Below are 41,642 nucleotides of genomic sequence, written 5' to 3' on the forward strand. Positions count from 1 at the left end.
ATTTAACAAACACACCATCGGTAATGAGCAAATCCCTCCGCCGCGGCGGAGGGCAGAGCCTGTCCCGACCAAAGTCGGGAGGGGATTTTTTCGGTAACATTTTAAAATATCAATTCGTTAATTGTTACTTATCTTGAAATCTTTACAGATACCGAGCTTTACTGTCACAGCGAAAATATACCTTTTAAAAACACAGAAATCGGGATCGGGAAATGGGTTTTTATCATGTAGATTTTCAACGACTTAACAAACACCTCATCGGTAGGCTTTAAGGGGATTTTTTACAGTGGAAACTGTGGGAATCCTGAGTAAAACGAGACTGCCAAACCATAGCTACCACAAAAAAGGGTTCGCAGTGATAATATAGCCGGTTTTAAAATCGTTCTTGAATCAAACATTGTTAATGTAAAACATAAAAAACAATTATCATATTTAATATAATGTATGCCCGGTTAAAATACTAAATTGGCAGTTTTTAATGGCCGGTTGAATCGCTTTTGTTTGGGACTTCTATTAGGAGCCTCAAAGAAAAAATCCGCAAGGCGGAATAATTCAATGGTATTTTTTTACCTTTTAAATTTATTTTTTGATGAATTTTTGCCTTTCCTGGTAATTGCCGTTGTCCAGGTGGAGGATGTAAGAACCGTTTTTTAAATGGGACAGATCCATTTCATAGGAACGGACCTTCTCCGGCACCTGAAAGGCATTGAAAAGAAATCCGTCCATTCCCACTACCTGTATGTGGCTGACACCGCTAAGCCCTGGGGCCAGGCGTAAATGGCTCCTACCTGTAGTTGGATTGGGGAAAAGGATCATTTTATGTGGAACCTCAAAGCTTACCCTGTTGGTGAGGTGGTTCCGGCTATCCAGCATGGCCCTTACCTCATACCTTCCGGGAGGAAGGGTCGTCAGCCTGGCCTGCCATTCCAGGTCGTTTTTCTTCTCCCATACCAGGTCCATTTTTTTCAGCCGGGTGTCGCCGGACAAGCCTTTGAGTTGGGATTTGCCAATGGGACTGTTGGTGCTTACAATGAGCAGCGTCTCTTCTTCCAACTGCCTGACCCGAAGGTTTGCCTGCAGGGAATTGTCTTTACCTGCACTGGCCAATTCGATCAGGAGTGGCTTGGACGATAATGGGAGCATGAGCTTGCCTTGCTCGTAAGTTACTTCAGCCGGCTCGCCGTTGGGGTCAAGCCCTGAGAGGTGCCAGGCCTGGGCTGCAACATGGTCACCTGGAAGGGAAAAGGTCACCGCCAGGGAGTCATCCCCGCTGACGGGCCGCCAGGCGAGAAGATGGGACAATACTCCCTCCCGATCCCTTAACTGATAAATATGGGCCTGCTCATCTTCCCGGATCACATTTTCGAAATACAGATCGGCCATCCTGTTTTGCATGGCTTCTGCGGCAATGAAGGATCTCTTTTCTTTGAAATTATAATGAAGCGACTCCGTTAGTCCCGATCTTTCGTAATTGACAGGGCTATTTCCGGGCAGGGTGCCCACATTGGCATAGAAAAACCAATGGGCCCGGTCCACGCCCATTCTGCTCAGCCAAAACAGGCCTCGCAACGCATAAACTGCCTGCGACAGGTGGCTGACGGATTCTGTATTGACGGCGGTTTCGTTGGCGCTGGAGGCATCCCAGCCCCATTCGGTGACATGCACCTCTTTTCCGGGCATGTTTTTGTCCCTGAACCGCAAACCTGCAAAAAGGGCCCTCATCTCAGATGCAGGATGTTCGGGATGAACTGCCAGCCGAACACCCGCTTCATTTCGGAAATAACTGTACAGGTGTAAATTGATACCGTCCAGGTGGGCTGCGGCTTTTTCGGAAAGTTTGGTGCCCATGTAATGTTTGATGCTGCCCGAGTTGCTACTCTCCGGCTGGTAGGCCTGTAAGGCGGCAGGTAGCACCTTCAGGTCTGGGTCTCCGGTTTTAAGGCCTTTGGCCATCCCTTCCAATATCAGGCGGTAGGTGGAATCACTGTAAGACCAGGGTTCATTTCCCACTTCTACCGTTCGGATGAGGTTTTCATGACTGGGGCCAAAAGTGGTCGCAAAAGCATATCCCAGGTCATGCCCGGAGGTATAAGGCTGGTCCCAGTCCGATTCTTTAAACCGGTCAAAGGTATAAGTGGCATCGACGGTAAACCCTTTGTTTTTCCAATCGGCATATTCCTGAACCCATTGGGTCCAGGGGAGCCGCACATCCGGGTTTTCCCCGCTATAGGTCGGTATGTGATCCGGGTCGCTGGTATCCCAGTGGATGTTGTGGTAATTTCTGGCCTGACTGGCAGTGCGGATGAATTTTTGGGCTCCCTCATCGGGTCCCTGCAGATTGGGTACTTTCTTTGTGCCCCAGGCCCAGACCGTATTGAGTCCGAAGAGCTCACCGAAACTATTGCTTTGGGGTTTTGGAGATGGTGGAGGGCCGAAACTACCGTATTCATCCAAAATGCTGATTTCCTGTATACTTGCTTTTTTGTAGTTCTCGTCTGCCAGTTGTTGCTCCATGCGGATATACCTGGCAAGGATTGGTGCTTCAGGCTGTACATTGAGCATTTCCAGCTTTGAGGGATCCAATGTTGCGATAAGTTGGAGGTCTTCCAGGGATTTTCCCGCTTTCAGGAGGGTTTTCAGGGCAGTACCGTTTCCATTCCACTGCCTGGTCCTGATCCAGGATACTGATTTTTCCTCCCCCAGGTCCAGGGTGATGTATTCCGAAAGCGGAGCCGCATATGCTGCGATTTCCTGAATGCTGAAAGCTGCTCCGGAAGAAAGCTTTACTTCTACGGCATCTTTCAGGTCTATAGGAAACCGGAGGTGGCCCTGATCATAGACCTCATAGGTATGCCGGACGGTTTCTCCCTCCTGTGAGCGTACCTCAATAAGTACCGGCAGGGAAAATCCGGCAGCCAGCCGCAATCCCAGCCGGTAAATGGGTGTGGATGCCAGGTCCAGTCTAAACCATGCTTCTCCCGCTATGGGTTCGATCAATGGACTGCTGTTGCCCAAAAGCCCATCAGTGGCTTTTGCCATGGGGGCTTCATTACTTGCATAGCCGCTGCTACCGAGAAAAATATTTTGTTCCGGATTGCGTACATAGGCGTCGGGAAGGGGGTTGGTTGAGATCCAGGCGGTGGATGGATTCCCGTCCAGGACGTTTTGGGGGCTGTTGTGGTTCAGGTTTACACTTGAACTGGCAGTTGCGGAAGCCTGCTCGGAAAGGGGTAAATACAAGCCGGCATCCGGATCCCAGGGGGATGGGGGATCAACTGCCGGAACAGGTTCACCAAATACCTCCAGCTCAAAGATGGAGGCCTTGTTGTAATCCCTGCTGACCAGGCTGTGGGCTATGCGTAGGTACCTGGCCACTATAGGGCTGTCAAAAGAGGTGAGGACTGCAGCGGGATCATTGGTCTCCAGGTTGGCGACTACTTCCAAACTGTCTGCAGCTGTTCCCAAAAGCAGCTGTGTTGCCTGGCTGCTGTTATGACCTGACCAATGTTTGCTTTTCACCTGACTGATCAATTGGGGGCTTCCCAGGTCTACGGTGATGTATTCCTGGGCGGGAGCTTCCATGGCCGCCATGTCAAAGATAAAAAAAGGATGGGGGCTTTGAAGCCGGATGCTGAGGATATTTTCCAGGTCCACCTCAAACCTGACATTGGCATAGTTTTGATAGGCCCCATAGGTCAGGGTCGTCAACTCTCCTGACTGCTGTTCCAGCAGGATGTCTACTTTTTCCTTTACGCCGCCCAGTTTCAGCCCGATCAGGTATATTTTTTGGGCTTGATTGAAATGAATCGCTGCGGATGCATATCCCTGCACCAGCGGTACGGAACCCGTATGAGAACCCAGGTTACCATCTGTTGCAGCCTGGAGCATGGTAGTGCCATCGGCCAGGAGCTGCCGGTGGAGCAGGATATTTTGAGCGGGATTGGAAAAATAATTGGAAGGGAAAGGGTGGCTGGAAGTCCATGAAGTATTCAAATTTCCGTCCAGCACATTTGCCGGATCAGAGGAGCCAATGGAAGAACTTGCACTAATGCTTGCCACTGAAATTTTAGGAGGATTGTCTTCGGATGCCAGGGCTACATTAGCCTGAATGAGCAAAAAACAATAGGCCAAAAAAGCCCGGGTCAATAGCGAAAGCCTTGAAATCATAGCATTTATTTTCTTTTGGGGACCGAAGAAAGCGGTATAGCCTGTGCAAGTGCCTGACCTGCGGGTGAAATGATCGCGGAAATTTACTCAGGAAATGCGTCATTTGTACCTGCATCCTGAAAAATAAATCTTTCTTTTTGTGAAAACCTGATGGACATTTCAAAATGCTTTTATTTATTGCGGCCATAAAACGGCCAGATCATGTTAAGAAGAAAATATTTGACCCTAATGCTCTTGGCTTTAGGGCTGTTCATCCAAGTGGAAGCGCAAGAACAGATGGATAAGCGAGTGCATCCCCGTTTTCAACCGATCTTGGATTCGGCTGGGGTCCATGGTGTTTTGCTGCTGGCTGACTTTCAGGGCAGCATGCTGTGGTCCAACGACTTTTCCCTGGCGGAGCAGGGCCAGTTACCTGCCTCTACTTTCAAAATCCCCCATTCCCTGATAGCCCTGGATTTGGGCATAGTGGAAGATGAAGCTACGGTATTTCCCTGGAACGGAGAGGAAAGAGCCATGTCCCAATGGGAGCAGGATTTGACGTTCAGGCAGGCATTTCACCTGTCCTGTGTGCCCTGTTATCAGGGAATCGCCCGGCAGATAGGGGTGGCGCGAATGAGGGATTACCTGGATCGCCTGGATTATGGGCACATGGATGTGTCGGAGCAAAACCTGGATCAATTCTGGCTGCGGGGGCAGTCCCGGATCAGCCCGATGGAGCAGCTGGGCTTTTTAAGAAAGCTGTACGAAGGAGACCTGCGCCTGGCACCGGAAACCTTGTCTGTTTTTCGGGAGATGATGGTGGTGGAAGAAACCGATAGCTACCGGCTGAGCGGGAAGACCGGCTGGTCGGTGGACCAGGGCATAGACAATGGCTGGTTTGTGGGATATTTGGAAAAAGGGGGCAGCGTTTATTTTTTTGCCAGTAATCTGGCACCCGGACCCGAAACCAGCGATGCCGATTTTCTTCAGGCCAGAAAAGGGCTGACGATGGAGGCGCTGCGGGTACTGGGGTTTTTGTAGGGGAAAGGCGCAGCTATGGCCGATTGGTCTCCGGATCGTCGATGGTAATCTGGTACCTGACCAACTGTTGGTTCATGTATTCCTGCCAGGTCACCACGTTGATTTTCTCTTTTTCGGCATAGGCGTACCCGTATTCGTAGCAAAAATAATAATAATTGCCCTTTTGGGTGACGTATTGGTGGGTAAAGAAATTGAAGTCAAAGCCCTGCCGGGTGAGGATTTCCCTGCGAACAGCCGTAAGTCCTATTGGGTTGAGGTTTTGCAAGATCCGCCGATTTTTCCGAAGTATTTTATTGATATCCAGAATGGTTTTTTCACTTCTCCGCTTGTTTCGGTTATGTCGTTGAAAGCGGCATTGGTCCGAGCAGAAAATTTTATCCTCTCTACCATGGATAACGTCTCCACATTCGGGGCATTTTCGATCCATATCCGTATTATTAAACAAGTATAAACGTTTATACACGTGTAATAATACGGAAATTATTTTTAGAATTCTTTTTTTTACCACAAAAAAAGGATCAAAATGGAAAAGAAAGCCACCATTTATCTGAATTTCTGTGAGGAGAGCAACAAGGAAAGGGTGTATTTTTGGCTAAAAGCAGTCCATCCGCTAAGAAGCAAGGTTACCGGTCACGCGTGGTTGGAATTCAAGGCGGATCGGGGCCGCTGGGAAATGGACTATTCGGATCACAGCCTTCAACTGCTCAGGCAATTATGTCTTCCCGACATCCTGGTAAATACGTATTACCTGAACCGTGAACCCGTGACTTATTCATCGGGGTGTAAGGTTCTCAAACCCTTATCAAATAACACGGTAGGTGGCGATGGGACGGATTTGCCAACCTTATGGGCGATGCCTATAGTACACGAGGGGCATACAATGATCAGGTACTCCTTTTCCTACAGCAAGCCCATCTACCGACTCCTTAAAGCCCAAGCCTTCTTAAAATGGAATGAATCGTACCGGTGTTTTGTGGGCAATAACGACTCCGGCGATTTCAAGGTCCTAATCCGGGAGCTTAAAGGAATAGCCCTGTTGAATTTCCGGAAAGGGATTGAGATCAGGGACATGGAATTGCTGCAGCACTACCAGGCCCAGTGGGACAAGGGTAGTCATAGAAAAAGTTGCCAGGTGGATTTCCTGGAGATGATGCAGGCCAGGAATTACAGTGACCGAACGGTGGTAACCTATAAAAAAATGATTGAGCGTTTTATCAACGATCGTCGTTGGGTGGATCGGAATATGGGTGAGGTTACCGTGTCCGACATCAACCAGTACCATGAGGATTGGGCTTCCCGGGGAGGGTCTTCCGCCTCTATCCATCAGTCTGTAAATGCGCTGCGATTGTATTTCACTCATTTGGGCAAAGGGAAGCTGGTTCTTAATGCTATCAGCAGGCCAAAGAAAGAAAAGAAACTTCCGAAAGTATTGAGCAAGGAAGAGGTAAAAGCCTTGCTCAAAAAGGCGGGGATGGAAAATGAAAAGCATTACCTGATACTGATGCTACTCTATGGAGGAGGATTGCGAATAGGGGAGTTGATACGCCTTAAAAAGGAGGACCTCGAGCCGGACCGGAAAATGATACGAGTAAAACAGGGGAAAGGAAAGAAAGACCGCTACACTTTACTCCCGTCAAACATCCTGGAACGGCTGCAACGCTATATCAGGAGGCCGGATGAAGGAGGCTATGTATTTGAGGGGCAATTTGGCGGCATGTACAGCAGCGGCAGTATTCAGCAGTTCATCCGGAAGTACGCCGGTGCCGCGGGGATAGGGAAGCGGGTGACCCCTCATATGCTCCGTCACAGTTTTGCCACGCATCTACTGGAGGCGGGCACAGATCTGCGGTATATTCAGCAGCTTCTGGGGCACAATTCCAGTAAGACTACGGAGATATATACGCATGTAAGCAGCAAGCAGCTGGGGCAGATTGTATCTCCCGGAGATATGCTGGACAGCTAAGATGAATGGGAATGAAAAAGCTAGTTGAGTTTTATTGGATTTTTTATATATTTAGGGGATTTAACTCCCATGGCCAAAAGGGAAGTAACCGCAACGGCTGGGGTTAGCCAGTAGTTGTGTGCAATTAAAATGAAACACCAAGTTCAAATAATATCGGTCGACCTAATGGACAAGTACGAAGGGACTGTTCACTTTGAGATAAACGGAAATGACTACAAAGCATTTTTCTATGGAGAAGAATACGAGCCTGGACAAAATGTTGAAGTTGAATTTGACCAATTGGAATCACCGCTTGAATGGGATGTGATTTTTAACGAGAACAAGGACAAAGAATTAAGAATTGAAAAAACGGAGAACTCGGAATGGAGTTACTACGGATATGGGAGAATAAAATCAATATCCCCAATAACCGCTGACTTTGGAGACCTTAAACTTGAACTTGGGGATTGGACAAACGACCCGAAAGTAGTTGGAGAATACATTTATTGGACAATTGACCGATTAGATATAAGTAAGATAAAAGAATAAAAAACTGCACACAACAACGCATATAGCTTATGGCGGGTGAACGTCTGCCAGCAAGATTTTCGCTCTGTAGCCAGCTTTGGTTTCGGTGGACAGTTAAGTGCTTCGAAACCGCCACAAGCCATATGCAAACCGTTGGCATTAATTTAACTAACCATGAAAAAAACTAAAAAACCGAAAAGAAATAACCTTTACACCAAAAACTATTTTTTTGTATTAAGTGTTACTGTTCTAATTCTAGGACTAATAGCTTTTTCAGACAACTATTTGTTTGATATTCATCAAGAGAGCAATAGTAACCCCTTTTATGTCATTCACGGATTAATAATGTTCTCGTGGTATACAACAATTGTAATTCAAACAAATCACATTCGAAAATTGAATGTCAAAGCTCATAAAAAATTAGGAATCGTTGGCTTTTTCATTGCTTGTTTAGTCATCATAAGTATAGCTTATTTAAACTTCATTGATGTTCCCTACTCTGAACTGCCATTTTTCGGAAAAGCCAATCGAATATTCTTTCCTGTCTTTATTTTACTAATTGGCTTGGCTTATCTAAAAAGAGATAAACCTGAACTACATAAACATTCTATTTTTGTAGCTATTCTTTTAATGATGGAACCTCTGTTAAGTAGAGTAGGAATGAATACAGGGACAAATGCAGCAGTTGTTGCACCTATCATCTGGCTTGCTTTATGGATATCATTATTCGTTTATGATATCATCAGATTAAGAGGATTACATTTTTTAACTTATTCTGGACTTATTTTTTGGTTCGTGGTTTATGCAATTGTATCATAAAAAACTAATGCCAACAATGTATAACCGCAATTACGGCGGATTCGACTACGTTCGAATCCACTCGGAATTGCTAATATCTGTGCTAAACCGAAAATTAACGCATATTAACCCGTAACTGACGGTTATACGAGACCGTTGGGCGTCATGCAAAAGGGACAGTACAACATATCAATCATTGAAATAGAAAAATGAAATCAATGACCACCAGTAAAAAAGAACTTGTTGATTTCCTTTGGGAATGGGCAGAAAATCATGGGGAATGGAGTAAACTTCTTGTTGACAAGGTCGTAACTACAGAAAGCTCCCTTTCACCCTCTGACAGAGCAACAATTTTCAATTATTTCCTACAGACTATCAAACTACATACAGGCTTGCCCAGCTTGACGATTACTAAGCCTACATATACACCAACAAGTAAAAGGATAGAATTAACTTCACTTTCCAACATTACGGGTGTTAACAGGCTTGCAAAAAATCAGACCTTAAATTTTGCACCCAACATCTCAATCATTTATGGAGAAAACGGAACGGGAAAAACAGGCTATGGACGGATATTAAAATCCCTTGGGTTTAGCTATGATAGCAACAACTCTATTTTTTCTAACGTCTTTGGAAGTTCAGAGCCGAAGTCCGCATTAATCAACTTTGAAGCAAATGGAGTAGCGGACACATTTGCTTGGGATGGAACAAATAGAAATGAAGAATTAGAGAGTATTTCAGTCTTTAACAACAATTGCGTTCAAATTTCTCTTTCCGACAGACAACTCATTGTTTCCCCAATTGGGTTTCATCTTTTCAACATTATTTCGGGTGAATTAAAAGAGCTAGAAAAGCTCTTGCAAACAAAAATCGCAAGTCATCCGACTGCATTAGCATGGGCTGAAACTTTGCACGAAGGAACGCCACAACAGATATTTATCAATGGCTTAAAAAGCACTTCTACAGAGGAAAAGCTAACTGAATTATCTTCCTTCTCATCGGAACAAGAGAAAGAATTAAAAGTCAAAGAAACAGAACTTAACAACCTGAATAGACAACTACTGCAAAATGAAATACAGAACTTAACCGCACAGGAAACGGAAATAAACTCACTAGTTGCCAAAATGCAAACGGCTCAATCTCTATTATCCCCTAACAATTGGGATAAGCTAATCAAGATAAATGAAGAGCTTGCCGTATTACAAAATCAAGCTAAGAAAGGCATTCAAGAAATAGCAGAGATCAATGGGATTGAATTCTATGAAACCAGTGAATTTCAGTTATTCATTCAATCTGCAGAAAACTACATTAAAATTCTCAACAATCCAGAATACCCAAATCAAGAAGACCTTTGCGTGTATTGCAAGCAACCACTTGAAAAATCCGCTGAGGAATTATTGAGAAGCTACAGAAAACTGCTCAATGACAAGACTCAAGAAAGTATTGAGCAATTAAAACAACAAAAAGAACAACTGATAAATCAAATATCACAGGTTGACACCAATTTATTGTTGCATCAATCTTCATTCGGCTTGGATAATGACGAGAGGCCAATTCAACCAAAAGAAATAACTGATTACAACAAAGAGTTAGGTATGTTCAAGACAACTTTTGTTTCTGATAAAATTGTCAAAGGCTCAACCTTTGATTTCGATTATAATAGGCCATCCGAATTTCTAAAAACCAAAAGCAAAGCAATTAAAACCACACTTGTTCAGAAAAAAGAAGTGTTGTCCAATCTCGCGGCTAAAGAGGATGAACTTAAAAAGAAAATTGCGGAATTGAAGGACCGCAAGCTTCTTTCATCGAAGCAGGCTGAAGTAAAAACGGCAATTGCAAATCATAAGATTGTGTCCGTACTAAATTCAAATTATAACAACTTTAGTACTAGCTCCATCAGCCGTAAAACAACAGAAGCAAGAGAAGCATTAGTAAAGCAAAACTTCAATGACATATTTCAGGACGAACTGAAAGCACTGAGAAAATCTAACATTAAAATAGAGCTGAATTTTGCGACTGACAGAGGGAAGTCAAGGGTTTCACAGAAGATAGAAAACCATGTATTGACAGACATTTTAAGTGAAGGTGAACAAAAAGCTATTGCGTTGGCAGAGTTTCTAACTGAACTGCAACTTGACAACATAGAAGCGCCAGTAATTTTTGATGACCCTGTAAACAGCCTTGATCATCGAATAATTGATGAAGTTGCAAAAAGGTTAATCGAGTTATCTAAGCAAAGACAGGTTATCGTCTTTACTCATAGTATTTTGCTTCTCAATAGCTTCATTCAACAATCTGAGTTAGATACAAACAAACAGGCAGGGGTTGAATTTACTTTTCGCAGTGTATCAAGCAGTTTCGGGGAAACCGGTATAATAGACGATGTTGAGGAAATTAACTCATACACTTATTACACTAAGAAACTTAACCTTCTTTTGGGAACAAAACCGAATGGGCAGAGTGAAGAGGAAGTTGCTCGTAAAGGCTATGGACATTTACGTTCCGCTATTGAAGTGGCAGTTGAGGAGAATCTACTCAAAAAGATAGTAAAAAGATATGGGAAAGGTGTTGCTTTCCCTTCTTTACTGCGAATTGAGGGTGATAAAATTGATAAGCATAAAGGAAAACTAAACGACATTTACGAGAAGTGTTGCGTATCCATTGACGGACACAGCAGTCCAGGAGTAATACACACAACTCCAACAATTGACGAGTTGAAAATTGATTATGAGGAGTTCAAGAAATTGAGAAAGGAATTTACATAAAAGAAAAAAGCACGAACGCCCAACAATGGGTATAAAACATAGGGCGGATGGCGGTTTCCGCAAGTTTCAGGTTCTTAACAAGCTATGTCTCGTTGGACAAGTACACTGCTCCGAAATGCCCTACGTTTCATACCCGATACCGTTGTGCTTCATGTAAAAGAACCTACGAATGAAAATTGAATCATTAAGAATAGAGAACTTTCGAGCCTTTAAAGACGAGACAATAGAATTTGATGATTACACCTCTTTTGTAGGTCCAAATGGAGTTGGTAAATCGACAGTTTTTCATGCTCTTAACTTATTCTTTAGACAGAGTAAAGACAGTCAAACCGATTTGCTAAAGCTTTCCGCAAATGACTTTCACCATGCAAATACAAGTCAACCTATTAGAATTACAGTTACTTTTTCTTCATTATCAGACCAAGCTAAAGAAGACTTAGCTGATTATGTAAGACAAGAGAAGTTGATAGTAACAGCTGTTGCTGTTTATGACACTATCACAGAGAAGGCGGATGTAAAGCAGTTTGGAAACAGACTAGGAATGGAAGAATTCCGAAAATTTTTTGAAGCTGAAAAAAACGGAGCAAAAGCAGCCGAGTTAAAAGAAATATTCAAATCATTTAGGGAAAAATACGAAGACATAACCAGCGCTAATTCAAAGGGCGATATGATTTCTGCTTTACACGAATACGAAGGCAAAAACCCTGAGAGTTGCGTTTTAATACCGAGTGAAGACCAATTCTACGGAGTTTCACGGGGTGTAAATAAATTGGAGTCTCACATTCAATGGATTTTTGTTCCTGCGATAAAAGATGCTACAGAAGAAAGTGAAGAATCTACTAGATCAGCTTTAGGTCAGTTACTAGCTAGGACTGTTCGCTCTCAAGTATCTTTTGATGAGAATATCAGAGATTTAAGAAATAACGTACGTGCAGAGTATCAAAAACTCTTAGACGCAGAACAAAAAACTCTAGATGACATTTCAGGTTCTCTACAAAATAGATTATCTAATTGGGCACACCCAAATATAACCGCTTCAATTCAATGGAAACAAGACCCAGATAAATCAGTAAAAATTGAAGAGCCTCTAGCAGCGCTTAAAGTTGGTGAAAGGGGATTTGAAGGTGAATTATCAAGATTTGGTCACGGTTTGCAACGCTCGTATATGCTTGCGCTACTTCAGGAGTTATCTATGTTTGACCCAGAAAATGTGCCAACATTATTAATGGGAATTGAAGAACCAGAGTTATTTCAGCACCCACCGCAGGCAAGGTATTTAGCAGAAACTCTACTAGAGCTATCTGAATCAAATTCTCAAATTATAATTTGTACACATAGTCCGCTGTTTATTCCAGGTGATAACTTTGATAAAATTAGGCTTGCAAGAGAAGAAGGAGAACCCAGCGAAACAAAAATTAAAAGATTAACCTATGAGTCTTTAGCAGCAGAATTACATGCTGTTGGTGAAAAGCTTGTAACTGAAAGCGGAATGGTGGCCAAACTTTATCCTTCGCTAAATCCAGTTGTGAATGAAATGTTCTTCTGTAAAAAACTAATTTTAGTTGAAGGTCATGAAGATATTGCATACATAAGCTCTTACTTGCTCCTAACAGGTGGTATGACCGAGTTCAGACGCCATGGTTGTCACATTGTTCCCGTAGAAGGGAAAAACAAGTTAATCAAGCCGTTAGCAATGGCAAAACTTCTTGACATACCAACTTTAGTTGTCTACGATAGTGATACTGATAAAACAACGGAACATGAGGTTCCAAAACATAAAAAAGACAACAAAGCAATTCTCTCATTAAAAAACTATGCAGATGTTGACGAGTGGCCTGCAAGTACGGTAATTAAAGATGACTTGACCGCATGGCAAACCAACTTGACAAATGAAATTATTAATGAACTCGGACAGGATTTAAAAAAATATGAAGACGAAGCAGCTGCATTTTATGGAAATTCAGGTGGATTAAAAAAGAATCCTCTAGCGATTGCAAAAACTTTAGAGTTAGCATGGAACGAAGGAATCAAATCTCAAATTCTAATAGACTTAACTGCAAGAATTATAGAATTTGTCAATAAATAAAATATTAAAATGAACGATGACTATAAGGACGAGTTTTTATTAAGGCTGAAAAAAAGTGAGTTATATAAAGCTCTTAAGGAGAATTGTTCTGATAAAGACGCTAATGTAATACCGCTTGTTGAAGATTGTACCTCTTATGCATTTCAAAGGACCAAGACCATTGTGAGACACATGGGGGAATTTACTCTTCATGATGGCGACCATCTTTTTAGAGTTCTAAACTTAATGGAGCGATTGATTCCTAAGGAAACTATTGATGAACTCACTAGTCCTGAATTATTATTGCTAATAATCAGTGCCTTTTTTCATGACATTGGAATGGCTCCTGATGAAAAAGAAGTTTTAGCGTGGAAAAAAGTTTGGGATATTGAACCGATAATTGATGATAATGAGCAAAACACATTCAATGATTTCAAAAGGTTTTACAACTCTCGACCGGAAGATGAGAAAAGATTGAAAGATTTGATATCTAAAGGTAATATTTCACAGGCAGACACTATAAAATCATATCTCATTACAGAATACATCCGTCAGACACATACTGATAGGGCAAGAGATATAATTGAGCAAGATTGGTCGGAGAAAATCAAATTTAGAGATACTGACTTAACCGTTGAATTAGCTCAGATATGTTACAGTCACAATGAAGACGCATTATCTCTATTGGATTTAGACAAAAACTTACTTTGCGGTTCAGGAGTTTATGCTTGTTTACCGCTAGTCGGGGTGATTCTAAGGCTAGCCGATATTCTAGATTTCGATGGGAAAAGGACTCCTTCAGTTCTGTTCTCGCATTTGTATGTTAGAAATCCTATTTCAATTATTGAATGGAACAAACATAGAGCAATAGAAGCTTGGGACATTAGTCCTGACTTAATTCAATTTAGTGCAAAATGCACGCATCCAGTTATTGAGTCATCGATACATGAATTCTGTTCTATGATTGATCATGAACTAAGCTTGGCAAATAACATTATTTCTACTCTAAACGAATTTCACACAGCAAAAGATAGAAACTTACAAATCAAGTTACCTCTCAAGGTAAATCGGGAAAAAATAAGAACCAAAACAGACATTAAAAACAGACCAGTTTACATCTATAAAGACACTAAATTCAATCTAAGCAAAACCCAAGTCATTGAAATATTGATGGGTACAAAGCTTTATGGAAATCCTGAAGTCGCATTGAGAGAACTTTTGCAAAACTCAATTGATGCTTGTTTACTTCGAAAGGCGCAGGAAGACAAATGGGGTAATTTGTATCAACCTAAAGTTCTTGTTAAGTATTACACTGAAAATGAAGAAGATGTTCTTGAGGTAATCGACAACGGGACAGGAATGGATGAGTATATTATAGATAATTATTATTCTAAAATTGGCTCCTCATTTTATAAGTCCAAAGATTTTTACAGTCTGAAAGCTGAAACTAATGCTGATTTTTCACCTACCTCTAGATTTGGTATAGGCATTCTCTCATCTTTTATGATTTCGGATGTTTTAATTGTAGACACTAAAAGAGTGTATGGTCCTCACAAATCAAGCGACCCAATGAACATTACAGTTGAAGGTCAGGAAAGTATATTTTGGATAAAGTCCGGAACACGTGAAACACCAGGAACATCAACTAGATTAATCCTGCGAAAAAGTCATAATCCTTGGGATAGAATGACCGAGAATGAGTTTATTGAGAATGTTGAAAATGTTATCCCAAATCCACCTTTTGAAATCAGTATTGAAACCCAATCTCATAAAAAGAAAAGGGATGAAAATAGTTTTAAGGAAATAACATCATACTCACTTAAGGACTACACTTGGCAAGAAAATGAGAATATTAAATTTATAGACATTCCTATTGACAGAAAGGATATAGGATTGGTAGGGTCTGCTACTGTTGCTATTTTAGAAAGCAAGAATAGACCAGTTGAAAGAATTGAATTAAACTCCAGAGATATTGAAATAGAAGGAGAGTCTTACACCTTAGAAAGAGAACTTAGAATTGATGTTAACTCTATAAAAGAATCATCAAAGACAATCACAATTAGTGATGATGGAGACATTCGAACAGATGACTCGTCCAGTAAATTGGCAAGTTCGAATTCAAAAATTTCTTTACATGGTATTGAAATTCCTTCAAGTCTTTTTCCAGAAATATGGAGAATGAAAAACAATCAAGTGAAAATAAATTGGCCATTTCCGCTGATAATCGTAATTGATGTTTGCGGCAATCGAGATTTAGACTTGAACTCTCCAAGAACAGAAATAATAATAAGTGAGAAATGGACTGATTTTGAAGAGCAATTGGCACGTATTGTTTGTCAACATATTAAGGACTCCGTTGAAATAGAATATTGGAATAACCTTTTTGAAATATTCAATAGCTCAAACAGTAGCGAAAATTTCAAAAGAGCTCTAAATGAATTGAAATAAAACACGAAAGCACAACAACACCTATACGCAATGCCCTTCGGGACACTGCGCATAGCCAAACCGTTATATGCCATTTTAGGACGACCCAACAACAATGACAGAATTAGAGAAATATATTCATACTTACTTCGGTGTTAATAAGGACGACTTAATGAAAATTAGTTCTTTCTTCAAACCTATAACATTGAAAAAAGGGGACTATTTTTTAAAAACTGGCAGATATTCTGATAGACTTGGTTTTGTTCAGACTGGTATTATAAGAGAGTTTGTTTTAATTGACGACAATGAAGTAACAAAATGGATTTCAACCAAAGGCTATTTCGTTGTAGACTTATCAAGTTTTTTATTTCAACAAACAGCTCGTTGGAATATCCAAGCCTTGACAGACTGTGAACTTTATGTTATTGACAGTAAAGACTATCAGAAAATTGGTCAAGTAATTCCACGCTGGACAGAGTTAGAAAAACTATTTATTGCAAAGTGTTTTACGGTTCTAGAAGACAGAATTTTACAACACCTTTCAATGACAACAGAAGAAAGATATAATCAACTTTTCAATTTCAATAAAGAATTGTTCAATCAAGTACCATTACAATACTTAGCCTCAATGCTTGGTATGACACCTGAAACAATGAGTAGAATAAGAAAAAAAGCGGCTGGCTAAACTTCTTGATTTTTGTCAAGAGCAAGGATTGATTTTGTGCAGACCTTTGCATCGTTAACTAAAAACAATAACGACAATGTTCACAAAACCAATTTTACTAATCGCAATTGGCTTGACAATCTCAGCAGGTTCATTTGCACAAAGCAATTCAAAAATGAAAAGTATCAACAACAACGCACCAGTAAAGTGCAGCAAGACAATCACTATCAATGCAAGTAGTGAAAAAGTATGGAAAGTTATGACCAACATTGACAATTGGGCAAGATGGCAGACAGACATAACCAAAGCCAAATTGAATGGAGAACTAAAACCAGAAACAACATTTGACTGGAAAACAGGAGGAGTAAAAATCCATTCGACACTGCATACCGTTGAACCATTTAAGAATTTCGGTTGGACAGGAAAAACATTTGGTATGTGTGCAATACATAACTGGACTTTAACAGAAAACAACGGTCAAACAAAAGTTTCGGTTGACGAAAGTATGGAAGGTTTTTTTGCTAAACTTTTAAAAAAATTATTCAACAAGAACTTAGAAAAAGGAATGCAAAACTGGCTTGACTTACTAAAACAAGAATGCGAAAAATAAGGTGACAGAAAGAAAAACGGCATATAACAGCACCTACCCAAAAGGCGGGGTTTCGTGTTTCGCAGACACATTTGTGCAAGCCGAAAGTTCAGTGCTCCGAATGAAGTTTAGTGGTAAAAATCCCGCCCTTTGGGTAGCTGCAAAACGTTGGCATTCATTTATAAATAATAGACATGAATATTAAATTCACAGGAACATACAAATCAATTACTGATTTTGAATGGACTGATGTTCCAATGTTTTCCGTGATAACTGGACCAAACGGAACTGGAAAAACACAACTCTTAGAATTGTTATACAATACTGTAATTAACAAGAGGGGAACGACAGAAAGAGTGCAGATTGAAAATGAAACTTTAAGAGAAGATGAAATAACCTTTTTAAAAGGTGAATGGCAGCTAAATAATACTGGTGACATTAATCTTTCTAGTATCCAGCAACAAATAGGCAATCACTACAATAAATTTGTTAAGAATCAGGTAAATAGAGATAATGAACAACAGGTAAAGCTCTTCTATGCTTTTCAGGAAATTCAAAGAAAGTCAGGAAAGGAAAATCGAAATGATGTTTCACGTGAGGAATTTATTGACCTCTTTCCTGAAATATTAATTGAGCAAGAACCTCAACTCAGCCAAAAAATTGCTGAAGTTTTTTATAATTACCGGTTATCGGAAATTGAATTACAAGCCAAACAAAAATCGGAAGTTGAAATTATCAATGAAATTGGTGAAAAACCTTGGTTAGTTCTGAAAGATATTCTTAAGGAATCTAAATTACCATTCTCATTTAATAATCCGTCTGAACTTGGATTTAGGGATAGTTTCCAGCTCAAGGCTATTAACGAAATTAGTGGAGATCCTGTTAATTTCAATGATCTATCTTCTGGTGAAAAAGTTCTTATCTCTTTAGTTTTTTATCTATACAATTCTCAAGAGAAAAATGTTTTTCCAAAGATTCTTTTAATGGATGAACCAGATGCCCACTTGCATCCAACTATGTCGCAACAGTTCATAAATGTTGTGAAAAATGTACTTGTTGACAAATTTGGGGTTCGTGTAATAATGACAACTCACTCACCTTCAACTGTAATTTTAACTCCTGACGAGTCACTTTTTGAAATGTCACGAGAACATCCTCGAATAAAATTATCGAATTCAAAAAATCATACTGTATCACTACTCACATCTGGCCTTGTCTATGTTGGAGAAGGCACAAAATATATGCTTGTTGAGGATAAAGATGATGCTAATTTTTACTCTTACTTGTTCGACAGTCTAACGAAAGACGATTCAATTGATGGTAGTATCCCCCTTGTTTTTATACCTGCCTCAACAAGCAATAAATCAGGTGGAAAAGATGTCGTGCAGGATTGGGTTAATAAATTACAAGACTCCGGATTGGAGCAAATTATTCAAGGAGTCATAGATAAGGATAGTGGCAATGAAACATCTGATGGGGTCCATTTATTGGGTAGATACAGTATAGAAAATTACTTGGTTGACCCAATTATTATTTATGCTGCATTGATTGATAAGGAAAAGCATAATGAGGTAATTGACGTTGGTTTAGCTGTAGGGGAAGAATACAAATTAAAATCTATGTCAAATGAAGAGTTGCAAAAAGTGTGTGATGCAATCTTCAAGAAGACAGTACCATTGCTAAAGAAATATTTCAGCGATTTTAATGAAGTTGAGGAAATTGTAACCCAAAAAATTAAGTTTACTAATGGAATAGAATTGGATTATCCTGTTTGGTTAATTAACCGAAGAGGAAAAACATTGCTACATCAGGTATACAATGAGCTTTTCACAAGCCCCGTGATCAATTTCAAAACACTATTTAAGGCCTTGAAGAAAGTTAATTTTATTCCAGAAGACATCATTTACCTGTTAGAGAATTTAAGATCATAAGGAAAACGAAATGCCAACATTGTATAAGCGTAATGCTGGCTGAACTGCTAAAATTGAGCATTTTTGTTCCTAAGAAACTTTGCGGTGGACGGACAGTGAATCGCTCTGGAACCCGCAATACGCTTATACTTGACCGTTGTGCAACATTTGACTCATAATCATTATTTAAACTATTTAACGATTATTTTTTAGAAATATTTACCACATTTTATTATTAATAGTTTTGCTTATATGAGTCATTTATAGTGTCTCTATTTTTCTTAGAAAAAAAAAGGCAAATACAAAAGGTATCTGCCTTTAAGGGAAAAGATTTTTTTTAATGTGTATTAAAGTTTGTCATTCTATTCACATTCATTTCCATAGTTGTGAAACCTTCGATAGCATCAAACCAATCTTGCACGTAAGTTGCTTGCTGATGGTTTTCAAAAGCAGCTTCATCAGCAAAAACTTCATAAAACAATACTAATCCAGGTGCTGTTTCTCCTTGATGTGCTTCAAAAATCAAACATCTGGGTTCATTTTTTCTGATTTTATCCATCATTAATTTTGTGGCTTTCATAACTTTTTGCTCACTACCTGCTTTTATTTTTGTCCACGCTATAATAGTTACAGCATTTTTAGGAATTGAAAAATGACTTGATTTATTGCTCGGTATTTTTATGTCAATCTGTTGTGCATTACCTATTAAAGAGAATAATGCCATTGTTATTGTTATTAAAAATGTTTTCATTGTATATAATATTTTTATTAATCATTTTACTGTTACTTGTCGAATAAAATTTGTTTTCTGTTATATTCGATTTTAAAAAAAAGCTGTACATCTGATATCTATATAAATGTACAGCTTGTTAATTATTGTTATCTTATTCCTACCGGATTAATTTGAACTTGAGTTGACCCTTCGTAAAGTGGGTGACCAAGTATAAAAAGAAACTCAAAAGCCTTATCAGCTACCAGCTCATCAACAAGTATATTCTCTAAAACTTGCACACCAAATTCTGTAGCCATCATTTGATTTACAGGAAAAGAAAGATTAGCGTTTTCGTGTGGAACAGCTTCAAAAGACCAATTATCTGCTCCAACCGCAACAACACCTTTTTCTCCAAGATAACGAGCAGCTTCTGTACCTATACCGGCACCCCCTGCAAGATAACGTTCATTATCTACTCCCATAAGTTTTGTCCATCCTGTATAGAATAATACAACATCTCCTTTACGAATTTCTGTACCTTGTTTTTTAGCCACTTTTTCAATGTCTTTCACCGAGAATACTGTACCTTCCTTAACAATATCTTGATTATAATAAGAGCGCATATCTAATACCACACCACGTGCTACAATAGGCGGTAGCTTTTCCAATCCTAATTTTTTCACTCCTCTTACACTAAGAAAATCTTCTACTTTATGTCCGTTATAATGTACATTATCTCGACCATAATGAGAAAGCCCATTTATTTGAGAACCTACACCCGTCCAACCTATTAATTGGTCATCTACATATGTAAATTTGTTGGAACCTTCTGCTTTAGTTTCAGGTTGTAGTGTTTCAATATGAAAATATCTATGACGAAATGCGGGTGTTTTTTCGTTAACCACCATTCCCAAGCGATATACTTTACCATTTTTAACAAGTTTCATTGCATTTAATACAGACTCTTGTGTTATTAGGTTTAATGCCCCTATTTCATCATCTGGTCCATAAGGGGACATTGGCACTTCTTGTGCGTAAACATTTATGAAGCCTATAGTTAATGCTATGGCAACAATACCATTTCTTAATTTTTGTTTTAAACTTTTCATCTTTAAAATTTTATAATTATTAATACTCTAATTTAGAATCTATTAAAAGCTAAAAAAATGGGTTGCTGCAACATAATATATTTAACCATTTATAGTTTTATTGATTCCTTGGTACAAAAGTATGTTGAATAGTTGTATTATAAAAATAATGTAATTTATATATGTCTATTAATTATTTAATAGATAAAAATGCTTTATCATACGAGATTTTTCAATCTAATTTCAAAATTTGAACTACAAAAAAAAAGCACATACATTTTGTACGTGCTCTTTAGATTTAGTTTTGTTTTTATCTATTAAATATTACTTACCACATTTTCTACTTTTTTACTAGGAATAAACCATATAAACAGTATAATTACATATATTAATAATGCAATTAACGGAAAGAAAAAGCTAACTCCAATACCCAAAATATATAACAGTAAGGTTATGTAATTCTTAAATTTGTTGTAAAGAATTTCACTTATACAATCATCATTTTTATGATGTGCAATAATTGCTTTTTCTAATATAAAATAGGAAATGGTTTTCATAAGTAAAATAAAACCGTAAAACACCATCGGAATATCTTTGCTATAATCTTCGCCCACCCAAGCTGTTGCAAACGGTACTATCGACAACCAAAATAATTGATGATGATTTGCCCACAATATTTTGCTGTTAACACTTTTTGAAATTTGCAACAGATGATGATGATTATTCCAATGTACTACAATTAGTATAAAGCTAATGGTGTAAATACCAAATATTGGCAGTAAATTTATTAAAGACTGAAAATCAGCATTTTCAGGCACTTTAAACTCTAATACCATAATGGTTATTATAATAGCAAGAACACCGTCCGTAAATGCTTCTAATCTATTTTTATTCATAGTTCAAAGCAAATATGTTTTTAGTTAAAAAAGCACTGTAATTATTTAATTCAAAAGGAACATCTGCATTTTTTTCCATATCGTGAAAATGATGTGTTGCTAATAATTCCATTCCTGTAAAAGCATTCATTCTGTGAAACCCAAACATAACACCTTCATCTACACTTTTTTGATTAAAAAATTCATTTTCTAAAGTAAATGCGGTTTTAGGTGCATTCCAACTTGTAGTAAGTATATATTTTTTTCCGTGCATTAAACCACCTGTTCCGTAATTGATGTTTGGATTTTTTCTACTTCTTCCATCATTTACATAAATTCCATTTTGATGACCTTCCGTAAAAACTTCATCTATATATTTTTTAAATCCAAAAGGAATTTGAAACCACCAAATTGGAGTGTGATAAATCACTAGATCTGCCCACTTAAATTTTTCTACTTCTTCTTGTGGGTTATAGTCTTCTCCTACTTGGGTCGATTTCACTTCATAATCCTCTAATGACTCAAAAAATGAAATCGTAGTATTGAAAAGTGTTTCGTTAAATCTTCCACCAGAATGTGCAAATGGATGACTTCCATTAATTATAAATATATTTTTCATTTGTCTATTATTTAATATTTGACAAAATTAAAGCACTTAGTTGTATTGTAAAAATAATATAATTCATACCTTTGCATTAAAATATTAATAATATGAATTATGGTCAGTTTAGAATGGTATCGAACGTTTAAAGAAATTTACGAAAACGGGACATTGACAAAGGCTTCCGTAGCTTTGTATTCATCACAGCCAGGTGTAAGCGTACATTTGAATGCTTTAGAAGCCTATGTTGGTAAAAAATTATTTGAGCGAACCTCTAGAAAAATGATTCCGACCGAAGAAGGAAAAGCACTATACAATTTTATTTTAAGCAGCATTAAACAACTTGAAAAGGCGGAGCAGCATTTTAAAAAAACATCAAAAGATATGGTTCCTTCAATAAGTATTGGAATGTGTACCGAAACATTTCAAACTATTTTAGAACCGGAAATTTCCAATCTTAATTTTAATCTTGTAGCTAGATTTGGAACTAATCAAGATTTAATAAAAGATTTAAATAATGGTATTCTCGACCTTATCATTACACCAAAAGTTGATAACAGCACAAATTCTCTTGTTGAATATGAAGATTTCACAAAAGAAAATATTGTTTTAATTGCAGGTAATCAAAGTGATTTGGAAGAAATAAATAAACTGATAAAAAACAAGGAATTTTCGTTGTTAGAAAAAACACTAAAAAATAAAACTTGGTACAGTGCCTCCAACGAAATGGAGCATTTTAATAGGTTTTGGTATGAAAATTTCAATAAAAGACCCGATTTTAAACCTAATTACATACTTCCTAATATTGGTTCAATTATAAGATGTGTTGAAAACAATAAAGGATTTGCTATTGTTCCAGATTTTTTGGTCAATAAATCAATCGAATTAAATAAAATACATTTAGTTTGGAAAGGTAAAAAAGATGTTTCTAATACCTTATACTTCGCAACTAGAAGCGACCTTCTATTTAAAAAAGAAATTGACATTATAAAGGAGGTTTTTCAAAGAAAGATGAATATAAAAACGTTGCACAACAATGTATAAAAATAATAGCCGGTATAGTAGTAAATTCAAGGATTGTAGCTCGATTCAGCTTTCTTGTAACTTGACAGGAAAGTGCCACGCAGTCGGCTACTATTCTTATACGTAACCGTTGTGCAAAATTTAAAACCGAAATCGAGAATGAAATACCTTACTAAATTTTCATTACTATTAACAATAGTATTTTTATTGAATTGTTCGCCAGAGAAAGAACAAGTTTTGCAAATCAATGGAAAAGTAATCGGAACTGAAACTGCGTCTATTCTTTTACGAAAGCCAAATCAGGACATGAGATTTGACTCTTTAATTTAATCTTGGGCATATTGCCTCCTATGTGGGTATAACACCAGAAACCTTAAGTCGGTTTAGGAAGCAAAAGTGATTTCTTGATCTATGTCAAGAGCATTGCTAAACTTGTTTCTTAGCTTTGCAATGATGTTTTCGAAAAGTTTGTCATAAATATTTCCGCCAAAAAAATCCTCTTATTCGATGGGCTTGGTGCGCTTATATCTTGTTGAGTCAGGTGCTTGCCCGATTCGAAGGACTTTTTGGAAGGCCCAAAATGGCAATTCCCAACGTGGGCTGGATAGCAAAGTTTTTGGACACGCAAGGAAACCTGATTTGTGCGATGCAATACGATGACAGTGCAGAATGACAAATATCGAAACTATAAGCCAAGACTGGTGCATGGCAAGTTATGACTTTTAAAATCAAATGATAAACACATGAAAACAATTTTCAACAAAAATAATCGAAAGGACCTGATTTATAGAATTAAACGAATCGATCAAGATAACAAAGCAGCATGGGGAAAAATGAACGTTATCCAAATGCTAATGCATAATACGTATTGGAATGGGTGGATTCTTGGAAAGGATAAGCACCGCTATAAACAAACATTTTTGGGCAAAATATTTGGAAAGATGGCGTTAAAAAAAATGATAAAAGACGAAAAACCCTTTGACAAGAATATTCCTACATCCGCCCAGTTCAAAATAAAGGAATTGAATGGTGATTTGGAAGCCGAAAAATCAAAATGGATTTCATTGTTAGGTGAATATGAAAACTATAGCAATCCGGATTTTGTCCACGACTTCTTTGGTAAAATGACTAAGGAAGAGATAGGAATATTAGCTTACAAGCATACTGACCACCATTTGAGACAATTTGGAGTATAAAAACGGGCATTTGTCAATAATTTTCAGAAACATACAGCCATGATCGAAATAATAGATTTGAGTCAGGAAATATATGAAGGTATGCCAGTGTATAAAGACCTTCCTCAAGTAAAAATGACGATTCATAATGCTCATGAAGAATGGAATGGGATTAGGAATCCGGCCACCAAAACTCCTGCTGTTCATAAATTGGAATTGGGAGAACATACAGGAACCCATGTTGATGCCATTAATCACATGGAAATTCAACATAAAGGAAAATCAATCGATACGATGCCCTTATCTATGTTTTATACAGAAGGTATTTGTCTTGACTTTTCGCATAAAAAATTGAAAGAATTAATTGAACCTGACGAAATTGAAAAAGCTTGTTCTAAAGCAGATTTAAAAATAAATCAAGGGGATACTGTTTTACTTTATACGGATCATTATCGAACACATTTTAATACTGCTAATTGGGGAATTGGCCCTGGAATATCCATTTCCTGTGCGAGATGGTTTGGAGAGAAGAAAATAGCTGCATTTGGTGTAGAAACAATGTCTCCCGGTGTTTCTGGAATATCAAATAGGGAAGTACACCATATCTGTGGAGAAATGAATTTTACACATTATGAAAATATGGTGAATCTTCATAGGCTGTTAGGAAGAGGCAGGTTCCGGTTTATAGGATTACCACTAAAAATACGCGGAGGCACTGGTTCACCAGTAAGAGCCGTTGCAATTTTCGAAAACAAATAAAAACCAACAATGCGAAAATTATTCCTTTTTATAGCGACAAGTTTAGACGGGTACATTGCCAAACCAAATAATGACCTTGGTTTTTTGAAGATGGTGGAAAAAGAAGGAGAAGACTATGGTTATGAGGCATTTATAGCAAACATGGATACCATAATACTTGGAAGAAAAACTTATGATTACGTGCTTCAGCATATTGGTGCCTCTCATTACGACAATGGACAACATGAGGTGTATGTAATAACAAGAACTGAAAAACCAAGTGTAGGCAAAACCAACTTTTACACAGGAAAGCTGGCAGAACTGGTACATCAGCTAAAATCTGAAAATGGAAAAAACATTTATTGTGACGGGGGATCAGAAGTTATACATGAACTTTTGCAACATGACCTCATAGACGAATATATCATTTCCATAATACCGGTTTTGCTTGGTAGTGGCACAAAATTATTCCAAGATGACAGACCTGAACAGGAACTGACATTGGTGAAGGCAAAGTCTTTTGAAACAGGACTAGTACAACTTCATTACCAACGAAAAAGGTAACCTGAGCCACACGCTTACAATGAGCGATAAAAATTAATATGAAAAAACCAGGTAAAATTGATGTCCTTCAGTTGATGCATGAGCTTGACAGCTGATATGCTTGCGGTAATGGCATAAAAAAACCCGTATCTGAATCAGTTACAGGTTTTGTGAATAATTAAAAGTGGAGGATAACGGATTCGAACCGATGACCTCTACACTGCCAGTGTAGCGCTCTAGCCAACTGAGCTAATCCCCCGATTGGGAGTGCAAATATATGTAGGGAATTCTATTCCCCAAATTATTCCGCAGAATATTTTATTCTGGAAAGAATACTTCGGCCTAGTGTGATTTCGTCTGTATATTCCAATTCGCTGCCCACAGGAATTCCCCTGGCAATGGTACTCACCCTAACCCCTTGGTCTTTTAGCTTTCTGGTAATAAAAAAGGAAGTTGTATCTCCTTCCATGGTGGCAGGAAGGGCCAGGATAACCTCTTCCACGGCTTGTCCTGAGGGTGGGTGGAGGATTCTTTTGATCAGGGAATCAATGTTGATTTCATCAGGACCTATACCCTGTATGGGTGATATTACCCCTCCCAGAACGTGGTAGAGCCCGGTGTATTGATTGGTGTTTTCCAGAGCAAGAACATCGGGCAGATCTTCCACCACACAGATAAGGCTTTTATCTCTTTTGTGGCCTTCGCAGATACTGCAAACCTCTTTGTCCGAGACATTGTGGCAGACGGAGCAGTATTGAATGTCGTTCCGAAGTTTGATCAGGGCATCTGTTAAAGCGGTAGTTACCGGGGCTTTTTGTTTGAGCAGGTGTAGTGTCAACCTGAGTGCTGTTTTTTTGCCTATGCCCGGCAGGCGACTAATCTCAGTAACAGCATTCTCAATAAGTTTGGAGGAGAAATTCACCAAAGGGGAATTTATACGATGGTAGCTTGTATGCCAGCATCAAGGATGGATTCACACATAGGCTTTAATTTGCTGATGCTGCCTTTCTTTACAGAACACTTTCCCTTGTAATGAATGATCATGGTACACTGCTCAGCTTGTTCCTGGCTATGTTTGCAAACCTTGATCAAAATCTTGGTGACATGATCGAAGGTATTGAAATCATCATTGAAAACAACCAGGTCATGCTCTTCCTTATCTACCAGCTCATCAAGTAGTAGTTCTTCTTCGGTTTCCACTAAATGTTCTAAAGGTTTCATTTTGCAAAGTTAATAATTAATCACAACTTTATCGGCCTTTAGCCTCAGTCAATATGGATTCAAATTTAGTATTAATTGTTATAACGTCCTATTTTTTACTGTTGTTCCTTATTTCCTGGCTTACTTCCAGAAAATTGACCGCAGATACTTTTTTTACCGGTGACAGGCAGTCTCCCTGGTTTTTAGTGGCATTTGGCATGATAGGCGCTTCCTTGTCCGGTGTCACCTTTATATCTGTACCCGGAGAGGTGGGAAACAGTAACTTCTATTATTTTCAATTGGTGCTTGGGTATACGGTGGGGTATACCGTGATCGCAAAAGTACTCCTGCCCCTATACTACCGGCTCAACCTGGTGTCCATTTACTCCTATCTGGAAAGCAGGTTTGGTTTTTGGTCCTATAAGACCGGTGCTTTCTTTTTTATTCTTTCCAGGACTCTGGGCTCTTCCATCAGGGTTTTCCTGGTTGCAGGTGTATTGCAACTGATTTTATTTGATCATTGGGGGATACCCTTTTGGGTTTCGGTGTTGATCACAGTTACCCTGATCTGGTTGTATACCTTTCGTGGCGGAATAAAAACAGTGGTCTGGACGGATACCCTGCAAACCTTTTTTATGTTACTGGCTGTTGTGGTGAGTATCATATTGGTGGCAAAAGAACTGGGATTGAGTGGCTTGGGAGAATTGATGGTTACGGTTTCAGAGCAACCCTATTCCAGGGTTTTTGACTGGGACTGGAAATCCGGGACAAATTTTTTCAAGCAGTTTTTCTCCGGGGCATTTATTGTGATCGTAATGACCGGATTGGATCAGGACATGATGCAAAAAAACCTAACCTGCAGAAACCTGAAGGATGCCCAGAAGAACATGTTTTGGTTTACCAACATCCTGGTCTTTGTGAACCTTATTTTCCTGGCTCTGGGTGTTTTATTGTACATGTATGCAGCGGAACATCAGATTGCTTTTCCAGAAAGAACAGATGACCTGTATCCGTTATTGGCTACTTCCTATTTTTCGACCTTTGTGGGATTGGTTTTTGTGCTTGGCATCACAGCTGCAGCCTACAGCAGTGCTGATTCCACCCTTACTGCCCTGACCACTTCTTTTTGTTATGATTTCCTTGAGATCGATAAAAAATATACCCAAAAAGAAGGGGTAAGCCTGAGGAAAAAAGTGCATCTGGGCTTCACCCTGATTATGTTTTTGGTTATTCTCGGATTCCGGTGGATCAATGACCAGAGCGTGATCAATGCAGTATTTACCATTGCCGGCTATACCTACGGTCCCCTGCTTGGACTCTACTCCTTTGGGTTGTTTACAAAATTCCAGGTTCGGGACAAGTGGGTGCCGGTATTGGCAGTATTGGCCCCGTTAATTTCCTTTATTCTCTCTTTACGGTCGGAAGCCTGGTTTGGAGGCTATCAATTTGGCTTTGAATTACTGATTTTGAATGGTTTATTGATGTTTATCGGGCTGTTGATCCTAAGAAGGAAAAGCTAAACATTAGCCTTTAATAGGCTTTGTCTTTGTCTATCAGCAATGAGACAATGGTCCAGAATATGATTTTAAGGTCAAGGAATGGAGACCAGTTGTTGACATAAAAGATGTCCAGTTTGCATCTGGAGTAAATATCGTAGAAGTCTCTGGTTTCTCCTCTAAAACCTTTCGCCTGGGCAAGTCCGGTGATGCCGGGTTTAACAGTGTGCCTGAACATGAAATTGTCGATTTCAGCAGAGAATTTGTAATTCATAGGGACTGCATGAGGCCGGGGGCCCACAATAGACATGTCTCCCATGATGACGTTAAAAAATTGAGGCAGCTCGTCCAAACTGGATTTTCTTAAAAATTTACCTATCCAGGTAACTCTGGGATCATCTTTAGTTGCCTGTTTGACATCAGCCTGATCATTCACGTACATGGTCCTGAACTTGAAGCAGTAAAAGGGCACATTGTCCTTGCCATGCCTGAGTTGCTGGAAAAATACGGGTCCTTTTGATGTTACTTTTATTATAAAAGCAATTATTGGGAAGAGCCAGGAGAATACAAAAATGACCAGTCCCACACTTATGGATAGATCTAAAGCTCTTTTTACCACTAATTGATATTCATCGAAAAAAACCACGGGAAAGGATTTAAAGAATCTACCCCTGTTATTCATGCTTTTTGAGGCTGGTTTTCTCTCCGTAATTGTAGAGGCCATATTTTTTCAGTTTTAAATAATCAATTTAAGATGTTCCCTTAACCATTATCGTGCCACAATACCAACCGTGTAATTTTGTATTTTTAAAAATGTATTTCAAATGTAGAATAAAGGTTTTTAATTTCCTAATTTTTAACTTTTGTTTTTAAATTTGATAATATTTAAAGCGGGTTTCTTAATAAATTTTTAATATTATGACCGATATCATAAAAATCTAATAATTTTCAAACTTTTTTTATCAAAATTAAAAAGTTTACCGTTTAAGTAATTCTTTTTTAGAATTAACTCGTTTGCTGAAAAATATGGCATTTCATGGATCCTTATAAAAATAGGTTTTGATTGGGATCCCAAAAATGGATATCAAAATCCTGAACCTGGTCCTTAATCACCCGAACACCTTCTTTTTCCAATAGCCTTTGCATTTGGTCTTTGTCGGCAAAGTGAGATTTACCTGTCAACAGACCCAGCCTGTTGACTACCCTATGGGCAGGGATATCTTTGTGTTGGTGTGCTGCATTCATTGCCCAGCCGACCATTCTGGCACTGCCTTTACTTCCAAGGTAGTTTGCGATGGCACCATAAGTACTGACCCTGCCTTTTGGAATCAACCTGACTACCTGATATACCAGGTCAAAGAAATTTGTTTTATTCATGTCCCAAATCGATGATGCTTTGATTGATACTTCTTCTGATTTTCTTTTCCTGTTCTTTAGAATTGGTGTTGAGTTGGACCTGAAGCTTCATTTTTACGATATCCTTATGTATTTCAAGCGCTTTAAGTGTTATGCTTTGTAATTTTACCTCGTGCCCAAAGGGTTTAATGGCATTCTTAAGGTTTTGCTCTGTCTTGTCTACGTTCAGACCAGCCTGATTTTTAAGTTCAAATTCGAAAGTTAACCGCCTTACACTCTGCCTGCTGTGATTGATTATGTGAGAGGCAAGGATCAGGCTGTTGGGCACCATGACCAAATCACTGTCATCATTGGTGAGCACCACATTCAATAAGGTGATATCCTGTATTTTACCCTTATGTTCTGCCACCTGTATATAGTCCCCAAGGGTAATCTGATCAGAGAACATGATGATCAGACCATTGATCATATTGGTAATGTAATCCTTGGACAATAAGGCAATGGCGGCTGCCACCAATGTGATGCTACCCAGAAATTCTGAAGGTTTGATCTGAATGAAGATCATGATGGCAAATAGAAAAACAATTACATTCAACAGGCTGGCGATGTAATTGATGCCCAGAACAAAGTTGTTGTGCAGGGAGTCGGATTTCTTTTTTCTCAGGTAAAACCGAACCAAGAATAGCCGGCCCAATGAAATCAGTACACTTCCGGCCAGGAGCAGAGACAGCGCATCCATTAAAGGAGTCAACCGGATGAGCAAAGGTTCATTTTCCCAGTCCAGGTATTCCCTGAGGAATACCAAAACCAGGTAGGTGAGCACTTTTATCACAAAAATAATTCGTTTTCGTCTTTCCGTGGCCTCAATCTTGCTTTTTCCTAATTCCACCATGTTTCTTAAAAATAAATATTAATTTTATGTTTTTGCATTTGTCATGCAAAAGTATCGGATTGTAACCAAACTAAACAATAGCATGAATAGAAATATTATCATCACGGGAAGTGCAGGAAATCTGGGAAGAGCAGTTGTGGCCAAATTCAAGCGGGAAGGATTTAAAGTGATTGCCATAATCGAGCCTGATAGCGGGGATGAGGTGGAGGATGCCGATGATGTATACCAGGTGGATGTTACCGACGAATATTCAGTGCAGGAATTTAGTAAAGAATACCAGATGCAATATGGTGAACTGGAGTGCATGGCATTGCTCGTGGGAGGTTTTGCCATGGGGGGTATAGAGGAGACCAGCTCAAGAGACCTGGAGAAAATGATTCGTTTGAATTTTTTCAGCGCATTTAATATGGTAAAATATTTTCTTCCCATGATGAAAAAGGCCAATAATGGCACTTTTCTTTTTGTAGGAGCTAAACCTGCCCTTCAACCCAACGAGGGGAAGGACGTCCTGGCCTACGCTTTGAGCAAGGGCCTGGTGATAGATTTGGCTGAATTTACTGCCAATGAGACATCTGATTTCAAAGTCAGGTCCCATGTATTTGTTCCCAGCATCATAGACACCCCTCAAAACAGGGAGTCCATGCCGGATGCCGATCATGGGCAATGGGTAAAACCATCCGAAATAGCCGAAGCCATGCACTATGCAGCCAGCAATGTATCGCTCAGAAACATGACATTTAAATTATACGGAGGCGTATATTAATTCAAAAATCAATTAACCAAATAACTGATATGAAAAATTTGTGCTTAGCCTTTGTGCTGCTATTATCCTTTACATGGGTTCAGGCTCAGACAGCCTCTGAATCCAGAACTTTGAAGGCATTTGATCAGGTATTGGTGAGCAATTCCATTGAAGCCGAGTTTGTTCGGGGAGATCAACATGAAATAGAAATCACCGCTTCCGGGATCGGGTTGGGTGAGATTTTGACAGAAGTGGACAAAAGGAAACTTGAGATCAAGGTCTCCGGGTCCAATCCAAAATCCAGCTCGGTAAAGGTAAAGGTGACCTATACCAAGCTGGATGTGGTAGAAGTGGAAACCGGAGCCCGTGCATTTTTCAGGGATCCCCTGGAAAGCAAGACCGTCAGTTTGTCAGTGGCTACCAATGGCTACCTGGAAGCAGAAGTAAAAGCCGGTGAATTGAAATTGGAGGCAAAGACCAATTCCAAAATGTATGTGAAAGGAAGTGCAGATGATTTGGATTACAATGCCTTTACCAATGCGGAAATAGATGGGGAAAACCTGGTCGTAAAAAACGCTAATGTAAGGACCAATACCAACGCATTTGGCACATTTGAAGTGTTGGAGTCTCTTAAAGGGACGGCGGCAACCCGGGGAAGAATAAAATACAAAGGTGATCCCGATAAGATTGATGTAAAGGAAAGCATTGGGGGGGTGATAGAAGAATTCTAGACAATTTGCCTAGCGGGTTATTTCTTCTCCTGCCAAAAGGCAGGGCATGGAATTCAGGGGCTGAAAGTAAGGTGATCAAAGCCAGGTTGAATATGTGGCAGAGACTCCGTCCGAACCAGGAAAGCCCCGGGTTCCGGTTCTGGTTTTCTGGTTTGGCAATCAGGTTTTTATCTGCGGGCAGCCGGGTATTTCTAATCAAAAAAACTTGTGATATATAAAATTTGTCCTTAGAATTGTCCCTTCAAACAAATAATCATGGTTTTCGCAGTAAAAATTATTTCAAATCTTTCTAATACCGAAACTATTCGGGTAGCATACTGCAGTCTATTTTTTAGCCGTATTAGCACCACTTTCATTACGGGGTAATCCCGTGTTTGATCCATATTATCCCAATACCAAAAGGTCTTTTGCAGATCTCAAAGATTACATTTTAACCGATAATAAATAACAATGAAAATATTAAAATTCGGAGGTTCGTCAATCGCTGATTTGGAAAGAATAAAAAATGTTCTCTCCATTGTTAAAGGATCATCCCAAAAAGATGATATAGCTGTTGTTTTTTCAGCCTTTGGTGGAATTACGGAGGATTTATTAAAATGTGCAGAGCTGGCCAAGCAGAATGATCCGGATTATCAGCCCCTGTTGCTTTCGATGGAAAAGCGGCACCTTCAATTGGTCAAAAACCTGATAACGGTCCAAAAGCAATCTGCTGTACTGACATATGTCAAAATCAGGTTCAATGAACTGGAGGATCTTTATCACGGAATCTACCTGATCAAGGAGTTTTCTCCGCGAACGTCAGATTATGTAGTGAGTTTTGGAGAGCGGATTTCTGCCTTTATCATGGCGGAAGCTTTGAAAGAGAATGGACTCAACACGCATTTTGTTGATGCAAGGGATGTGATTCGTACCAACGACCGCTTTGGTAATGCCAAGGTGGTTTTTCCCACCACAAATCAGTTGATCTATGATTATTACTCCAAAAAGAAGGGGCTGTCAGTTATCACCGGCTTCATTGCGTCCACCGATAAAGGAGAGACGACTACTCTGGGAAGAAGTGGGTCGGACTACACAGCTGCCATTTTTGCTGCAGCGCTGAAGGCTGACGTTTTGGAAATCTGGACGGATGTTTCAGGTGTCATGACTGCAGATCCCAAATTGGTGTATTCAGCCATTACCATACCACAGCTGAGCTATAGCGAAGCCATGGAGCTTTCTCATTTTGGGGCGAAGGTGGTGTTTCCCGCTACCATGCAGCCTGCCATGAAAAGGAAAGTGCCCATTTATATTAAAAATACTTTCAAACCAGAGGATGAAGGTACCCTCATCTGTGAAACTTCAGAAACCAACAAGCTGATCAAAGGCATTTCCTCACTGAGCCATATCTCCCTGCTCAACGTGCAGGGGTCAGGATTGGTGGAAGTAGTAGGGGTAAGCAGCAGGGTTTTTGGTGCTTTGGCCCAGTCGCTCATTAATGTGGTACTGATCAGTCAGGCTTCTTCAGAGCATAGCATTTGTATCGCTATCAAAAGCGAAGATGCAGAAGTGGCTAGAGAAGTACTGGAGAAGGAGTTTCATTATGAAATTCTGGCAGGTGAGATGGACAAGGTGCAGATCATGCCCAACATGGCTGTGATAGCCGCGGTAGGAGAGAACATGAAACATTACCCCGGTGCCAGTGGCAGGTTATTTCAGGCCCTGGGGAGAAACAATATCAATGTTTCAGCCATCGCACAAGGAAGCTCTGAATTGAATATTTCCGCTGTAATCAAACAATCGGACCTTCAAAAAGGCTTGAATGCATTGCATGAAGCTTTCTTTTTGTCAGACAATAAAGTACTGCACGTATTTTTGGTGGGTGTAGGGCTAATTGGCAAAACCCTGATAAAAATGATCCAAAGCCAATTGAACAAATTGCAGGAAGAATACATGCTGGATATCAAGATCCACGGCCTGGCCAATTCCAGGTTTATGGCTTTTGACGAAGACGGCTTTGATTTGACCACGGTTCCGGTACCATCTGAAAAAGATTTGCCCATGAACCTCCCCGTTTTTCTAAACACCATGAACAGCATGAATTTCTCCAATTCTGTTTTGGTGGATTGTACTGCCAGTCAGGAAGTCGCAGATACCTATGAAAGGGTGTTGGAATCTAAAGTGGCCATAGTTACTCCAAATAAAAAAGCCAACTCGGGTTCGCTGGAAAAATACAAGTCATTAAAGAAACTTTCCGGGCAGCGAAATATCAAATTTTTATACGAAACCAATGTGGCGGCAGGATTGCCGGTAATCAACACCCTTCAGGATCTCATATTAAGTGGGGACAAAGTCCTCAAAATTGAAGGAGTACTGAGTGGGTCGATGAATTATATTTTCAGTGAACTGAGTAAGGGAATTCCATTTAGCAAGGTAGTGGCTCAGGCAAAAGAGAAAGGTTACACTGAACCTGATCCCCGGGATGACCTGAGCGGAATGGATGTAGCCCGAAAAATATTGATTTTGGGTAGGGAGGCCGAGCAGGAATTACATTTTGAAGATGTATCCGTACAAAGTATGGTGCCGGAGGATTGTGCCCATATTGAATCGGTAGAAGAATTTTTGGAAAAGCTGGCTTCTCATGATGGCCACTTTACGCAATTACTTGCAGAGGCCGATAAAAAGAAAGAAAAACTTAGGTTTATGGCCGTTTTGGAAAACGGAAAAGCTACCGTGGGCTTGAAATCAGTTGGCAGCAACCATCCTTTCTATTCTCTGGTGGGAAGCGATAATATGATTTTGTTTACCACAGAGAGGTACCACGAATTCCCCATGATCATCAGGGGACCAGGTGCGGGCGCAGATGTCACCGCAGCGGGAGTTTTTGCAGACATCATCAGGTTAGGTAATTATTCAAGGTAAGATGGAAAAGCAAAAAGTGACTGCCTTCGCACCTGCTACCGTGGCCAATGTTTCCTGTGGCTTCGATATTTTGGGTTTTGCAGTGGAAGATTTAGGGGATAAAGTAGCGGTGACCCTTTCTGATAAACCCGGTGTCAGGGTTACGAAAATTGAAGGAGATAAAGGTAAACTTCCCTATGAAGCGGAAAAAAACACCTGTAGTGTGGCCATAATGGCCATGATGAAAGAACTTGATTTTAAAGGAGGACTAGAGATAGAACTCTTTAAGGGCCTGCCTTTGGGAAGCGGAATGGGTTCCAGTGCTGCCAGTGCGGTAGCTGCATTGATGGCCACCAATACCTTGCTGGGAAACCCTTTTGAAAAAAAGGATTTGTTGCCTTTTGCGATGGAATCAGAACGAATTGCCTGTGGTGCGGCTCATGCCGATAACGTCTCCCCCGCACTCCTGGGGGGATTTGTTTTGATCCGGGAATATCATCCACTGGATGTCATCCCCCTCCATGTGCCCAGGGGATTGTACTGTACATTGGTACACCCTCACCTGGTACTCAATACCTTTGATTCCAGGAGTGTGTTGAGAAGAAATGTTTCCCTGCAGGATGCCACCACCCAATCCGGAAATATTGCCGGACTGGTTGCCGGTTTGTTTCAGGAGGACATGGCACTCATCAGCAGATCCCTGAATGATGTTATCGCTGAGCCCTCCCGCTCGGTTTTGATACCCGGATATGATGAGGTCAAGGAGGGGATCAAACCTGCCGGTGCGCTGGGGTGCGGCATCTCCGGTTCCGGGCCCACCATTTTTATTTTATCTCCCTCTGAGGAGATAGCCTGGGAGGTCAGCCGCCTGGCCCAAAACGTATTTGATAAAATGCAGCTCCCCATAGATCTTTACGTTTCCGCCATCAATACGCGTGGGGCCTATATTATCGAAGAAGAGATTTAACATCCTATTACCCTTGGGTTACTTTTGCAATGAAATATTACAGTACCAATAACGCAGATCATAAAGTAGATTTAAAAGAGGCTGTCATCAAAGGACTTGCACCCGATCAGGGTTTGTACATGCCTGAGAAAATACCGGTATTGTCTGCTGATTTCTTTGACCGCTTGCCTGGACTTTCTTTCAGGGAGATGGGCTATGAAATCATCGGATCTCTTTTTTCCGATGACCTTAACCAGCAACAAATCAATTCATTGGTAGACCATACGCTGACCTTTGATGCCCCATTGGTACAAGTGGAGGAGGGAGTGTACAGTCTGGAATTGTTTCATGGGCCTACCCTTGCTTTCAAAGATTTCGGTGCCAGATTTTGTTCCAAATTGATGAGCATGCTCCAGGATAAGCGGGACTTGAAAGTTTTGGTGGCAACTTCCGGCGATACGGGAAGTGCAGTGGCCAACGGGTTTTTTGGAGTGGATGGGGTAGAAGTGATCATTCTTTATCCGTCGGGAAAGGTGAGTAAGTTGCAGGAAAAACAATTCACGACTTTGGGAGGCAATATCAGGGCAATTGAAGTGGCCGGTGTTTTTGATGATTGCCAGAAAATGGTCAAGCAAGCCTTTCTCGACCCGGATCTGAACAGTAAAATGTTACTTACATCTGCCAACTCGATCAATATTGCCAGGTGGATTCCCCAATGCCTTTATTACTTTTATGCTTATTCCAGATTACCAAAAAAGGAAAGGGAAATAGTATTTTCCGTTCCCAGTGGAAATTTCGGAAATCTTGCCGCAGGAATACTGGCGGAAAGAATGGGGTTGCCCATTTCCTATTTTGTGGCTGCAACCAATATCAACAAAGTAGTACCGGATTACCTGCAAGGGGAGAATTTTATGGCAAAACCCTCCCTTCAAACCATCAGTAACAGTATGGATGTAGGGAATCCCAGTAATTTTTACCGCTTATTGGCCCTTTTTGGAAACGAAGAATCTCAATTGAAGGAAAAAGTCAAAGGGTATTTTTATACCGATGACATGACCCGACAGGCCATGCTGAAGGTAAAAAACCAAACCGGTTACACGATGGATCCACATGGCGCTGTGGCCTATTTGGGCCTGAAGGATTTTATGGGAGCTCAGCCTGCTCCCTGTACGGGTATATTTCTGGAGACGGCCCATCCCGGAAAATTTCGGAATGTAGTGGAAGAAACCTTGTCCATCAGGCTTGATCTTCCGGACCGCTTACAGGCTTTCATGGAAAAAGACAAAAAGGCGGATAAAATGGAGAATGATTACCTTGAGTTTAAAAAGTATTTGTTGAGCATTTGAATGGGGTTCATGTCCTGTTTTCGAAAGCTCCTGCTATTTCAATTATTTTACTTCAAAAAACCTTGATCAACGCAGTTAATCCTGGGCAAGATAGGCCATATTTGTCCTGAGGTTCCTGCCGGGGTCTTTTTATGTAATATAGTATAACAAAATAAAATCTATGGTTAAGGGGACACATCAGGCAAAGCAAGACGAAAGAAATAAGTCGGTAAAGATCTTAGTAAACGGAGCGTTTCTTCCCAGGGAGGAAGCCAAAATATCTGTTTTTGACAGTGGATATCTGGTAGGTGATGGAGTTTGGGAGGCTTTTCGTGTCCATAAAGGCTGCTTGATTTTTATTGACCAGCACCTGGACCGCTTGTGGCAATCGGCTAAAGTCGTGGGTATAGCCATTCCATTCAGTAAGGAAGAATTGATGGATCAAATCCGTCAAACACTTGCCATCAATGAGATGAAAGACCATATCCATGTCCGGGTGATGCTGACCCGTGGAATAAAGGCAACCCCATCCCAGGATCCCAGACTCACCATTTCCGGGCCCAACCTGGTGATCATTGCAGAGCATAAACAAGCTGCAGATGAAAGTAAAAATCAAGGCATCAGCCTGTTTACCAGTACCATCAGGAGAGGGTCTCCGGATTACCTGGACCCAAGGCTAAACTGTCATAGCAAACTTCACGAAGTACAAGCTCTGATACAGGCTATAGAGGCCGGGGCCGACGAAGCCCTGATGCTGGATATTCACGGTTTTGTATCCACCTGTAATGCGACTAATTTTTTCATGGTAAAAAACGGAGAAGTGTGGACTTCTACCGGGCAATATTGCATGAACGGCATTACAAGGGGAAACATCATCCGTGTATGCGAACAAAATGAGATTACCTGCCATCAGAAGAATTTTTCCCTGTTTGACGTTTATGGTGCTGATGAGGCATTCGTAACCGGAACTTTTGGCGGACTTACTCCTGTAATAAAAATCGATGGCAAGCCAATAGGAAAGCAGGAGGCAGGACCCTTGACAAAACAGCTTAGGAAGGGGTATGAAAGTTTAATAGAAAAAGAAATCCAATCATGAGTAAGCTGCAATACCCCAAAAGACTTTTCCTTTGGTCCGGCCCAAGAAATATTTCAACAGCCTTGATGTATGGCTTTGCCCAAAGAAGGGATACAGTAGTTGAAGACGAACCCCTATATGCCCACTACCTGAAGCTTTCACCTGCAAAACCCTATCACCCCGGAGCAAACGAAATTCTGGCCCGGATGGAAAATGATGGTAAAAAAGTGGTGCAGCACATGCTTGGAGAATTTGACAGACCCATTGTCTTTTTTAAAAATATGACCCATCACCTGATTGGATTGGATTGGTCTTTTATGAAGAATGGCATCAATATTATTTTGACCAGGGACCCCAAAGAAATGCTTTTGTCCTTCTCCAAAATTATAGAAAAACCGGTCATGGAGGATATTGGCTATGCCATGCAGTGGGATTTGCTTCAATACCTTAAAGGCAATAAATACCCTTGTCTGGTAATGGATGCAAAAAAATTCCTAATGGATACTGAAGGGCAAATCACCAAATTATGTGAGGCTTGTGAAATACCCTATGATCAGCAGATGCTCAAATGGAAGGCCGGTCCTATTCCGGAAGATGGGGTATGGGCCAGGTATTGGTACCAGAACGTGCACAAGTCTACCGGTTTCCAGCCCTATCAGGAAAAAAAGGAAACCATGCCCGGGCATTTGCTCCCCCTTCTGGCTACCTGTGAACCTTTGTACCGGAAGCTGCTGGATTATTCCATTTAGGCCAATCCTGATTAAATTTTTGATCGAAATAGCGATTATTTGAGAAAGGTTGGGTTTCATACTTGCTTTGTGGTTTTTTAAAACATAATTTTGAATATTATTCCTTCCGCCCGGTAATTCAGGAGAAAAATGAAAAATTGTCCGGGCCAGCACTTCGGAAATGTACATGAACTAAGTACATACTCAAATTTGAAAAAAGTTAAGCAATGGAAAACGACCAGCCTGTTGATGTTAATGTTACGCCCAAGGGATTGATTTACCTTCCTGAACCTGCAAAAGGTGCCAGGTTTGTCAATGAGTGCCCTTTGGAAACTTTGTTTTATGATCCGGAAAAGTTTCCTGATGAAAACATGAACTATAAGTTTTTATTGCCCGCATTGGAGAAAATTAAGGGACAGGATTTTGACTTTGTTTTGGGCTTTGACCATGATTTGAAACGAACCATTATTGGTTATCCCAATCCCGAAGAAAGGTTTCTGGTATTCAATGCCCATCAACAGGCCGCTTTGTTTGCTCACTCATTTTTGGCCGGTGATGGATATCCAGGTATGGATGTGGATAAGACCAAACTTGTGGTCAAAAGTATCGTCCTTTCCCAGCAAATAGATAAAATCATTACCAAAAATAATGGGGCCTACAAAGAATCCCATGCCGGCTATGATGACCTTAAGGAAAAGATCATGAGCATGGATGATGGCATTCAGGAGTTTCTAGCTTTCGATGAGAAAAATCATGTCATCTTGGATTTGGATAAGGATGCCAATGTTGAAAAACAGTTTGATCTTATTTATTCCCTTGTAAAAAAACTTAAAGCGGAAGAAAAAAGCCTGTATGATTTTCATGTAGATCTTCAGATCAGGTATAAATTGTATGGGGAGAAAACCTTTAACATTACCTCAGAAGGAGAAAACAAAAAAATATTTGACCGCTTCAGAAACAAACCACCTTCTGATGCCATGCACGAGGAGTTGGTGAGCATATCGGATTACAAAAAGCAGCTATTTTTTAATAAACTGACAGGCCGGAAAAGTGAACCTGAGCTCAGGCAAATGGATATGGTACAATTGGAGTATTCCAGTGGCCTTAAGATAAGTGTGGAATTGACCGACGGTGGGGAAAAACTTTTTCTTCACCTGAGCGATTTTACCGATTGTTACAACAAGGAATCCTACGCCACCTCCAGGAAAAACATACATGACCGCTTGTTGAAAGTGGTGGTATCCCTGGGTAAAATGGTGATTGATGTCAATTAAGCGTGCGCAATTTCCACCAAAATCCGGCTTAAATCCATTCTTATTTGATTCTATACGGGTGTTTTAAGAATAATTGGAATTTAGCATAGCAAGTGGTTCGGAAGGAAACCAAATTGCGTAAGGATAATCGTTTCTCTCCGTACATTTAATGTACAGGACAAGCAGCAAATGGCTATGGTAGTGGAAGAGATGGTCGCTTAGACAAGTTGATTGAATGGAATAGAATTGAGCTTCAAAACCAATTTACCTTTTTCTCGGCTTTACCATCCTTTCAGCAGGACTGGTAGCTGAAGGATGGGTTATGATCCGTTTTTTTCCGGGAAAATAGGACCTCATATTCAAGTTCATTCTTTTTTCTTTTTTTTCTGGGGTTTGTCGTCCTCCTGGTCCGGATATTCATTTCTTCTTGGTGGTCGTGGTCCATCTCCCGATGTTCCAGGCGTTTTTCTATTGGATCTTTTGTCCACCTTGTCACCAGTAAGGTTCAGGAAGGGAAGGTTTATGGGATGTTGTTGTACAAGTATCATTTTTTTTATTTTTAGTTACAGTCTGTTAAGCTGACCAAAATCATGCCATTAATATGTAGCAATCGGATTGATTTTTGCGTCATTGAAGATAAAGGTTCCGGACTTCCTGTCTTTGGATTCCATTCGGAAAAACGCGTGGATTGAAGAATGCGTTTAGGGGTCCTGGAGTCATAGAAAGGAGTTAAAATAACAAAATTGATGATGACAAAATATTATATTCCCATAATCTGGGCTTTGCTTATGCTTGCCTTAATTTTTCCATATAAGGAGAGATGGACTAAAACACCCAGGCCAATGGTATCCCTGGCGCAGTCCACCTGGGAATTTGTACCAGCCAAACTGGGGGATTCTTCAGGAAGATTGTTAAAGGGCCCGCGGTATTATCTGGAATTTGTCAATGATTCCATTTTTCTGGTTCAGCTCGAGGCAACAAAGGTTTATGGTCTATATAGGTACCAGGGAGATAACCAAAGTATTACATTCGGGAATATACAGCACACTAACCAGCAATGTTGCAATAGCCAGTTTTCGTTATCCTTGATAGATGAACTTCGTACCATTCAATCCTGCCAGCTATCGAATGGGCATTTGAAGCTGCATGGAAAAACCGATTTAACCTTTAAGGCCAAATATATATAAAATCGGACATGAAGAGAAGGTCATATAGGGTGAGGTTTTAAAGTATGCAAACATCTCCCGGGAGCTGGGGCAGGCTCCCAGGATCTTGGGTAACAGAAATATTTAGGTCAAAAAAATATAAATTAAAGAAATCGACAGCATTAAAATAGTCATTAAACACACAGGGCAATGATTATTTTAATCGTCAAAGATTCCCTGTCTGCC

36 protein-coding genes and 1 tRNA gene are annotated in these 41,642 nt (G+C 40.0%); 24 read left to right on the top strand and 13 right to left on the bottom strand.

The genetic code is table 11. From position 1 onward, the window contains the following. Positions 1-579: 579 nt before the first annotated feature. Positions 580-4,167 (bottom strand): T9SS type A sorting domain-containing protein, encoded by a 3,588-nt coding sequence (locus HUJ21_RS19600; RefSeq protein ID WP_291372219.1) that lies wholly within the window; start codon positions 4,165-4,167, stop codon positions 580-582. Positions 4,168-4,368: 201 nt separating this feature from the next. On the opposite strand from HUJ21_RS19600, the gene blaOXA reads away from it, so the two are divergent. Continuing rightward, complete coding sequence (gene blaOXA / locus HUJ21_RS19605; protein WP_291372220.1) at positions 4,369-5,187, top strand: class D beta-lactamase; 819 nt, start codon at positions 4,369-4,371, stop codon at positions 5,185-5,187. A 13-nt stretch (positions 5,188-5,200) separates the two neighbouring features. Here blaOXA and HUJ21_RS19610 read toward each other — a convergent pair whose 3' ends face one another. After that, entirely contained in the window at positions 5,201-5,614 is a 414-nt protein-coding gene (locus HUJ21_RS19610) for a hypothetical protein (protein ID WP_073096012.1), read from the bottom strand. Between the two features lie 96 nt (positions 5,615-5,710). Here HUJ21_RS19610 and xerA point away from each other — a divergent pair, with 96 nt between their 5' ends. From xerA to HUJ21_RS19655, 9 genes are all read left to right on the top strand, one after another. Further along, positions 5,711-7,150, top strand: a complete 1,440-nt coding sequence (gene xerA / locus HUJ21_RS19615; RefSeq protein ID WP_291372221.1) for a site-specific tyrosine recombinase/integron integrase — start codon at positions 5,711-5,713, stop codon at positions 7,148-7,150. 165 nt (positions 7,151-7,315) lie between these two features. After that, complete coding sequence (locus tag HUJ21_RS19620; protein ID WP_291372222.1) at positions 7,316-7,678, top strand: hypothetical protein; 363 nt, start codon at positions 7,316-7,318, stop codon at positions 7,676-7,678. Between the two features lie 153 nt (positions 7,679-7,831). Then, positions 7,832-8,476 (top strand): hypothetical protein, encoded by a 645-nt coding sequence (locus HUJ21_RS19625; RefSeq protein WP_291372223.1) that lies wholly within the window; start codon positions 7,832-7,834, stop codon positions 8,474-8,476. Between the two features lie 197 nt (positions 8,477-8,673). Next, entirely contained in the window at positions 8,674-11,220 is a 2,547-nt protein-coding gene (locus HUJ21_RS19630; protein WP_291372224.1) for an AAA family ATPase, read from the top strand. 169 nt (positions 11,221-11,389) lie between these two features. Next, entirely contained in the window at positions 11,390-13,306 is a 1,917-nt protein-coding gene (locus HUJ21_RS19635; protein ID WP_291372225.1) for an AAA family ATPase, read from the top strand. Positions 13,307-13,315: 9 nt separating this feature from the next. Next, a complete protein-coding gene (locus tag HUJ21_RS19640; RefSeq protein ID WP_291372226.1) occupies positions 13,316-15,733 on the top strand; it encodes an ATP-binding protein in 2,418 nt (805 codons plus the stop codon). 94 nt (positions 15,734-15,827) lie between these two features. Then, positions 15,828-16,397, top strand: coding sequence for a Crp/Fnr family transcriptional regulator (locus tag HUJ21_RS19645; RefSeq protein ID WP_291372227.1), 570 nt, complete (start codon positions 15,828-15,830; stop codon positions 16,395-16,397). Between the two features lie 76 nt (positions 16,398-16,473). Beyond that, a complete protein-coding gene (locus HUJ21_RS19650) occupies positions 16,474-16,986 on the top strand; it encodes an SRPBCC family protein (protein WP_291372228.1) in 513 nt (170 codons plus the stop codon). A 173-nt stretch (positions 16,987-17,159) separates the two neighbouring features. After that, positions 17,160-18,896 carry an ATP-binding protein gene (locus HUJ21_RS19655; protein ID WP_291372229.1) on the top strand — a complete coding sequence of 579 codons (1,737 nt, stop codon included), beginning with the start codon at positions 17,160-17,162 and terminating at the stop codon, positions 18,894-18,896. A gap of 316 nt (positions 18,897-19,212) precedes the next feature. On the opposite strand, the gene HUJ21_RS19660 is transcribed toward HUJ21_RS19655, so the two are convergent. From HUJ21_RS19660 to HUJ21_RS19675, 4 genes are all read right to left on the bottom strand, one after another. Next, positions 19,213-19,626, bottom strand: coding sequence for a putative quinol monooxygenase (locus HUJ21_RS19660; RefSeq protein WP_291372230.1), 414 nt, complete (start codon positions 19,624-19,626; stop codon positions 19,213-19,215). 128 nt (positions 19,627-19,754) lie between these two features. Continuing rightward, complete coding sequence (locus tag HUJ21_RS19665; RefSeq protein WP_291372231.1) at positions 19,755-20,696, bottom strand: cyclase family protein; 942 nt, start codon at positions 20,694-20,696, stop codon at positions 19,755-19,757. Positions 20,697-20,992: 296 nt separating this feature from the next. Then, on the bottom strand, positions 20,993-21,571 hold the full coding sequence (locus HUJ21_RS19670; RefSeq protein ID WP_291372232.1) for a TMEM175 family protein: 579 nt from the start codon (positions 21,569-21,571) through the stop codon (positions 20,993-20,995). Then, positions 21,564-22,169: an NAD(P)H-dependent oxidoreductase gene (locus HUJ21_RS19675; protein ID WP_291372233.1), complete on the bottom strand. Its 606-nt coding sequence runs from the start codon at positions 22,167-22,169 to the stop codon at positions 21,564-21,566. Before HUJ21_RS19675 ends, HUJ21_RS19670 begins: the two co-directional genes overlap by 8 nt. A 99-nt stretch (positions 22,170-22,268) precedes the next feature. Here HUJ21_RS19675 and HUJ21_RS19680 point away from each other — a divergent pair, with 99 nt between their 5' ends. The 4 genes from HUJ21_RS19680 to HUJ21_RS19695 all read left to right on the top strand — a co-directional run bounded on the left by HUJ21_RS19680 (position 22,269) and on the right by HUJ21_RS19695 (position 25,651). After that, positions 22,269-23,195 carry a LysR family transcriptional regulator gene (locus tag HUJ21_RS19680; RefSeq protein ID WP_291372234.1) on the top strand — a complete coding sequence of 309 codons (927 nt, stop codon included), beginning with the start codon at positions 22,269-22,271 and terminating at the stop codon, positions 23,193-23,195. Positions 23,196-23,917: 722 nt separating this feature from the next. Beyond that, complete coding sequence (locus tag HUJ21_RS19685; protein WP_291372235.1) at positions 23,918-24,370, top strand: DUF1569 domain-containing protein; 453 nt, start codon at positions 23,918-23,920, stop codon at positions 24,368-24,370. A gap of 39 nt (positions 24,371-24,409) precedes the next feature. Continuing rightward, positions 24,410-25,108, top strand: coding sequence for a cyclase family protein (locus tag HUJ21_RS19690; RefSeq protein ID WP_291372236.1), 699 nt, complete (start codon positions 24,410-24,412; stop codon positions 25,106-25,108). 9 nt (positions 25,109-25,117) lie between these two features. Continuing rightward, entirely contained in the window at positions 25,118-25,651 is a 534-nt protein-coding gene (locus HUJ21_RS19695) for a dihydrofolate reductase family protein (protein WP_291372237.1), read from the top strand. Between the two features lie 164 nt (positions 25,652-25,815). Here HUJ21_RS19695 and HUJ21_RS19700 read toward each other — a convergent pair. From HUJ21_RS19700 to HUJ21_RS19710, 3 genes are all read right to left on the bottom strand, one after another. After that, positions 25,816-25,889 (bottom strand) — tRNA-Ala (locus tag HUJ21_RS19700). Positions 25,890-25,931: 42 nt separating this feature from the next. Further along, positions 25,932-26,552, bottom strand: coding sequence for a recombination mediator RecR (gene recR / locus HUJ21_RS19705; RefSeq protein ID WP_291372238.1), 621 nt, complete (start codon positions 26,550-26,552; stop codon positions 25,932-25,934). Positions 26,553-26,563: 11 nt separating this feature from the next. Then, positions 26,564-26,851, bottom strand: a complete 288-nt coding sequence (locus HUJ21_RS19710) for an ATP-dependent Clp protease adaptor ClpS (protein ID WP_163382422.1) — start codon at positions 26,849-26,851, stop codon at positions 26,564-26,566. A 53-nt stretch (positions 26,852-26,904) separates the two neighbouring features. Between HUJ21_RS19710 and HUJ21_RS19715 the strand changes: the two genes are divergently transcribed. Beyond that, on the top strand, positions 26,905-28,350 hold the full coding sequence (locus HUJ21_RS19715) for a sodium:solute symporter (protein WP_291372239.1): 1,446 nt from the start codon (positions 26,905-26,907) through the stop codon (positions 28,348-28,350). Positions 28,351-28,360: 10 nt separating this feature from the next. Here the strand turns inward: HUJ21_RS19715 and HUJ21_RS19720 are convergent, their stop codons facing one another. The 3 genes from HUJ21_RS19720 to HUJ21_RS19730 all read right to left on the bottom strand — a co-directional run bounded on the left by HUJ21_RS19720 (position 28,361) and on the right by HUJ21_RS19730 (position 30,574). Continuing rightward, on the bottom strand, positions 28,361-29,050 hold the full coding sequence (locus HUJ21_RS19720; protein WP_291372240.1) for a sugar transferase: 690 nt from the start codon (positions 29,048-29,050) through the stop codon (positions 28,361-28,363). Positions 29,051-29,370: 320 nt separating this feature from the next. Then, positions 29,371-29,703 (bottom strand): MGMT family protein, encoded by a 333-nt coding sequence (locus HUJ21_RS19725; RefSeq protein WP_291372241.1) that lies wholly within the window; start codon positions 29,701-29,703, stop codon positions 29,371-29,373. After that, a complete protein-coding gene (locus HUJ21_RS19730) occupies positions 29,696-30,574 on the bottom strand; it encodes a mechanosensitive ion channel domain-containing protein (RefSeq protein WP_291372242.1) in 879 nt (292 codons plus the stop codon). The genes HUJ21_RS19725 and HUJ21_RS19730 overlap by 8 nt, the downstream gene beginning before the upstream one ends. Positions 30,575-30,656: 82 nt before the next feature. Between HUJ21_RS19730 and HUJ21_RS19735 the strand changes: the two genes are divergently transcribed. From HUJ21_RS19735 to HUJ21_RS19770, 8 genes are all read left to right on the top strand, one after another. Next, positions 30,657-31,337 (top strand): SDR family NAD(P)-dependent oxidoreductase, encoded by a 681-nt coding sequence (locus HUJ21_RS19735; protein ID WP_291372243.1) that lies wholly within the window; start codon positions 30,657-30,659, stop codon positions 31,335-31,337. Between the two features lie 29 nt (positions 31,338-31,366). Next, complete coding sequence (locus HUJ21_RS19740) at positions 31,367-32,047, top strand: head GIN domain-containing protein (protein WP_291372244.1); 681 nt, start codon at positions 31,367-31,369, stop codon at positions 32,045-32,047. Between the two features lie 450 nt (positions 32,048-32,497). Continuing rightward, a complete protein-coding gene (gene thrA, locus HUJ21_RS19745; RefSeq protein ID WP_291372245.1) occupies positions 32,498-34,945 on the top strand; it encodes a bifunctional aspartate kinase/homoserine dehydrogenase I in 2,448 nt (815 codons plus the stop codon). A 1-nt stretch (position 34,946) separates the two neighbouring features. Further along, a complete protein-coding gene (locus HUJ21_RS19750; protein WP_291372246.1) occupies positions 34,947-35,891 on the top strand; it encodes a homoserine kinase in 945 nt (314 codons plus the stop codon). A gap of 29 nt (positions 35,892-35,920) precedes the next feature. After that, entirely contained in the window at positions 35,921-37,216 is a 1,296-nt protein-coding gene (gene thrC / locus HUJ21_RS19755) for a threonine synthase (protein WP_291372247.1), read from the top strand. A gap of 160 nt (positions 37,217-37,376) precedes the next feature. Next, positions 37,377-38,291 (top strand): aminotransferase class IV, encoded by a 915-nt coding sequence (locus HUJ21_RS19760; RefSeq protein WP_291372248.1) that lies wholly within the window; start codon positions 37,377-37,379, stop codon positions 38,289-38,291. Continuing rightward, positions 38,288-39,019 carry a sulfotransferase family protein gene (locus HUJ21_RS19765; protein ID WP_291372249.1) on the top strand — a complete coding sequence of 244 codons (732 nt, stop codon included), beginning with the start codon at positions 38,288-38,290 and terminating at the stop codon, positions 39,017-39,019. Before HUJ21_RS19760 ends, HUJ21_RS19765 begins: the two co-directional genes overlap by 4 nt. 206 nt (positions 39,020-39,225) lie before the next feature. Beyond that, a complete protein-coding gene (locus HUJ21_RS19770; RefSeq protein ID WP_291372250.1) occupies positions 39,226-40,272 on the top strand; it encodes a hypothetical protein in 1,047 nt (348 codons plus the stop codon). A 344-nt stretch (positions 40,273-40,616) separates the two neighbouring features. Here the strand turns inward: HUJ21_RS19770 and HUJ21_RS19775 are convergent, their stop codons facing one another. Beyond that, a complete protein-coding gene (locus tag HUJ21_RS19775; protein WP_291372251.1) occupies positions 40,617-40,799 on the bottom strand; it encodes a hypothetical protein in 183 nt (60 codons plus the stop codon). Between the two features lie 198 nt (positions 40,800-40,997). Between HUJ21_RS19775 and HUJ21_RS19780 the strand changes: the two genes are divergently transcribed. After that, positions 40,998-41,438: a hypothetical protein gene (locus HUJ21_RS19780; RefSeq protein WP_291372252.1), complete on the top strand. Its 441-nt coding sequence runs from the start codon at positions 40,998-41,000 to the stop codon at positions 41,436-41,438. The last annotated feature ends 204 nt before the right edge of the window (positions 41,439-41,642 follow it).

Origin of the sequence: Cyclobacterium sp., assembly GCF_014762705.1 — a bacterium.
Classification (GTDB): domain Bacteria; phylum Bacteroidota; class Bacteroidia; order Cytophagales; family Cyclobacteriaceae; genus Cyclobacterium.

Bases quoted from the DNA above. Each gene is read 5' to 3' on its own strand.
- HUJ21_RS19735 (WP_291372243.1), top strand. From the start codon at position 30,657: ATGAATAGAAATATTATCATCACGGGAAGTGCAGGAAATCTGGGAAGA.
- thrA (WP_291372245.1), top strand. From the start codon at position 32,498: ATGAAAATATTAAAATTCGGAGGTTCGTCAATCGCTGATTTGGAAAGA.
- HUJ21_RS19685 (WP_291372235.1), top strand. From the start codon at position 23,918: ATGAAAACAATTTTCAACAAAAATAATCGAAAGGACCTGATTTATAGA.
- HUJ21_RS19600 (WP_291372219.1), bottom strand. From the start codon at position 4,167: ATGATTTCAAGGCTTTCGCTATTGACCCGGGCTTTTTTGGCCTATTGT.
- HUJ21_RS19750 (WP_291372246.1), top strand. From the start codon at position 34,947: ATGGAAAAGCAAAAAGTGACTGCCTTCGCACCTGCTACCGTGGCCAAT.
- HUJ21_RS19625 (WP_291372223.1), top strand. From the start codon at position 7,832: ATGAAAAAAACTAAAAAACCGAAAAGAAATAACCTTTACACCAAAAAC.
- HUJ21_RS19765 (WP_291372249.1), top strand. From the start codon at position 38,288: ATGAGTAAGCTGCAATACCCCAAAAGACTTTTCCTTTGGTCCGGCCCA.
- HUJ21_RS19715 (WP_291372239.1), top strand. From the start codon at position 26,905: ATGGATTCAAATTTAGTATTAATTGTTATAACGTCCTATTTTTTACTG.
- HUJ21_RS19670 (WP_291372232.1), bottom strand. From the start codon at position 21,571: ATGAATAAAAATAGATTAGAAGCATTTACGGACGGTGTTCTTGCTATT.
- HUJ21_RS19770 (WP_291372250.1), top strand. From the start codon at position 39,226: ATGGAAAACGACCAGCCTGTTGATGTTAATGTTACGCCCAAGGGATTG.
- HUJ21_RS19650 (WP_291372228.1), top strand. From the start codon at position 16,474: ATGTTCACAAAACCAATTTTACTAATCGCAATTGGCTTGACAATCTCA.
- HUJ21_RS19720 (WP_291372240.1), bottom strand. From the start codon at position 29,050: ATGGCCTCTACAATTACGGAGAGAAAACCAGCCTCAAAAAGCATGAAT.
- HUJ21_RS19675 (WP_291372233.1), bottom strand. From the start codon at position 22,169: ATGAAAAATATATTTATAATTAATGGAAGTCATCCATTTGCACATTCT.
- HUJ21_RS19775 (WP_291372251.1), bottom strand. From the start codon at position 40,799: ATGATACTTGTACAACAACATCCCATAAACCTTCCCTTCCTGAACCTT.
- thrC (WP_291372247.1), top strand. From the start codon at position 35,921: ATGAAATATTACAGTACCAATAACGCAGATCATAAAGTAGATTTAAAA.
- HUJ21_RS19740 (WP_291372244.1), top strand. From the start codon at position 31,367: ATGAAAAATTTGTGCTTAGCCTTTGTGCTGCTATTATCCTTTACATGG.
- HUJ21_RS19630 (WP_291372224.1), top strand. From the start codon at position 8,674: ATGACCACCAGTAAAAAAGAACTTGTTGATTTCCTTTGGGAATGGGCA.
- HUJ21_RS19620 (WP_291372222.1), top strand. From the start codon at position 7,316: ATGGACAAGTACGAAGGGACTGTTCACTTTGAGATAAACGGAAATGAC.
- HUJ21_RS19645 (WP_291372227.1), top strand. From the start codon at position 15,828: ATGACAGAATTAGAGAAATATATTCATACTTACTTCGGTGTTAATAAG.
- HUJ21_RS19635 (WP_291372225.1), top strand. From the start codon at position 11,390: ATGAAAATTGAATCATTAAGAATAGAGAACTTTCGAGCCTTTAAAGAC.
- blaOXA (WP_291372220.1), top strand. From the start codon at position 4,369: ATGTTAAGAAGAAAATATTTGACCCTAATGCTCTTGGCTTTAGGGCTG.
- HUJ21_RS19730 (WP_291372242.1), bottom strand. From the start codon at position 30,574: ATGGTGGAATTAGGAAAAAGCAAGATTGAGGCCACGGAAAGACGAAAA.
- HUJ21_RS19660 (WP_291372230.1), bottom strand. From the start codon at position 19,626: ATGAAAACATTTTTAATAACAATAACAATGGCATTATTCTCTTTAATA.
- HUJ21_RS19780 (WP_291372252.1), top strand. From the start codon at position 40,998: ATGATGACAAAATATTATATTCCCATAATCTGGGCTTTGCTTATGCTT.
- HUJ21_RS19640 (WP_291372226.1), top strand. From the start codon at position 13,316: ATGAACGATGACTATAAGGACGAGTTTTTATTAAGGCTGAAAAAAAGT.
- HUJ21_RS19695 (WP_291372237.1), top strand. From the start codon at position 25,118: ATGCGAAAATTATTCCTTTTTATAGCGACAAGTTTAGACGGGTACATT.
- HUJ21_RS19665 (WP_291372231.1), bottom strand. From the start codon at position 20,696: ATGAAAAGTTTAAAACAAAAATTAAGAAATGGTATTGTTGCCATAGCA.
- HUJ21_RS19655 (WP_291372229.1), top strand. From the start codon at position 17,160: ATGAATATTAAATTCACAGGAACATACAAATCAATTACTGATTTTGAA.
- HUJ21_RS19725 (WP_291372241.1), bottom strand. From the start codon at position 29,703: ATGAATAAAACAAATTTCTTTGACCTGGTATATCAGGTAGTCAGGTTG.
- HUJ21_RS19760 (WP_291372248.1), top strand. From the start codon at position 37,377: ATGGTTAAGGGGACACATCAGGCAAAGCAAGACGAAAGAAATAAGTCG.
- HUJ21_RS19710 (WP_163382422.1), bottom strand. From the start codon at position 26,851: ATGAAACCTTTAGAACATTTAGTGGAAACCGAAGAAGAACTACTACTT.
- HUJ21_RS19690 (WP_291372236.1), top strand. From the start codon at position 24,410: ATGATCGAAATAATAGATTTGAGTCAGGAAATATATGAAGGTATGCCA.
- HUJ21_RS19610 (WP_073096012.1), bottom strand. From the start codon at position 5,614: ATGGATCGAAAATGCCCCGAATGTGGAGACGTTATCCATGGTAGAGAG.
- xerA (WP_291372221.1), top strand. From the start codon at position 5,711: ATGGAAAAGAAAGCCACCATTTATCTGAATTTCTGTGAGGAGAGCAAC.
- HUJ21_RS19680 (WP_291372234.1), top strand. From the start codon at position 22,269: ATGGTCAGTTTAGAATGGTATCGAACGTTTAAAGAAATTTACGAAAAC.